General features: G+C 49.0%; 42 protein-coding genes and 1 riboswitch (1 of these 43 running past the window's edge). Of the genes, 31 read left to right on the top strand and 11 right to left on the bottom strand.

From position 1 onward, the window contains the following. From CHH60_RS26900 to CHH60_RS26870, 7 genes are all read left to right on the top strand, one after another. Window positions 1–505 carry the end of a helix-turn-helix domain-containing protein gene (locus CHH60_RS26900; protein ID WP_095361994.1) on the top strand. It extends 1,709 nt beyond the left edge of the window, so only the last 505 of its 2,214 coding nucleotides appear in the window; its start codon lies off the left edge, out of view; it ends in the stop codon at window positions 503–505. 55 nt (window positions 506–560) lie between these two features. After that, the gene (locus CHH60_RS26895) at window positions 561–2,873 is read left to right on the top strand and encodes a glycoside hydrolase family 3 N-terminal domain-containing protein (RefSeq protein WP_095361993.1); all 2,313 of its coding nucleotides are present in this window, start codon (window positions 561–563) and stop codon (window positions 2,871–2,873) included. Next, window positions 2,870–5,968 (top strand): alpha-mannosidase, encoded by a 3,099-nt coding sequence (locus tag CHH60_RS26890; protein WP_095361992.1) that lies wholly within the window; start codon window positions 2,870–2,872, stop codon window positions 5,966–5,968. The genes CHH60_RS26895 and CHH60_RS26890 overlap by 4 nt, the downstream gene beginning before the upstream one ends. Window positions 5,969–6,196: 228 nt before the next feature. Then, on the top strand, window positions 6,197–7,072 hold the full coding sequence (locus CHH60_RS26885; protein WP_095361991.1) for a sugar phosphate isomerase/epimerase family protein: 876 nt from the start codon (window positions 6,197–6,199) through the stop codon (window positions 7,070–7,072). A 12-nt stretch (window positions 7,073–7,084) separates the two neighbouring features. Then, a complete protein-coding gene (locus CHH60_RS26880; protein ID WP_095361990.1) occupies window positions 7,085–7,957 on the top strand; it encodes a sugar phosphate isomerase/epimerase family protein in 873 nt (290 codons plus the stop codon). 223 nt (window positions 7,958–8,180) lie between these two features. Then, on the top strand, window positions 8,181–8,417 hold the full coding sequence (locus CHH60_RS26875) for a DNA-binding protein (protein ID WP_095293111.1): 237 nt from the start codon (window positions 8,181–8,183) through the stop codon (window positions 8,415–8,417). 304 nt (window positions 8,418–8,721) lie between these two features. Next, window positions 8,722–9,150 (top strand): VOC family protein, encoded by a 429-nt coding sequence (locus CHH60_RS26870; protein ID WP_095361989.1) that lies wholly within the window; start codon window positions 8,722–8,724, stop codon window positions 9,148–9,150. Window positions 9,151–9,231: 81 nt separating this feature from the next. On the opposite strand, the gene CHH60_RS26865 is transcribed toward CHH60_RS26870, so the two are convergent. Further along, window positions 9,232–10,086 carry a hypothetical protein gene (locus tag CHH60_RS26865; protein ID WP_095361988.1) on the bottom strand — a complete coding sequence of 285 codons (855 nt, stop codon included), beginning with the start codon at window positions 10,084–10,086 and terminating at the stop codon, window positions 9,232–9,234. Window positions 10,087–10,281: 195 nt separating this feature from the next. On the opposite strand from CHH60_RS26865, the gene ytxJ reads away from it, so the two are divergent. The 8 genes from ytxJ (at window position 10,282) to CHH60_RS26825 (ending at window position 20,729) form a co-directional block, all read left to right on the top strand. Beyond that, window positions 10,282–10,821, top strand: a complete 540-nt coding sequence (gene ytxJ / locus CHH60_RS26860) for a bacillithiol system redox-active protein YtxJ (RefSeq protein ID WP_255248102.1) — start codon at window positions 10,282–10,284, stop codon at window positions 10,819–10,821. A 290-nt stretch (window positions 10,822–11,111) separates the two neighbouring features. Further along, window positions 11,112–11,189, top strand: coding sequence for a potassium-transporting ATPase subunit F (locus CHH60_RS30585; RefSeq protein ID WP_141236996.1), 78 nt, complete (start codon window positions 11,112–11,114; stop codon window positions 11,187–11,189). Window positions 11,190–11,225: 36 nt separating this feature from the next. Continuing rightward, window positions 11,226–12,905 (top strand): potassium-transporting ATPase subunit KdpA, encoded by a 1,680-nt coding sequence (gene kdpA, locus CHH60_RS26850; RefSeq protein WP_095361986.1) that lies wholly within the window; start codon window positions 11,226–11,228, stop codon window positions 12,903–12,905. Window positions 12,906–12,977: 72 nt separating this feature from the next. Then, on the top strand, window positions 12,978–15,146 hold the full coding sequence (gene kdpB / locus CHH60_RS26845; RefSeq protein WP_255248101.1) for a potassium-transporting ATPase subunit KdpB: 2,169 nt from the start codon (window positions 12,978–12,980) through the stop codon (window positions 15,144–15,146). Between the two features lie 262 nt (window positions 15,147–15,408). Next, window positions 15,409–15,969: a potassium-transporting ATPase subunit KdpC gene (gene kdpC, locus CHH60_RS26840; RefSeq protein WP_095361985.1), complete on the top strand. Its 561-nt coding sequence runs from the start codon at window positions 15,409–15,411 to the stop codon at window positions 15,967–15,969. Between the two features lie 131 nt (window positions 15,970–16,100). Further along, on the top strand, window positions 16,101–18,440 hold the full coding sequence (locus CHH60_RS26835; protein ID WP_095361984.1) for a histidine kinase: 2,340 nt from the start codon (window positions 16,101–16,103) through the stop codon (window positions 18,438–18,440). An 8-nt stretch (window positions 18,441–18,448) separates the two neighbouring features. Continuing rightward, a complete protein-coding gene (locus CHH60_RS26830) occupies window positions 18,449–20,029 on the top strand; it encodes an ATP-binding protein (protein WP_255248100.1) in 1,581 nt (526 codons plus the stop codon). 1 nt (window position 20,030) lies between these two features. Continuing rightward, complete coding sequence (locus tag CHH60_RS26825) at window positions 20,031–20,729, top strand: response regulator (protein ID WP_095361983.1); 699 nt, start codon at window positions 20,031–20,033, stop codon at window positions 20,727–20,729. Between the two features lie 110 nt (window positions 20,730–20,839). Here the strand turns inward: CHH60_RS26825 and CHH60_RS26820 are convergent, their stop codons facing one another. Next, window positions 20,840–22,141, bottom strand: a complete 1,302-nt coding sequence (locus tag CHH60_RS26820; RefSeq protein ID WP_095361982.1) for an alpha-glucosidase/alpha-galactosidase — start codon at window positions 22,139–22,141, stop codon at window positions 20,840–20,842. Window positions 22,142–22,336: 195 nt separating this feature from the next. Between CHH60_RS26820 and CHH60_RS26815 the strand changes: the two genes are divergently transcribed. The 6 genes from CHH60_RS26815 to CHH60_RS26790 all read left to right on the top strand — a co-directional run bounded on the left by CHH60_RS26815 (window position 22,337) and on the right by CHH60_RS26790 (window position 28,597). Beyond that, window positions 22,337–23,164 (top strand): AraC family transcriptional regulator, encoded by an 828-nt coding sequence (locus tag CHH60_RS26815; protein ID WP_095361981.1) that lies wholly within the window; start codon window positions 22,337–22,339, stop codon window positions 23,162–23,164. Window positions 23,165–23,244: 80 nt separating this feature from the next. Further along, a riboswitch (cobalamin riboswitch) is annotated at window positions 23,245–23,434 on the top strand. Window positions 23,435–23,597: 163 nt separating this feature from the next. Beyond that, window positions 23,598–24,536: a nickel ABC transporter permease gene (gene nikB / locus CHH60_RS26810; protein ID WP_095361980.1), complete on the top strand. Its 939-nt coding sequence runs from the start codon at window positions 23,598–23,600 to the stop codon at window positions 24,534–24,536. Further along, complete coding sequence (gene nikC / locus CHH60_RS26805) at window positions 24,537–25,370, top strand: nickel transporter permease (protein ID WP_095361979.1); 834 nt, start codon at window positions 24,537–24,539, stop codon at window positions 25,368–25,370. A 14-nt stretch (window positions 25,371–25,384) separates the two neighbouring features. Further along, on the top strand, window positions 25,385–26,980 hold the full coding sequence (locus tag CHH60_RS26800) for an ABC transporter substrate-binding protein (RefSeq protein WP_095361978.1): 1,596 nt from the start codon (window positions 25,385–25,387) through the stop codon (window positions 26,978–26,980). Further along, a complete protein-coding gene (locus CHH60_RS26795) occupies window positions 26,980–27,777 on the top strand; it encodes an ABC transporter ATP-binding protein (RefSeq protein ID WP_095361977.1) in 798 nt (265 codons plus the stop codon). Before CHH60_RS26800 ends, CHH60_RS26795 begins: the two co-directional genes overlap by 1 nt. Window positions 27,778–27,796: 19 nt before the next feature. Continuing rightward, on the top strand, window positions 27,797–28,597 hold the full coding sequence (locus CHH60_RS26790; protein WP_176476225.1) for an ABC transporter ATP-binding protein: 801 nt from the start codon (window positions 27,797–27,799) through the stop codon (window positions 28,595–28,597). Window positions 28,598–28,846: 249 nt separating this feature from the next. On the opposite strand, the gene CHH60_RS26785 is transcribed toward CHH60_RS26790, so the two are convergent. From CHH60_RS26785 to CHH60_RS26760, 6 genes are all read right to left on the bottom strand, one after another. Continuing rightward, complete coding sequence (locus CHH60_RS26785; RefSeq protein ID WP_255248099.1) at window positions 28,847–31,747, bottom strand: DUF5704 domain-containing protein; 2,901 nt, start codon at window positions 31,745–31,747, stop codon at window positions 28,847–28,849. A 466-nt stretch (window positions 31,748–32,213) separates the two neighbouring features. After that, window positions 32,214–33,485 (bottom strand): S-layer homology domain-containing protein, encoded by a 1,272-nt coding sequence (locus CHH60_RS26780; protein ID WP_095361974.1) that lies wholly within the window; start codon window positions 33,483–33,485, stop codon window positions 32,214–32,216. A 453-nt stretch (window positions 33,486–33,938) separates the two neighbouring features. Beyond that, window positions 33,939–34,571 carry a uridine kinase gene (gene udk / locus CHH60_RS26775; protein ID WP_095293127.1) on the bottom strand — a complete coding sequence of 211 codons (633 nt, stop codon included), beginning with the start codon at window positions 34,569–34,571 and terminating at the stop codon, window positions 33,939–33,941. A 192-nt stretch (window positions 34,572–34,763) separates the two neighbouring features. After that, on the bottom strand, window positions 34,764–35,339 hold the full coding sequence (locus CHH60_RS26770; RefSeq protein ID WP_095361973.1) for a VanZ family protein: 576 nt from the start codon (window positions 35,337–35,339) through the stop codon (window positions 34,764–34,766). Window positions 35,340–35,372: 33 nt separating this feature from the next. Then, window positions 35,373–36,494: a DUF4179 domain-containing protein gene (locus CHH60_RS26765; protein WP_095361972.1), complete on the bottom strand. Its 1,122-nt coding sequence runs from the start codon at window positions 36,492–36,494 to the stop codon at window positions 35,373–35,375. Further along, complete coding sequence (locus CHH60_RS26760) at window positions 36,478–37,011, bottom strand: RNA polymerase sigma factor (protein ID WP_095361971.1); 534 nt, start codon at window positions 37,009–37,011, stop codon at window positions 36,478–36,480. Before CHH60_RS26760 ends, CHH60_RS26765 begins: the two co-directional genes overlap by 17 nt. Before the next feature lie 350 nt (window positions 37,012–37,361). Between CHH60_RS26760 and CHH60_RS26755 the strand changes: the two genes are divergently transcribed. Then, window positions 37,362–37,838, top strand: a complete 477-nt coding sequence (locus tag CHH60_RS26755) for a hypothetical protein (protein WP_255248098.1) — start codon at window positions 37,362–37,364, stop codon at window positions 37,836–37,838. 137 nt (window positions 37,839–37,975) lie between these two features. On the opposite strand, the gene CHH60_RS26750 is transcribed toward CHH60_RS26755, so the two are convergent. Both CHH60_RS26750 and CHH60_RS26745 read right to left on the bottom strand, forming a co-directional pair. Beyond that, on the bottom strand, window positions 37,976–41,002 hold the full coding sequence (locus CHH60_RS26750; RefSeq protein WP_441339416.1) for a DEAD/DEAH box helicase: 3,027 nt from the start codon (window positions 41,000–41,002) through the stop codon (window positions 37,976–37,978). Beyond that, window positions 40,999–42,762 (bottom strand): SWIM zinc finger family protein, encoded by a 1,764-nt coding sequence (locus CHH60_RS26745; RefSeq protein WP_176476224.1) that lies wholly within the window; start codon window positions 42,760–42,762, stop codon window positions 40,999–41,001. The genes CHH60_RS26750 and CHH60_RS26745 overlap by 4 nt, the downstream gene beginning before the upstream one ends. 277 nt (window positions 42,763–43,039) lie before the next feature. Here CHH60_RS26745 and CHH60_RS26740 point away from each other — a divergent pair, with 277 nt between their 5' ends. Continuing rightward, window positions 43,040–43,858 (top strand): endonuclease/exonuclease/phosphatase family protein, encoded by an 819-nt coding sequence (locus CHH60_RS26740; RefSeq protein WP_095361969.1) that lies wholly within the window; start codon window positions 43,040–43,042, stop codon window positions 43,856–43,858. 147 nt (window positions 43,859–44,005) lie between these two features. Here the strand turns inward: CHH60_RS26740 and CHH60_RS26735 are convergent, their stop codons facing one another. Further along, window positions 44,006–44,833, bottom strand: coding sequence for a methyl-accepting chemotaxis protein (locus CHH60_RS26735; protein WP_095361968.1), 828 nt, complete (start codon window positions 44,831–44,833; stop codon window positions 44,006–44,008). A 249-nt stretch (window positions 44,834–45,082) separates the two neighbouring features. On the opposite strand from CHH60_RS26735, the gene CHH60_RS26730 reads away from it, so the two are divergent. The 8 genes from CHH60_RS26730 (at window position 45,083) to CHH60_RS26695 (ending at window position 57,114) form a co-directional block, all read left to right on the top strand. Next, window positions 45,083–47,011, top strand: a complete 1,929-nt coding sequence (locus CHH60_RS26730) for an S-layer homology domain-containing protein (protein WP_176476223.1) — start codon at window positions 45,083–45,085, stop codon at window positions 47,009–47,011. A 306-nt stretch (window positions 47,012–47,317) separates the two neighbouring features. Beyond that, a complete protein-coding gene (locus CHH60_RS26725) occupies window positions 47,318–49,654 on the top strand; it encodes a glycoside hydrolase family 88/105 protein (protein ID WP_095361966.1) in 2,337 nt (778 codons plus the stop codon). Between the two features lie 196 nt (window positions 49,655–49,850). Next, complete coding sequence (locus CHH60_RS26720; RefSeq protein WP_095361965.1) at window positions 49,851–51,185, top strand: ABC transporter substrate-binding protein; 1,335 nt, start codon at window positions 49,851–49,853, stop codon at window positions 51,183–51,185. Between the two features lie 86 nt (window positions 51,186–51,271). After that, on the top strand, window positions 51,272–52,183 hold the full coding sequence (locus CHH60_RS26715; protein ID WP_162010007.1) for a carbohydrate ABC transporter permease: 912 nt from the start codon (window positions 51,272–51,274) through the stop codon (window positions 52,181–52,183). Beyond that, the gene (locus CHH60_RS26710; RefSeq protein WP_095361963.1) at window positions 52,180–53,028 is read left to right on the top strand and encodes a carbohydrate ABC transporter permease; all 849 of its coding nucleotides are present in this window, start codon (window positions 52,180–52,182) and stop codon (window positions 53,026–53,028) included. Before CHH60_RS26715 ends, CHH60_RS26710 begins: the two co-directional genes overlap by 4 nt. A 25-nt stretch (window positions 53,029–53,053) precedes the next feature. Beyond that, a complete protein-coding gene (locus CHH60_RS26705; protein ID WP_095361962.1) occupies window positions 53,054–54,943 on the top strand; it encodes a cache domain-containing sensor histidine kinase in 1,890 nt (629 codons plus the stop codon). After that, window positions 54,940–56,544, top strand: coding sequence for a response regulator transcription factor (locus CHH60_RS26700; RefSeq protein ID WP_095361961.1), 1,605 nt, complete (start codon window positions 54,940–54,942; stop codon window positions 56,542–56,544). The genes CHH60_RS26705 and CHH60_RS26700 overlap by 4 nt, the downstream gene beginning before the upstream one ends. 21 nt (window positions 56,545–56,565) lie before the next feature. Further along, a complete protein-coding gene (locus CHH60_RS26695; protein WP_095361960.1) occupies window positions 56,566–57,114 on the top strand; it encodes a GNAT family N-acetyltransferase in 549 nt (182 codons plus the stop codon). Window positions 57,115–57,671: the final 557 nt, after the last annotated feature.

Below are 57,671 nucleotides of genomic sequence, written 5' to 3'. Positions count from 1 at the left end.
CCAGCATGTGAACCGGGAATTCGCAGAGCTGCCTCGTGAGTACCACGAGCTATGGGCGGAGGTCATGGGTCATCTGCTTCGAAATTTGGAGGATTGGGAAACGGCCGAAGATCTGCAGGAATTGTGCAAGGATGGCTTCCAGACACTTGCCGGACAGATGCAGGCGCTCCGTTGTTCCAAAAAACATCGGACGCATATTCTGGAGATTCGCAAGTATATCGAAGAGAACTATAACAATCCTGATCTATCTTTGAATTATTTGAGTGACCTGTTCGATATTAATCCGAAATATTTAAGCAAGCTTTTCAAGGATGAGATTGGTGAGAAATTTGTGGATTTGCTGATCAGTCAGCGGATTGAGAAGGCCAAACAGTTGATGCAGGAGACGGATAAGGCCATTCAGGAGATCAGTGAGGAAGTCGGATACACGAATTACAACTCATTCAACCGGGCCTTCAAAAATGTGGTAGGGGTCGCACCGAGCGATTACCGAAAAGCCATTTGATCGCAAGTGGAACACAAGCAGCAAGCCAAGCCAAATGCATAAGGAGAATGTGCACATGGATTATAGAGATGCTTCGTTACCGATCCCCGAGCGGGTACAGAATTTGCTTGAACAGATGACTACGGAAGAGAAAATGGGTCAGCTGATCCAGCCGATGGGCTGGAAGACATACCGGAAAGAGTCGGATGGCACCGTACAAGTGACCGAGGAATTCAAAGAAAATATTGCGCAAGGTGGCGTTGGTTCTCTATACGGCGTGCTTCGTGCCGACCCGTGGACCGAGGTAACACTGGAAACCGGGTTGACCCCGGGCCAGGGAGCGGCTGCCACCAATGAAATTCAGCGCTATGCGATTGAGAATTCGCGTCTGGGCATTCCCATTTTGTTCGGGGAGGAATGTTCGCATGGCCATATGGCGATCGGGGCAACGGTATTTCCGGTGCCGCTGACTGTAGGAAGCACGTGGAATACAGAATTGTACCGCAAGATGTGTGAGGCCATTGCGGTCGAGACTCGCAGCCAGGGCGGAGCAGCAACCTATTCGCCTGTGCTGGATGTGGTACGGGACCCAAGATGGGGACGGACCGAGGAGTGTTTTGCCGAAGACCCGTATCTGATTGGCGAGTTGGCTGTGGAAGCGATCAGGGGATTACAGGGAGACCGTCTCGATTCAGACCGGACCATTATGGCAACGCTGAAGCATTTTGCGGGATATGGAAGCTCGGAAGGAGGGCGTAATGCCGCTCCTGTGCATATGGGTCTGCGCGAGCTGCACGAGGTAGACCTGCTGCCTTTCAAAAAGGCAGTGGAAGCCGGTGCCTGTTCTGTAATGACAGCGTACAACGAGATTGATGGTGTACCGTGCACCTCCAGCACGTATCTGTTGAATGATCTCCTGCGTGATCAGTGGGGCTTTGAGGGGTTTGTCATCACCGACTTTGGTGCCATTCAGATGCTGGTTAGCGGACACAACACAGCGGAGAACGGGGAGCAGGCTGTAGCTCAGTCTCTTCAAGCGGGTGTGGACATGGAGATGTCCGGATTCATGTATCGTAAACATCTGGCGAAGGCACTGGAGCAGGGATTGATTCATCATCAGGATCTGGATACAGCGGTATGCCGGATTCTGGAGATGAAGTTTAGATTGGGGCTGTTCGAGCAGCCTTATGTCGACCCAGAATTCGCAGAGCGAGTAATTGGTTGCGAAGAGCATGTAGAGCTGGCAAGGAAGGCAGCCCAGGAAGGGATTGTTTTGCTCAAAAATGAGGAGAATCTCCTTCCGATCAGCAAGACGAATCCGAAGATCGCGGTACTTGGTCCGAACGCCAATCATACGTATAACCAGCTGGGAGACTACACCTCTCCACAACCGAGTGGACAGATCGTTACAGTGTTGGAAGGCATACGCCGCAAGGTTGGTGCTCAGGCAGAACAAATCCTGTACGCGCCCGGCTGCCGGATTAAAGGCGATTCCAAAGAGGGCTTTGCGCAAGCACTCGCTTGTGCTGAACAGGCTGACGTAATTGTGATGGTTATGGGTGGATCAAGCGCTCGCGACTTCGGGGAAGGCACAATTGATCTGCGGACGGGTGCATCGGTCGTAACGGATAATCCATGGAATGATATGGAATGTGGTGAAGGTATCGACCGTTCATCACTGAATCTGATGGGTGTGCAGCTGGAGTTGGTGCAGGAGGTATATAAGCTGGGCAAACCCGTGGTTGTTGTATATATAAATGGGCGACCTATTGCAGAACCGTGGATCGACGAGCATGTGCATGCCATTTTGGAGGCCTGGTACCCGGGGCAGGAGGGCGGCAATGCGGTGGCAGACATTCTGTTTGGAGATGTGAATCCGTCCGGGCGTCTGACGATCTCCATTCCCAAACATGTCGGACAGCTCCCCGTCGTTTACAATGCCAAACGTACGCGGGGGAAGAGATATTTGGAGATGGATCTGGAGCCGCAATATCCGTTTGGCTTCGGGCTCAGCTATACCGAATTCGAGTATGACCATGTGAGAGTTGTGCCTGAAATAATCGAACCGAATGGTGAGGCAGAGGTTCAGGTGGAGGTTACGAATACAGGTAAGGTAGCCGGAGCTGAGGTCGTGCAATTCTATATAACGGACGAAGCTGCTTCCGTCACTCGGCCGGAAATGTCACTTAAGGGATTTCGCAAGATCCATCTGGAGCCTGGACAGACTCAAACCGTTACTTTTACCGTAAATGCAGAGCACCTGGAACTCATGGACTCCCGCCATCAGTGGGTGGTTGAGCCAGGCAAGTTCCGTCTGAAGGTTGGCAGCAGCTCTAAAAAGTGGAAGGCATGCGATTTACAAGTGCAAAGTGGGGTGGGACCGGTATGATTCGGATAAGTCGATTTATAGAGGATATGTCACAGCAGCAATGGTTAGCGAAGCTGGAGCTGCCCGAATGGCAGATGCAGAGGGCCAGATATATACGGCCTGGAGAATACCAGATGGAGCAGGGAGAAGCCTCTGTCCAATCTGTGAATCCCCTTCATAGTATACACGGAACGACTTATTTTATGAGCAAGCTCATTGAAATCCCTAGCGATTGGGAGGATCATGCCATTGCTCTGACTTTTGAAGCGGGTGGTGAAGGGCTGCTGAAGGTGAACGGCAAGCCGTATCACGGACTGGATCGCAATCATTGGCTGGTCCCGCTTCCCCGAAGCCGGGTTGGGGCATCACCCCTGCTGGAGATTGAGCTGTATGATCCCATTCCGGAGCCGCATGATCCACTGAATCGCCAGGCGGTCATACAGCCGCCGATTCGGGGGATTCGTTCAGCCCTCGTACATATCAATCGTCCACTGCAAAGCCTCATGTATAGCGTAACGGTGCTTGCAGAATCGCTAAAGGCGCTGCCTGAAAAAGATCTGAAGCGTATCCGGCTGGTTCGGGCCATTCACCAAGTCATGGATGAGATGTACAACGAGCCGAAGCGGTGGGTTGAGCCAGCGTGGGTGCAGGGCTTCGAACAATCGCTTGCACATTCCGTACAGGAGCAGGATCCAGAAGAACAACGGGATGGATTCATGCATCTTGTGGGCCAGTCACATATTGATATCGCCTGGCTCTGGCCTGTACGGGAAACCGTGCGCAAGTCCAGCCGTACCTTCTCCACGATGTGTACCTTAATGGACGAACATCCGGGGTTCGTGTATTCACAGAGCCAGCCTCAGCTATACGCCTTCGTGAAGGAGCATTACCCAGATCTGTACGAACGGGTCAAGGCTCGCATTGCCGAGGGTCGATGGGAACTTGTCGGTGGTATGTGGGTAGAGCCGGACTTGAATATCCCGAGCGGCGAGTCCTTGGTACGACAGATTCTGTACGGACAGAACTTCTACCAGGAGGAGTTTGGCAAGCGCTCAAGCATCGAATGGCTGCCGGACACTTTTGGCTACTGTGCGTCCCTGCCGCAAATACTTCAGCTTGCGAATGTTCCCTATTTCATGACCACCAAGCTCAACTGGAATGACACCAATGTGTTTCCTTACGACCTGTTCGACTGGGTGGGCATAGATGGTACCTCAGTGCTGGCGTATCTCAATCACGGGGTGAATGAGCATACGCGTCCCAAGGATGTGGATGAACACTGGCAATCCTATAAACAGAAGGATCTGCATCCGGAGCAGATGCTGCTCTATGGACATGGAGACGGTGGGGGCGGGGTTACACATGAGATGGTTGAGTTCGCGGAGCGCGCCCAGTTCATGGTGGGTCAGCCAATTAGCACATTCAGCACGGCTCAGGCCTTTTTTGAAGAGATTTCAGCCAGCAATCCAGCGTTACCGAAATGGCATGGCGACCTGTATCTGGAACTGCATCGCGGAACATATACGACTCATGCGCGAAATAAACGCAGCAATCGCAAGGCTGAGGTGCTGTATCGGGATGCAGAAATCTGGGGGCAGTTTGCAGGGACTGAAGCAGAGCAGATCAAGAGCAACCTGGACGGCGGATGGAAACTGATGATGCTGAATCAGTTTCATGATATTATCCCTGGCACATCCATTCCGGAAGCTTACGTTACGTCTGCGGAAGAGTACACGAGGGTGTTTGAGCTGGGCACGTCAGCTCTGAATAATTCGCTCGGCAGCCTCGCAGAGCGCATTGCAACGGATGGATGGGAAGGCATACCGTATGTCATATTTAACAGTTTGGGCTGGGAGCGAGGAGAAGTGGTGACCCTTAGCGGGGGTGCTGAACTCAGCGGCATGGCAGCGTTTGACCAGAACGGTAATCGGTTGGATTGTGATCTGGTGGAAAAGGAAGACGTACGGACCCTGTCTGTCGTTATCCCATCCATCCCTGCGTTTGGTTACACGACGATATGGCTTCGCCCAGACAAGCATTCTGCTCCGGCTGCATGGATGGAGGACTCTTTCCCATCCAGTTGGGAGACCCCATTTTATATGGTTGAATTTAACGATATCGGTGAGATTTCCAGATGGTATGACAAATCTGTGGGCCGGGAGTGGTTGAAGCCAGGGGACAAGGCAAATGAGCTGCAATTTTTCCACGACAAGCCAACCTACTGGGATGCATGGGACATTGATCCGAGGTTCGAATCTCAGCCTGCAGGCAAGGTACAGCTAATCTCGAAGGAGATTGTACAGCAGGGTGCAGCCAAGGATGTACTGCGGTTTCGCTGGAAGTTGAATGAATCTGACATCAGCCAGGATATCGTATTTTATCGTCATCAGCGCCGGGTGGATTTCCAGACAAAAGTCAGCTGGAATGAGAGTCATAAGCTGCTCAAGGTAGCATTTCCGGTGGATCTGGTGGCTGCGAAAGCAACGTATGAAATCCCATTTGGTGCGCTGGAACGGCCGACACATAACAACACCAGTTGGGAACAGGCACAGTTTGAGGTCTGCGGGCATCGCTGGGCGGATGTCTCCGAGGGCAATAGCGGAGTAAGTCTGCTGAATGATTGCAAATATGGATACGACATCAAGGATCGGACAATTCGCCTGTCTCTGCTGCGTGCTCCGAAGTGGCCGGATGAACATGCCGATCAGGGCGAACATGAATTTACGTATTCAGTATTGCCCCACCAGGGCGATTGGCGGGAAGCTGGGGTTATACGTCAGGCGATGGAGCTGAATCATCCGGTTCAGGCCGTTGCCGCAGGCAGGCATGCGGGCGTCCTACCTGCGGAGCACGCCTGGATTGATTATCAGAGCAAGCATGTCATCCTGGATACGGTGAAGGCCTCGGAAGATGGTACGGGCACGATACTTCGTTTCTATGAATCGTCAGGTGGCCGGGAAACGGTACAGGCCCAGTGGAAAGACCGGAATGTAGAGGTAGCAATCGTTAACCTGTTGGAGGATGAAATTAATCCGCTTGCTTCTCAGAAAGGCGCATTCGAGCTGACATTTAGACCTTATGAGATCAAATCGGTGAAACTTAGTCCTGTTAATTAAGGATTAGCCGGGCATCGCCTGGACAGGCAGCTTGGAACCTACACGGTAAATGACGTAAAAGGATATAAAAAAGGTGTTGGATTGATATGTGACGGCGACTCATACTTTAGTTATGATGAGGAAGAGTCGAGGAAGATTCGCTTCTCTATCATGACGTTCATATCATCTGATTATCGGCTCAGACAGTATCCTGTTTTGAGAAAATACCAATTCACGGGAGGGCATGACATGACTTTAACGAACAAGATCGGTGTAATCGTGGATAGCTTCGGCGTAGGTGTGCGTGAAGGGTTGAATAAGGCCAAGGATGTGGGTGCTGAAGGGGTGCAAATCTATGCAGTCAAGGGAGAGATGGATCCGGAAAATCTGTCTCACGCGGCACGCAAGGAGCTAAAAAGCTATATTGATTCCCTGGGCCTTGAAATTTCAGCCCTGGTCGGCGACCTGGGCGGTCACGGATTTCAGGTGAAGGAAGATAACCTGTGGAAAGTCGAGAAGTCCAAGCGCATCGTGGATCTGGCACTTGATCTGGGTACCAATATTGTGACGACCCACATTGGCATTGTCCCGCATGACCCTGCCTCAGAGGTATATGCTACGCTGCACGCAGCATGCGAAGAGCTTGGTCAGTATGCAAAAAGTGCAGGGGCGTACTTTGCGATTGAGACAGGACCGGAGACGGCAGCTGATCTGAAGGGATTTCTCGATACCCTCTCAACGAACGGGGTTTCGGTCAATTTTGACCCGGCTAACATGGTGATGGTAACGGGTGATGACCCGGCTCAGGGTGTGCGTCTGCTGAAGGACTACATCGTACATACCCATGTGAAGGATGGCGTACGCCTGAAGGAAGTCGACCCAAGGGATGTATATGGTGCAGTGGGCTATGCGCCGATGGATCATGAGAAAATTGCCGAAATGGTATCCTCAGGAACCTTTTTCCGTGAGGTGCCGCTCGGAGAGGGTGGAGTGGATTTTAACAGCTATTTTGCTGCCCTACAGGAGATTGGTTATACAGGGTACCTGACGATTGAACGCGAAGTCGGCGATCAGCCTGAACAGGATATCCGCAAGGCGGTTGAATTTATCAAACAATACCGTTAGGGAGCTGAGAAGATGAAAGTGGGCCTGAGTACGTATAGCTTGTTGAACGACTTGAAGTCGGGCGAGATGACGGTTCTGGACGTAATCGACTGGATTGCGGCAAATGGCGGCGAGCATATGGAAATGGTCCCGTACGGCTACACGGTGGAAGATAACCCCGAGCTGGCTGATGCGATTCGGGAGCGTGCCGCTTCCGCAGGCATTGAGCTGTCCAATTATTCGATGCCAGCCAATTTTGTACAGGAGACGGAAGAGGCTTTTGAGGAAGAAATGGCCCGGGTCAAAAGGCATGTCGATGTCGTGCACCGAATGGGTGTCAAACATATGCGTCATGACGTGACGGCCTTTACCTTGCCGAAAGAAAACATGACCATTGCCTGGTTTGAGCAGCATCTGCCGCTCATGGTTCGGGGAAGCCAGATTATCGCGGACTATGCTGCACAGTTCGGCATTACAACGACGATTGAGAACCATGGGTTCAGTGTGCAGGCAAGCGATCGGGTGCAACGAGTGCTGCAGGCTGTAGACCGCCCCAATTTCAAAACAACGCTGGACATTGGCAACTTTATGTGTGTGGATGAACATCCGATAATCGGTGTCATGAAGAACTTGCCATACGCTTCTCTGGTGCATTTCAAGGACTTTTATTTCCGTCCATATGATGAACATCCGGGTGGTGGTGATTGGTTCACCACAACCCATGGCAATTTTCTGCGCGGAGCCATTGTGGGGCATGGAGATATCCCGATCCGGAAAATTGTGAAGCTGATCAAGGAATTCGGCTACGATGGCAACATCACGGTGGAATTCGAAGGCATGGAAGAGTGCAAGTCCGCCTCCCGAATTGCGATGAATAACCTGCGCCGATTTTGGGAAGAAGCATAAGGCAATCATTCGGTTTTATATTTCGGGCCACTTTATTTTAAGTGGCTTTTTTGGTTTTTTTTACACGATTGTATTCGTGCAGACCGATCTGCGAGTGTCCTCTCAGTAAGCTAACATATATTGGTTCTGTGCGAGGATCAAGTGACGAGGATCACAAGTGTGGTATACTGAATCTATTCAGCCTGGAAATATACTGGCTATGGATAGGAGAGATCGCTGATCTATGCAGGTATTTGAGGACTGGAATCAGAAAGTGAAGAAGACATTTAACGCCACCAACCCCGAGGTTGTTTTGACCGTTTCTGAAGCAGGCACGTTGCTTGGTTTATCGAAAGATCAAATGAAACTGTACGTGGACAAAAACAAGTTAACCAAGGTGCCAATTATGCGAAGCGTGCATCGGTATTTGCTGCTAGAGAGCGAGATTGCCGACATCGTCAAGAAGAACAAATCCATATAGTCCTTACATCAGCCATCTTACCGACAGGAGTTCGGGAGGTGGTTGTTTTTCTTTATACCGGCGGAGGGGCTTCACCAGATTCGTCCTTCTTGTATTCTGCTGATGATCTGTAAGCGCTTGTATCGGAAATATTGATTGTGCTGACCCATTATATCAGAAGAGTCCGGGGATAAGATCTGACCGGAAAGGGTATTGCTTTAAAGAAGGAAATACCTGCTTGTCAAAGGAGAACCTGTCCTATATACTCATGTCGCAAGCGGCAGGAATGGTTATCAAAACATGAGCTTAAGGAGATGAAGAACGCATGGCGATTAGTTTGAATGTGTATCTTGTAACGGATGGAAACGGTAAGGAAGCAGTCGCGTTCTACAAAGAGGTTTTTAACGCGGAAGTGTTGGCAATTCAGACATTCGGTGAAGGTCCATCAAGTCCGGATCATCCGATTCCGCCAGAAGCCATGGATCGCATCATGCATGCTTCTCTGCAGATCGGGGGCTCTGTGCTCATGTTGTCGGATACGTTCCCGGGCATGCCTCATGTCATTGGTAACAACATCAGTGTTACTGTGAATACGGATACCCCAGATGAAGCCAAGCACATTTTCAACAAACTCGAAGATGGCGGAGAGGTGAAAATGCCAATCCAGGAGACATTCTGGAGCCCGGCATACGGCATGGTTACGGACAAGTACGGCGTTCAGTTCCAAATTAGCTGTACACCTGGCCAAGCCTAGCTATTTGTCTTCGACTCTATCCTTAAAAAGCAAAGACCTCCATTGCCTGATTTTATCACGCGAGCTGGAGGTCTTTTTGGCTTAGACTTGCTTTTGAATCTTGGAAGGATTGTTGATCTTATAGGGCACCGGATTTCGAGTGAGCTTCTTCTTAATAATCTTTGCTTCAAAAGTAAGGACATCCCCGACTTCAAGCTCCAGCTTTTTCATCGTGGCACTATGGCTGGACCAGGCTTCACCAAGTTCAACGTGATCAGGCTCGGTGATGGCTACTCCTTCATAAACGATAACTTCATCATCATTGTCGGAGAAATGGTTCGGAACCGTTGTAAATTCCTTGACGACTGCCGTCATCTTCACTTTGCCTTCAGGCAGGTCAATCTTGATCGATTTCGCTTTGCTTGCCGTCTTCGCCTTCGGTTTCGCTTCACTGCTTGTCCCGCCTTGTGGGCCAACATATTCCTCTACGAGTCCATCCGGGTCACCTTTTAGTCCGGAATGGCTTTCCCCGGCATCGATGTCCATGTCATTTAGATCAGATGGAATACCGTCTGAATCAGATGTGGTACCCACGTCGACTGAAGCAGTAGCATGAGCGTTGTCCTCTGTCCGGGAACCGTTCAATGGCTCACTCGCCTTATCTTGTTCTGCTGCCGTCACGGGTCTTACATTGTAGCTCGACGCTTGCATCTCTTTCAGATAAGAGGGATGAATGCAGTGTTTCTGTTCATTATCCAGTTGGATGACGGCTGCCATATGATCCACATAACCAATGATGGTACAGGGTGTGTTCAGTCCGTTTCCTTTATAGTAGAACGTTTTGAGCTTGGTTGCTTTACCCGAAAGCAGGCCCCACTCCTGGCACTTTTCAATGAGTTCCTCATCGTTGTCCAGGGGAATGTATTGCTGGGGCTCTATCATAAATGCATATGTCATTTCGTGATTCCGCCTTTCCATTTGTTTCTCCATTCATCGTTTCCAATTTACAATCAGTGTATCACAAGTATATACCCGGAGATGCATTTTATAAAAGTCGACCAAAGGCATGCCTATGGTATAATTTGAGAAGAATACAGGACAGAAAATTGTTATCGAACCTTATTATACATATCCTTTGAAAGGATGATCACCATGGAGAAAAAAGTGAATCCTCAAGCACTATGGCTTGGGCTAGGCCTGGCACTCGGAGTGAGTATTGGTACGGCAACGGATCAGCTCGCCCTCGGCATTGCTTTTGGCGTGGCCCTTGGCGTCGTGATTGGATCGGTGGTAAGCAAACGGGCGATTGCTGGAACGGAAGATATGTTGAATGAACATGTCCGTGAACTCCGTAGACAGGAGGACTGGGAAGAGGCACTTCAATCTTCGGAGGATCATCCCGTACTCATCCTGAAGCACAGCACCACCTGCCCGATCAGCGCGAGAGCGTACCGCGAGTTTATGGCATTTGTAGGTTCTAATGCGTCCGATCCCAAACAGCAGATGGACTATCGTATTGTCAAAGTCATCGAGAGTCGCCCGCTCTCCCGCCGGATTGCGGAGGAAACAGAGGTACATCATGAATCACCACAGGTGCTGCTCCTGGATCAAGGGCAGGTCATCAAGCACACATCCCACGGCAAAATCACGAAAAAGAGACTGCTGCAATGGGCACAGAATCCGTTTGGATAAAGATCAAATCACCGATAGACCCGTTTTCTTTCAGCCATTGGCGAAGGAACGGGTCTATTTTTACGTTTTTTTTACACCCTGGCAGGGATTTCTTTACCCCCTTTTTACAGCGTTCAGGTATAAGATTTTACACGTAGCAGGTTGAAAGAACGGTAGAGAGAGGGAGGAAGGGCATATGGTCAATGATGCTGCGATGATCGGATTGGTTGTGCTGCTGTTCGTGGTGTTCTGGGGTTTCATTAAGTTCTGCGAGAGAGCCTAGGGCTATAGCCAGAGAGGGGAAGGTGCATATGACCGTTATAGGAATAATTGTGCTGGCATTGATGGTCTATCTGGGCTATGTGCTCGTGAAGCCGGAGAAATTCTGAATCATTCGGATCGCAGATTAGGGAGGAACTATGAATATGGGTAGCGGTTTATTACAAGTGGCGGTCACGCTGTTGATCATCATCCTGCTGGTGAAACCGGTGGGTAGTTATCTGGTCAAGGTATTCGATGGCAAGCGGACAGGACTGGACAGGATCTTCGGTGGACCTGAACGACTGCTCTATCGATTAATGGGGGTTCGGGAGAATGAGTCGATGGGCTGGAAAAAGTACCTTTCAGCCGTGCTCATTTCCAACTTTATCATGTTGATTTTGATGTTTCTGGTGCTGCGGCTGCAGCAGTTTCTGCCGCTCAACCCGGATGGCATCAGCAACATGCCTGCAGCGCAGGCGTTTAATACAGCAGCATCCTTCATGACCAACACCAACTGGCAGTCGTATACGGGCGAGAATGCCCTGTCATATCTGTCACAGATGCTGGCCGTGACGTTCCCGATGTTTACATCGGCGGCAACAGGCTTCGCTGTAGCGATTGCATTCATCCGCGGACTGGTTGGCCGGAGGGATGAACTGGGGAACTTCTATGTCGACCTGGTGCGGTCGATAACAAGAATCTTTTTGCCGCTGAGCTTCATCGTGGCCTTATTCCTGGTCTTTCAGGGTGTGCCACAGACGCTGGCAGGGGCGGTGAACGCGACCACGCTGGAAGGCGGAGAGCAGACGATCACCCGCGGATTGGTTGCTTCACTCGAGTCGATTAAACACATGGGTACGAATGGCGGCGGCTGGTTTGGAACCAATGCGGCCCATCCATTCGAGAATCCAACCGCACTGGCGAATTTGGTCCACATTGTCTGCATGATGCTGCTGCCCACGGCATTGGTGTATGCCTTCGGCCTGATGGTAAACAACCGGAAGCAAGGCTGGGCATTGTTTGCAGCGATGAGCTTTCTGTTCCTCGTGATGCTCACGACTGTTTTTGTATCGGAGTATCGCGGTGTACCTGCGCTGGATGCCGCCGGCATTCAAGGAAATATGGAGGGGAAAGAGGTCAGGTTTGGTATAGCCGAATCGGCGTTATTTACGGCAGTGACCACAGCTGCGACAACGGGATCCGTCAACAATATGCATGAGTCGCTCACGCCGCTCGGCGGAATGGTGGCACTTGCCGAAATGATGCTCAATAACGTTTTTGGCGGTAAAGGGGTAGGCCTGCTTAACGGATTGCTGTACGTCATTCTGGCCGTGTTTATCTCCGGATTGATGGTAGGACGGACACCTGAATTTCTGGGCAAAAAAATTGAAGGGAAAGAAGTAAAGCTCGCATCCATTGCGCTGCTGATTCATCCCTTGATTATTCTGGCTCCTACTGCGCTGGCGCTTATGCGGCCCGAAGCGGTCGCCTCGATTTCGAATTCAGGCATGCATGGCCTGACCGAAGTGCTCTATGCTTTTGCATCGGGTGCTGCCAATAATGGGTCCGCTTTTTCCGGACTGAACGCCAATACGGACTTTTACAATATCGCCATTGGTGTGGTGATGCTTCTGGGAAGGTACATCTCCATGATTGCCATGCTCGCGATTGCAGGATCCCTGGCAACGAAACGAGTGGTTCCGGTAACAACGGGTACACTTCGCACGCATACCCCTTTATTTGCAGGGATTCTGGTGATGATGATTGTGGTTGTCGGAGCGCTCACCTTCTTCCCATCCCTGGCGCTTGGGCCGATCGCTGAGCATTTGGCGATGCTCCAGTAACGGACGGACAGTCTATGGATTGGCACACGGGAAGTACAGCAAGGACGTTAAACATGGAGGTGCACGAAATTAATGGGTGCTATAGAGCGAAAGAAGGAACACATGGTGGAAGGAATGGGTAACCAAGCAATCGCTGAAATAGACAAAGAAACATATAGAGCAAGCGGAAAGGGTGAGGGAAAGGAGATTAATCCCCACCACCAAGGTCCAAGCAAAAGGAGAGTAAGCGGGGACATCATACGACAGGCCTCTCTGGACGCGTTTAAGAAACTTAATCCGATGGTCATGATCAAAAATCCCGTCATGTTTATCGTAGAAGTTGGTACGTTCATCACGCTGCTCTTATGTATCGATCCTGATCTATTTGCTGCATCAGAAGCGGGACGGGGGTACAACATGGCGGTGTTCCTCATCCTGTTGTTCACACTGCTGTTTGCCAATTTTGCTGAAGCGCTCGCCGAAGGCCGGGGCAAAGCCCAGGCAGATACCCTGCGCAAGACGAAATCGGATACGACCGCCAAATTAATGCAAAAAGATGGGACAATTCGGCAAGTATCATCGACTCAGTTGAAAAAGGGAGATATTGTCCGCGTGGAAGCAGGAGAACTGATCCCCACGGACGGCGAAATTATCGAGGGATTGGCCTCTATAGACGAATCGGCCATCACGGGTGAATCAGCTCCGGTTATCAAGGAAGCAGGCGGAGATTTTTCCTCCGTAACGGGAGGCACACGGGTTACTTCCGACTATATCGTCATGCGGGTACAGACCGATCCGGGAGAATCCTTCCTTGACCGGATGATCTCTCTGGTTGAAGGTGCGCAGCGTCAGAAAACGCCAAACGAAATCGCGCTCACTACACTGCTGGCTGTTTTGACCCTGATTTTCCTGATCGTCATTCTGACGATGGTTCCGATGGCGAGTTACCTGGGCATTCGCCTTGATTTGGCGACACTGATCGCCCTGCTGGTTTGCCTTATTCCTACAACAATAGGGGGTCTGTTGTCCGCAATCGGGATTGCCGGAATGGACCGGGTCACGCAGTTCAACGTGCTTGCCATGTCAGGGAAAGCGGTGGAAGCGGCAGGGGATATTGATACGTTGATTCTCGATAAGACCGGAACAATTACGTACGGAAATCGGATGGCCTCCGAGTTTATTCCCGTTCAGGGTGCGACCGTGCAGGAGATAACCCGTGCAGCGCTGCAGGCTTCGGTTCGTGATGAGACGCCGGAAGGACGCTCCGTGGTGGAGCTTGCAGGCAAGCAGGGTGAGCGCTGGCCGGAGCAAGAATATGCAGATGCGGAAAGTGTGGAGTTTACCGCCGAGACCCGTATGTCAGGTCTCAATCTCGGCAGTGGAATGCAGATTCGCAAGGGTGCAGTAGATGCCATCAAGCATCATATTGCTTCTAGGGGTGCACGAATTCCTGCCGATCTGGATGACATCTCCAATCGCATTGCCAAGGCCGGAGGTACTCCCCTTGCCGTTGCGATCGATGACCGGATTTACGGTGTAATCTACCTGAAGGATACAGTGAAGCCTGGTCTGAAGGAGAAGTTTGCCGAGATGCGGTCCATGGGCATCAAAACGATCATGTGTACAGGCGACAATCCCCTTACGGCAGCCACGATTGCACTGGAAGCAGGCGTGGATGACTTTATTGCCGAAGCGAAGCCGGAAGACAAGATTGCTGCGATCAAAAAAGAGCAGCAGGCAGGCAAGCTCGTCGCCATGACCGGCGACGGCACCAATGATGCGCCTGCCCTTGCGCAGGCCGATGTGGGCTTGGCGATGAATTCGGGTACCATGGCGGCCAAGGAAGCGGCTAACATGATTGACTTGGATTCTGACCCGACCAAGCTGCTGTCGGTAGTCTCCATTGGGAAGCAGCTGCTGATTACACGCGGTGCACTGACCACCTTTTCGATATCGAATGATATTGCGAAATACTTTGCCATTATCCCGGCGATGTTTATTATCGCCATGCCGCAGCTTCAATCACTGAATATTATGAATCTGGCTTCACCGCAATCGGCCATTCTGTCGGCATTGATCTTTAACGCAATCATCATCCCGCTGCTCATTCCGATTGCGATGAAGGGCGTGAAGTACCGGGCCATGTCAGCCGAGCGGCTGCTCGGGCGCAATGTATTGATCTATGGTGTGGGTGGTGTGATTGTGCCCTTTATCGGGATTAAGCTGATAGACCTGATCCTTTCGGGGCTCCATTTGGTGTGACATTAACCCATATAAATTGGACTCCCTTTTACACAAATACGGAGAGGGCAGAACAAATCTGGAGAAGCGAAGCGTTCGCCTAAAAGCTTTCTGCAAGAAAGCTACTTCGGAAGCCTAAGCTTATCCCCATATTTTCACCCTAGGAACTTTAATCAAAAGAATCTGGGGGTAAGAGCGATCGAAAGGTTGTTCTGACCAAACAGTGCGATAGTGTAACAAATTGATTCCAATTGACAAATAACGAATTCAGGATGTGACTGATATGAAGACCATACTGCCTGCTATCCGCTTGTCTGTTATTCTTATGCTGATCTGCGGCATCGTGTATCCGATGGTGACGACTGCTGCGGCGCAGCTGCTATTTCCAGCAGAAGCGAATGGGAGCCTGATAACCCAAAACGGGAAAGTGATCGGTTCATCCCTGCTGGCACAGGAAGTAAAATCACCGGCCATGTTCCAACCCCGTGCATCCAACGCGAGTTACGACCCGACGGCGTCGGCAGGCTCCAATCGGGCTGTAGCTTCGGAGGAGTATATCGGTGAAATGAAAGATAAAATTGCTCAGCTTAGACAGGAAAATCCGGCACTGCAGCAGATTCCTGCTGATCTGGTAACTGGTTCGGGCTCAGGTCTGGATCCTGACCTTTCGCCTGAAGCAGCAAAAGCACAGATCCCGCGAATTAGTCAGGCGACGGGTCTTCGTGAGCAGCAGCTCGTAGAACTTGTGGAAGCACATGTTCAAGGGCGTCAGCTCGGCATATTCGGCGAGCCGCGTGTCAATGTGACTGCACTGAATCTGGCGCTGACAGCAGAGCTGAATTAGCCTGCAGGAAGTATCTGAGTTCAAGTCAAAAGCGACATGGATTGCCTTATCTATCATTGGCCTTCTTCCGGATTTCGGAAGGGGCTTTCTCCATTTTCGATAAATTGGGAGTGGAAAGGAGACATCAACGGATGCATGAAAGCTTCAAGCGCAGATCAGCCGAGGACATCCTGAAGATGATTACGAAGCTGCAGCAGGGCACGCTCACTATCTATATTGGTCCGGTCAGCGGTTCAGGCAAAACCTATCATATGTTAAGAGAAGGGAATACGCTGCGCCAGCAAGGCATTGATGTCGTGATCTGCGCGGTATCGACCATGCAAAGACCCGAAACCGTGGAACAGCTCGGCGAGCTTGAACGGATTCCGAGTATTCACTGGTGCCGTCAGAGAGATGGCATGGAGATGAAGGATCTCAATATAAATGCTCTGCTGGAGCGCAATCCGGAAGTGGTGCTCGTTGACGGACTGGCACATAGAAACCGCGAGGGAGCTCTGCATGCTACGAGGCTGGAGGATATTCAGTATCTGCTGAAACACAACATCAGTGTCATCACAACGGTGAACGTCTACGAGCTGGAAGGATATACCGAACTGGCCCGTAAACTCACAGGAATTGCGGCAGAGTATACCGTTCCTGCAGGGACACTTGAATTGGCTGACGAAGTGAAGCTGATCGATGTGACACCGGAAACGGTCTTGACCCGGCTTGCCGAAGGACATTTGAAGGGGAATGAGGGAGAGGCGTTGTTTCGACAAGGCAACCTGGGCATTTTACGGGAACTGGCGCTGAAACTCGTTGCCGAAGGAGTCAATGAATCCCTGCGGGAACACCGGGAAGAGATGGGCATTACCATGACAACAGGCATCATGGAACGGGTGCTGGTGTCGACCCAATATCATTGGAATGGATCCATTTATATTCGGAGAGGGCAGCAGATTGCGAAGCGACTGAATGGTGATTTATGTGTGGTCACGTTCCGCGATATGAAGAAGGCATTAACCAAGGAAGCCACGGCATTTCGCCGAAACATGATCAAGCTGGTGGAGAAATTCGGAGGAGCATTCGAGGAATTGCCCATGACGCATCGTCGCAGGATTCCATCCACCTTGGCACGTTATGCTGCCAGGCAGCAGATTACGCGTATTGTGATGGGTCACTCTCGTCATACCCGCTGGCAGGAGTTATGGCAAGGTTCAGTCATCAACTCGCTCCTGCACAAGCTGCAGGGGGTAGATCTGTTCCTGCTAGCAGACCGAACCGAACTGGATGGAGAACGATTACTTCCTGGAAAATTGCCGGATAACCGCAGCACAACCTATCGCAGATTAAGCGATCAAGAAGTGAAGAAACAGATCGGCCAGATTCAGCGAGGCAAATTCAAAGTATACATCGGTGCTGCCCCGGGTGTAGGCAAAACCTATATGATGCTGCGGGAAGGCAACGATCTGCTCCGGAAAGGCATTGATGTCCGAATCGGCTTGCTGGAGACGCACAATCGGGCCGAGACCATGGAACAGATCGGACAGCTGCTTGTCATTCCATGGGATCGTCGGACATATCAGGGAGTAGCATTGGAGGAAATGGATACGGAGGCTATTCTTCGCCTTTGCCCGGAAGTAGTCTTGGTGGACGAACTGGCCCATACCAATGTATCCGGAAGCGTAAGGAAAAAACGTTACGAAGACGTGCTTCATCTGCTGGATGAAGGGATCTCGGTCATTACGACCGTTAACGTGCAGCATCTGGAAAGCCTGAACGATGCCGTAGAGCACATTACGGGAATTCGGGTCCGGGAAACGGTGCCGGATCAGATTCTGCAAATGGCAGATGAAGTGCAGTTAATCGATGTTGCACCTCAGGCCTTGCGGCAGCGCATGCGGGAAGGTAAAATCTATGCAGCAGCCAAGGTGGAGCAGGCACTTGCGAATTTCTTCCGCATCGGCAATCTGATTGCATTGCGGGAACTTGCCCTGCGTGAACTGGCCGATGATGTGGATGAACGGCTGGAAGCGAAGGAGCAGAAAAGTGCACTTCGGGGCCCTTGGCGAAGACAGGAAGCGGTCTTTGTCTGTGTAAGCAGTGACAAACATGCGGAGCGGTTAATTCGCCGTGGGTTTCGCACGGCCTATCGGTTGAAGGCAGTATGGCATGTACATCATGTACATGTAGGCAGGGCAATGAGTGACGAAGTAAAGGATCAGCTGGAGGCCCTGGAACAGCTAACCGTCCGGCTGGGTGGGGAATTTCATATTCATCACAGTGAGAATCTGAGGGAAGTATCAAGTATTTTGGCAAGCAAGGCAGCAGAGGAAAAAGCAACGCAGCTGGTCGTTGGTCAAGCGAAGAGGCTCTGGTGGTTAAATGGCTATCGTGGTGCCGGATCGGTGGTCAATCGGCTGGTACGGCTGTCCAGACATATGGATGTATTAATAGTTGCAGATTACGATTATGATCCAACCGGGATGTGAACAGTACTGTGCCTGAACGAAACACAGAAGAGAAGGGGATTCCTCGGTTGCACCGGGTTCCCCAATATGTATGGGTAACCATTGGCATTACCTTGTTAACCCCACTGCTTCATGTCATCGGCATGAGTAGTGATCTGGTTAACGTCTCACTCATTTACCTGTTTCCCATTTTGGTGAGCGCCGTTTACTGGGGATTGGGCCCTGCAATCTACGCAGCGAGTCTTAGCGTAATCATGTTTGACTTCTTTTTTGTGCCTCCGAATCTCAGTTTTACCGTTGCGGATCTGCGATATATTTTTTCCTTTATTGTGTATTTGGCCGTAGCTGTGTTAACAGCCACCCTTTCCAGTCGCTTGCGTCAGCAGCTGGAGATGGTTAGGAAGCGTGAGGCCACTACCAATTCATTGTATGCGCTCAGCCGCCAGATGACGGCTGTTACGGATCTGGATACCCTGCTCCATCATATTGCGAGGCAAGTATCACACACACTGGGTACCCAGGCTGCCGTATATTTGCCTGATGCTCATGATGAGCTGAAAGTAACGGCATTTGCTGATGACCTGGGAACCGCAGTCTGGGGTGGAGAGGAATCAGAGATCGCGATTGCCAAGTGGGTGTACAGGAATGGCGAAACTGCAGGGAGAGGTTCTACCAGCCTGCGGGAATCCTCCGGTCTATACGTTCCCTTGCGTACGGAAGATCAGGTACACGGCGTGCTTGCCGTCCGTATGGAGGCCAGTGATATTCAGGAGCAGCGGGAACGGCTGCAATTACTGGAGGCCTGTGGAGGGCTGGCTGCCAGTGCAATTGCTCGCGTCAAACTGGCAGAGGAAGCCAGGGTGGCACAGATGACTGCCGAATCAGAGCGCATTCGCACGGCTTTGCTGGACTCTGTGTCCCATGAACTGCGGACGCCCTTAACGACGATCATTGGATCCGCTACAGGATTGATCGAGAATGACGCCATATTTACCCCGGAAGACCGGAAGGAACTGACGGGCAATATTCGGGATGGAGCCATGCGTATGAACCGACTGGTGACCAATTTGCTGGGCATGGTGAAGCTGGAGAGCGGCATGCTGCAGCTGCGCAGGAAATGGTGTGACGTTGGGGACATGATCAGCGTGGTATTAACGCAAGTAAGGGAATTCAGCAAGCATCGGAGCATTCGTGTGGATTTGCCGGATCAACCGTTATTTATATGTGGAGATGAAGTGCTGCTGGAACAGGTGCTGATCAATGTCGTCAGCAATGCCATTAAATATTCACCTGACTATAGCGAGATTGTCCTCACTGTTACGAGGGATGAGGGAAATTCCAGGCTGACCATTGTGGTAGCGGACAAAGGCGTGGGTATTCCCGATGCGGACAAAGAGCGGATTTTTGAAAAGTTTTACCGGTTGGAATCCTCTCGTCATGTGACGGGCACAGGACTGGGACTGGCTATATGCAAAGGGATCGTTGAGGTTCACGGAGGAACGATTGAAGCAGATCCCAATCCGGGAGGCGGAACAAGAATGAGCATCTGTTTGCCCATGGAAGCGCCGGAAGCATTATTTCCCTATAGAGGACAAGGAGAGGTTGAGTAACATGACGGCATCGCAAGGGGCACGCATATTGGTTGTAGATGATGAACCACAGATTCGCAAACTGCTGAAGGTAACCCTTCAGGCTCATCAATTTGAAATTCATGAATGTGGAGATGGCGACGAGGCTGTCATTCAAGCGAGCATCGTTCATCCGGATCTGATCATACTCGATCTGGGTCTGCCGGGGATGTCCGGGATGGACGTGCTGCATCGCGTCCGCGAATGGTCCCAGGTGCCCATCATTGTGCTGACGGCGAAGGAGCGCGAGGAAGACAAGATTGCTGCCCTTGACGGTGGGGCTGATGATTATGTAACGAAGCCGTTTGGCATGGGTGAACTGGTTGCCCGGATTCGGGTTGCGCTTCGCCATGTGGCGAAGACAACCGATGAACCTGTACTGCGTTTTGGGTCTCTCACTGTAGATCTGGCACAAAGGCAGGTGGAGCTGGACGGTTTGCCGATCAAATTAACACCCACAGAGTACGATATGCTGAAGGTTCTGGCCTCCAATGCCGGAAAGATCATTACCCAGCGCCAGCTGCTGCAGCAGGTATGGGGCGGACATCATCACGAATCCGACAGTCACTATCTGAGGGTCTACGTGGGTCATCTGCGCAAAAAGTTAAAAGAAGACCCTACGCAGCCACGATTCATTCAGACCGAGCCCGGAATTGGCTATCGCTTTTTGCTTCAGGATTAGTATGAAATTGTAACAAGAATCCCTTATTAGAAAAGCGCCGGAGCCTCCTGGATTTACAGAGGTCTTCGGCGCTTTTCTAATCATCAATGAAATAAAAACTATCGTTTGCTTTAGGATGTATACTTCGGCAGCCAATCCCCATGAGCTTCAATCAGTTCATCACACATGGCAACGATGTCATCAATGGACAGCTCGGCAGCCGTGTGCGGATCCAGCATGGCGGCATGATAGATATGTTCCTTCTTGCCCGTCATGGCCGCTTCAATCGTCAGCAGCTGGGTGTTGATGTTGGTGCGGTTCAGTGCCGCCAGCTGTGGAGGCAGGTCCCCAATGTATGTTGGGCTGATTCCAGATCCGTCCACCAGACAAGGAACCTCGACACAGGCCTCACGAGGCAGGTTGGTAATTAGACCGGTATTCATTACATTACCGCCAATTTTGTATGGACGGTTCGTTTCCATTGCTTCCATGATGTGCGAAGCGTATTCGCGGCTGCGCGTATGTTCAATATGTTCACTGGCAAACAGTTTCTCGCGCATTTCTTTCCATCCTTCAATCTGGTTCACACAGCGGCGCGGATACTCATCCAGCGGGATGTTGAAGCGTTCGATCAATTCCGGATAATTCCGTTTGATAAAGTATGGATGATACTCGGCATTGTGCTCGGAAGACTCGGTTACGTAATATCCAAAACGATTCATCAGCTCGAACCGCACCATATCATGATGCTGCTCCTTCTGTTTCTCCCTCGCCAGGCGTTTAATCTCGGGATACAGATCCTGGCCATCTCTCGTTACTTCCAGCAGCCAGGCCATATGGTTGATTCCTGCCACTTTTGCAACTACGCCTGCCTGGTCCATTCCCAGCGCTTCAAACAAGTGAGGCACGCATACCTGCACGCTGTGGCACAGACCTACCGTTTTGATTCCTCCATGCACATTCATGACATTGGTCAGTACGGCCATTGGGTTGGTGTAGTTCAGGAACCAGGCGTCAGGACACACTTCCTGCATGTCCCGGGCAAAGTCGAGCATGACCGGAATGGTACGCAAATTACGGAAGATACCGCCAATGCCGAGGGTGTCAGCAATAGTCTGACGCAGCCCGTATTTCTTCGGTATTTCGAAGTCCGTAATTGTACATGGATCATATCCGCCCACTTGAATGGCGTTAATGACATATTTGGCACCGCGCAGTGCTTCTTTGCGGTCTGTGTATTTTTTTACGGAACAACGGCTTCCAAGAGAACGGCCCATACTGGTCAGCAGTCGCTCGGAATCATTCAGCCGTTCGGCATCGATATCAAACAAGGCCAATTCAAAATCCTGCAGTGCTTCGGTCATCATGACGTCACCTAATACATTTTTGACAAAAACGGTGCTGCCTGCACCGAGAAACGTAATTTTGTTCATCTCAAGTCCAGCCTCCCTGAATAATGGTGTACCCCAACTATAGGCCGATCCGGCTTATATAACTATGGTTCAACCTCTCCCATACATGGTATAATCCCATTTTTGGTCCCGCTTTCAGCTGATATTTAACCAATATACCTGTTATAATCTAAAGTAAGATACATGTTGATGCGGAAGAAGAGAAGGGGTGGGAAGGTGAGTCCAATCGAGATGAACGTGTTGCCCATGGACTGGACACAGATGGAGCTGGTGCTGCTTTTTTTTGGCTGGGAGGATTGTGATCCGTCTCATTATTGGGGTCCGGGGGTACGAGATTCCTATGTGGTTCATTACATTCATGAGGGACGGGGAACCGTTCATATGGAAGATAAGGAGTACCATTTGACGCAGGGTCAGGGCTTCGCCATTCTGCCGGATACGATCATTCATTATGAAGCCGACGCGAACGAGCCTTGGACATACTCTTGGTTCGGATTTAAGGGCGTACATGCCAAGACTTTCATGCAGCGGGCAAACCTGAGTCCAGCATGCCCTGTATTCGAAGCCAGGGATCCAAAGGTAATGGATGGTTTATATGCAGACATGGTTCAGGCTTCCTCGCGCAATGGTGGAGATGTATTTAGCCAGAGCCTGCTGTACCGATTAATGGCCGAACTGATCTCCTCCTCACCTGATGAGGACAAGCCGCAGAGGCCCCTTTCCACCAAGGATGAATACATCAGACAAGCGGTTCAGTTTATGGAGAACAGGTACAGCCAGAAGACGTCCATTCTTGATATTGCACAGTCCGTGCGTCTGGATCGTACGTATCTGTCTGGTCTGTTTAAGGAGAAGTACGGAAAGTCGTTACAGGCCTTTTTTCTTGAATACCGGATGAATCGCGCAGCAGAGCTGCTGCAGAGCTCAACGCTTTCGGTCAGTGAGGTTGCCCACTCCGTGGGGTATACGGATCCGTTGTTATTTTCCAAGATGTTCAAGCGTGTGACAGGAGTCTCCCCCAAAGGTTCGAGAGAGCGGGAATAGGCTGATGAGCTATTTCAAATTTGAATAAATGCTTTGATCATTATCTGTGAGCCAGCTATACTGGTACAGAATGCATTTCAATTGAATATGTGGAACTGGGTGCTATACCTTCGGGTAGAAGCTTAATAGGGAAGACCGGTGTGATGCCGGCGCGGTCCCGCCACTGTAACAGAGGAGTCATGCAGCGTTATGCCACTGGTTTAGGCCGGGAAGGTGCTGCAATGACGAGGATTCTGGAGCCAGGAGACCTGCCTAGTTTAACAACACAGTAGTACCTACGGGAGATAGGAAGGTGTTTAGAGAGCATGATTTTTTCTGAAAATCTGTTTATTTAAGACGTCCTTATCCGGTATTAGCGGAGAGAGACGTCTTTTTTGATATGCATGGACAAGTCACGTGCGGGGTTGGAGATTGGGGAGAGGATGTCAGACATGTGAGTAGATATATTGTGAAAAGATTCATTCAGCTGGCAGCCGTGTTATTTGGCATTTCGTTTCTGACATTTCTGCTGACCTATCTGTCTCCGGGGGACCCGGCAAGGCTTATGCTCATGTCTACAGGAGTCACTCCGTCGGACGAATTGGTACAGCAGGTGCGTGTCCAGCTGGGACTGGATCAGCCGTTTTGGATACGCTACGGAACCTGGCTGGGACAGGTGCTTACCGGAGATTTCGGAACGTCCTATAAATACGACAGGCCTGTGCTCGACATTCTGCTGTCCAGGCTTCCAGCCACGCTTCGGCTAACAGGAAGTGCCCTGCTGCTGGTCATTCTGATTGCGTTTCCACTGGGTATTTTGTCGGCCGTCTACAGAAACAACGTGCTGGATTACGTCATACGCCTGTTTTCGTTTGCCGGGTTGTCCATGCCCAGCTTCTGGCTCGGGATGCTGCTCATGCTGGTGTTTGGCGTACAGCTCAAGCTGCTTCCCGTCATGGGGAGTTCGGGCTGGAACAGCCTGATATTACCCGCAAGCACACTGGCGTTACCTCTGATCGCCCAATATATCAGGCAGATCCGTACAGTGATTCTGGAAGAGATGTCCCAGAACTATGTAACGGGGGCCAGAGCCAGAGGTGTGAAGGAGAGAGTCATTATGATGCAGCATATTTTACCCAATATATTATTGCCCATCGTTACGCTCATGGGCATGTCTACAGGCGCCCTGCTTGGCGGGGCAGCCATTGTGGAAAGTTTGTTCGTATGGCCCGGTGTAGGGCAGATGGCGGTGGATGCCATCTTTACAAGGGACTACCCCCTGATTCAGGGCTACGTCATCTGGATGGCAACCATCTATGTATTGCTGAATCTGATCGTTGATCTCTGGACACATCTGCATGACCCGCGGATTCGACTGGACGTGGATGTGTAAATGAGAGAATTCAAGCTTATTTTGACACAGCATCGCTGGTTCACGTTTCTATGTTCACTGACCCTCCTCTGGGTCATTCTTGCCATGATTGCGCCGCTGCTCGCACCGCATGATCCACTGGCGACGAATTTTGCCAAGGTACTGCAGCCTGCCAGTTCGGAATATCCGCTTGGAACCGATCAGCTTGGACGCTGCGTGTTATCCCGTCTCCTTTACGGGGCCAGGACGTCGCTTCTGATTACATTTATGATGATCGGAATTGTGTTTGTACTTGGTGTAGCCATTGGTGTTATTGCAGGTTTTGCCCGTGGTCTGACGGATACAGTGCTAATGCGGTTATCCGATACACTGATGGCCTTTCCAGGATTAATCTTCGCTATCGCAGTAGTGGGGATGCTGGGGCCAGGCCTATTTAATACGGTAATTGCCCTGGCTGTTGTCTGGTGGGCGAAGTATGCACGACTGGCAAGAAGTCTGGTGATCTCGCTTCAGCAAAAGGAGTATGTCGCTGCGGCAGCCTTCAGTGGCGCGCGGAAGATTCAGATCATCACCAGAACCATCCTGCCCAATATGCTGTCTCCTCTCATCGTTATGGCGATGATGGATGTGGGCGGCATGATGTTATCCATCTCAGGCCTGTCCTTTTTGGGGCTGGGTGCTCAACCTCCTGAACCGGAGTGGGGGGCGATGCTGAATGAAGGCAGACGATACTTGCAGACAGCTCCGTGGCTGTTGATTTATCCGGGACTTGCGATTTTTTGCACGGTGATCATTTTTAATTTGCTGGGCGACAGTCTGAGGGATGTGCTGGATCCCAAGAAAAAGGCAGCTTAACAGGAGGAACGGGAATGAATTCGAGATATGGAAAAACGCTAACGCTTACCATACTGTCATTATTGATCTTATGTATTATCGCGGCATGTGGCCAAACCCCAACAAGTACTTCCACCTCATCATCATCTGGCGAAAAGGCAGCTGAGGCGGACAAAGGCAGTGCAGGTACACCGACTCATCTGAATGTAGCGCTCTTCTGGCTTGGAAGTAATCTGGATCCTGCAGAGGAGTGGAACGGCTGGACCCTTACACGGGCAGCAATAGGAGAGACTCTGATTCAATTTGACGAAAATATGAAATTGGTACCGAAAATTGCGGATAGCTGGGATCGTATTGATGATAAGACATGGCATTTTCATATCCGGGACGGTGTAACGTTCCACAATGGGAATAAGGTTACTGCAGACGCGGTGAAGAAGTCCATTGAACGCTCCATGGAGCTGAATGAGAGAGGGCAATCGACCTTGCCGGTGGCTTCCATGACTGCAGAAGGCCAGGACCTCACCATCAAAACAACGGAGCCTTACGCCTCCCTGCTCGGTAATATTGCTGAACCTTTGTTTGTAATTGTGGATACGAGTGCAGATACATCCCAATTCAAGAGCGAACCTATCGCTACAGGTCCATTTATGGTCACAGGCTATACCCCGGATCAGGAGATTCAGGTGAAAAGGTATGACGGATACTGGGACGGGGCAGCCGATGTGGATACCATTACATTCAAATATATCAAGGATGACAGCACGCGTGCCCTTGCGCTGCAATCGGGTGAGATCGATGTAGCCAGCAACGTGGGACGAAGCAGCCTGGCATTGTTCCAGGATCAGAGTCAATATACGATTGATGAAATCCCAAGCCTGCGTACGCAGTTTGTATGGTTTAATACGCAGAATCCGCTGCTGAGTGAGCCGGACGTACGGCGTGCAATCTCGTACGGCATAGACCGCGAGATGTATGCAGACACACTGGTGGGTGGTCAGGCAGCCAAAGGGCCGTTTACCTCGGCTCTGCCTTTTGGCTATGATCAGGTCAAGGGGTATGACTATGAACCGGAGACAGCCAAGAAGCTGTTGGATGAGTCTGGCTACAAGGATGTGGATGGGGACGGTGTTCGGGAAAAAGACGGACAGAAGCTCACGCTTCAATTGATCCTCAATTCAGCTTACGAATCGGACTCCATTGTGGCTGCTGCGATGCAGTCCCAGCTCAAGGAAATTGGAGTTAATCTGGAAATGACCTCTTACGAGGATCTGACTGATCACCAAAAAAGCGGGAACTACGATTTGGCGCTGACCAGCATTAATACAGGGATTACTGGAGATCCCCAGTATATTCTCGACTTTTATTTCAAAACGGGAGCAGAGTGGAACATCGGTGGATACAGCAATCCGAAGCTGGATACGGTGATTCAGCAGCTGCATTCCGAATTCGATGTGGAGAAAAGATATGAACTTGCTGCAGAAGCCCAGCAGATGATTCTGGATGATGCGGCATACATGTTTGTTACCTATACTCCAATTAACATTGTAAGCAAGAGCGCCGTACAGGGTGCGACGATGTATCCGATCGACTTTTATCTCCTGGATCGTAATATCCAGGTTGGGCAATAATGAACGCTTTACTGGGTGTAGACCGCCTTTCTGTAGTGTATAAGAGCGGTTCGCCTGCACTGCAGAATGTATCGTTTGCAATGAATGCCGGGGAGATTATCGGAATCGTGGGCGAGAGCGGAAGTGGTAAATCGACGCTACTTCGAGCTTTGCTCGGCATGCTGCCAAATGGTGGGCAGTATGTCGGGGGAGACATTGTTTTTCAGGGAAAATCGATATTTAGTTATTCGCAGAAGGACTGGCACGGTATACGCGGCAAGCGGATGGCTATGGTTTTTCAGGATAGCGGTTCTTATCTGAATCCCATCCGTACAGTAGGAAGTCAGTACATCGAGGCAATCCGTACACACGTTGAATTATCGAAGAAAGCTGCATATGCCATGGCGGTGGACATGCTCTCACAGATGGGACTGAATGACCCCGAGCGGATGATGAGCATGTATCCTGGCCAGCTTAGCGGAGGCATGAAGCAGCGAACGGCAATTGCCATGGCGGTAACGATGGAGCCAGAATTGCTGCTTGCCGATGAACCGACCAGTGCGCTGGATGTAACCACTCAGGTTGAAGTGATCAAACGGTTGACCAGCCTTCGGGCAAGTCAGGGAACAGGGATGATCATTGTGACGCACAATATTGCTGTTGCAGCCCACATGGCAGACTACATCGGTGTGATGCAGAACGGGTCACTGGTTGAGTTTGGACAAACTTCAAGCATTATTATAAGTCCACGTCATGCTTATACCCGCGAATTGCTAGCTGCAGTACCTGAATTGGAGGGGAATACGGATGGTAGATGAGAGGATACCCGTTCTGGAAATGAGGAATTTAAGTAAAACCTACGAATCCAGGGGCCAGGGAGCCCATTCAGCATTGCAATCGATCAATCTGAAGCTCTATCCGGGAGAATGTCTGGGAATTGTAGGCGAGAGCGGAAGTGGCAAGAGCACCTTGGCCAAATGTGTGACCCATCTGGAAAAGGCAACCTCTGGGCAGATTATCTATCGTCAGCAGGATATTACACTGATAAGAGGAGAGGTATTGCGGCTGCAGCGCAAGCAGATTCAGATGGTTTTTCAGGAACCTTCTGCGATTTTCAATCCCCGCATGAGGGTGGGATCGTTTATTCTTGAGCCTTTATTGAACTATAAACTGATCAAGCGCAGGCAGGGCGAAAAGGAAATTCATCGTTTGCTGGACCTGGTGGGGTTGCCTGCTGCGATTGCTGACAAGTATCCACACGAAATCAGTGGTGGGGAGCAGCAGCGAGTGGTTATTGCCCGGGCGATCGGAGTGCAGCCGGATGTAATTATATTTGATGAGGCTACATCGGCTCTCGATGTTTCCATTCAGCAGCAAATATTGAATCTGTTGGTCCGATTGCGTGAGGAGACAGGGATTTCATGTATCTTCATATCACATGACCTGGCTGTGGTGCAGCAGGTTAGCGATCGCACTGCGGTTATGTACAAGGGTGAAGTCGTTGAGGTGTTAGAAAGTGCACAGCTAACGCGTGCATCCAGTCATCCCTATACACGAAACCTGATGGCTTCGGTGTTATCGGTGAAAGAAATCAAAAATAAGATGCGAGAGTATGCCCTTCAAGGCATCACGGGCTGAGTTGGTAAGGTGTATTGAGGTTTTTATAATTAAGCGAAGAAAAAGGATTATTCCGGGTCATGGTGGTGACGGCCGGAGTAATCCTTTTCCTGTATATGGACTATAAGAAATGATGAACTGATGTTGAAAAGTACAACAATGTAAGTAAACCGATGTGTGCAAACCCATCTATGCACACTGATCTATGCAAACCAATGTACGCAAGCATAGGTGACTCAGCCAAGTATTAAGCATCGCCTGCTGTCTTTTTTAATGTGGTACTTGGGATTGGAAGTCGTTTCGACTCGATCGATTGGCATGGTAGAAGACAACATCCCCGTCTTGGATGGGCCAAGCATTGCCTTCTGTATCGACCGGATTGTTCTGAAAACCCTCCATCTGCCACTGATTCATCAGAGGTGCATAGATGTACTGGAGATGAGGCGCGTCAGTATCGCCATTTCGCAGACTTTCAATATTGAAGTTGACTACGATATACCCATTTCTCAGAAACACAGCGGACTTTTCATCCAACTGATTTTGTCTCGCAAGTGGCTCCATATCCGTGCCTTTCGGCACGGCATATACATCGGCTGGCAGGCTGTATTCTCCATACCAGTGCTGGATGGCTGCATTTGCCCGATCCAAGTTAACACCTTGCGGGATGTCCGTTTTGGGTCCGATCAATGTACGAATGGATGAGGGCAGGATCATCCAATCATAACGTCCCACCCACGTTTTCTGGTGCGAGATCTGATCGACGAAACGAACCATATATTCTGCCAGTGTGCCTTGGCTCTGCTCCTCTTTGGGCAGTTCATAGGTGTATCGATAACGGGCGGTATCGCCCATTTCGGTACCAGGAACATTTCGTAAACGGGCATTCAGAACCACAAAGCGTTTCTCCAAATCCTGTGCAGATCCGATACGGATAAATCTTTCCTGTCCTCTGTGGTAATACAGATCCACCTCCTGCCGGGAGGTACCGTCCTCGTTCACGAAATGAAAAGTTGGCGTAATCCGTATCCCATCCTGCTGACCAAACATATTACCTTTCGTTTTGAGGTCAAACTTGATATGGTACCCGGTTTTTACAGCCACATTTTTGAATCCTTGTATTGGATGGCTGCCTGGACGAATGGGCAGTACGAAAGGTGCCAGGTTGCCACGAGGGTCACCATCTATACGATTCAAGCCTGTCCAATAACTGACTCCCGTTGGCACCGGACTGCCTGGCTGCTTGCGAAAAACATTTTCCCAGTTGTAGTCCGCAATGTCAGTGACGTGAAAATCGTATAGCCTACCGATGACTTCGACTGGAACCGTATCGGCAGCTACGTGATGGGCCAAGTTGGTATTGGCATCCTGCTGTTCGGTGAAGTTGGAGGGTGCGTTCTCCGCAATGTTGCGGAATTCAATTTCATAGTTGCCCTCGTCTACCCATACCGGAAGGTAAAAGCTGGTGTCCAGCTGGTTTACCGGGATATCTACCCAGGTTTTAGCCGGGATAAATTGGCTTCTGTCCGCGTTGTAGACATCGAACGGGAATTTCACCTGTTTCAATCGAAAATATTTGGCATAGTCCCGATTGCCATAACCAGGGTAACCTGCTGCGTCCAAATGCTGACCTGTCGTTGGTATACGTACAATAAATGGACGTTCCAGAATCAGTGCTGACCGGGTTAGATCCGGAACCGTCTTCTGACTATGAGCCTGATCATCCGATACCAGGGCGTAGTTTACGACAGGGGTGTGCACGGTAACGGTGTTAATGCCGTTAATCGGGAAATCCTTGTTGGCGCCGCCATTTACATTCCCGGGCAGCAGATCGTAATAAATGGTCCCGGAACTTGGTGTGTTTTCTTTGTTGATCAGTGTGTTACTAATCATGTTATTTGGCTTATACAGGACATCCTGGCCAATGGTTGTAGGGTTAGGTATATTGGATGGCGTAGGTCCATCCTTGGTCGCCTCTGCATCGTCCATAATCTTGGTGTTGTTAAATATGACTGAGTCATTATTCACTTTTGCCTGAGGGGTGTTGGATTCCGCCATTCCCTTCAAACGCGACGTATCATCCGGCACATCTGGAGGTGCATTCAGCCCGCCTGTTAGTTTAGGTGGGGTATAGGAGATAGACGTTGTTTGCCCTGGTCTGACGTGGCTCTCCACGTTATCATCATTTTTGGATACCAAAGTTGGCGGTGTATATCCGGTTGGAGTCATGGTGACCAGTTCACCCGGCAGGGCATAATTCTTCATGGTCGCCTTTGCGACCTTGTACACTTCAAGATTGTTAATTTTCCAGTACGAGTAGTCCCGTGTAATCTGGAAATTGTATGGTTTGGTTACTGTGTCATTGGCTGGAACAGGTGGTCCATTCGTACAGCCATCCTCGGTACAGAGCGGTGGTCCGGGAACCGTCCATTCTCTGTCATAGGATAGCGTAACACTGCAATCATATGTAACTTTGCCCGACATTTTCGCCCAGGCCTGCTTGAAGAGATAGTTGTCAGCAAATGCATTGGTATACAGTGACTCGGAAGTAGGGATTCCTCTCAGTACATTGAATGTCTCACTTCCTCTGTTATCTGACTTTATTATACCGTTAGCATTTGGATCAAGGTCACTCATGCTCATGATGGTCCCTGTAGATGGTGGCCCGATTGTCGGTGAACATCCAACACCACCTCCGCCCCCATTGCCTCCGCCACCCCCGTTCCCGGGATCTTCTTCTACACCAATCGTTGTGGTTGTTGTTAATTGGAAGTCGTCTTTTTCCCACAGTACGGTGATGGTCGTAGTTCCCCTGCTTACGGCTTGAACTAGCCCTGAATTACTAATGGTTGCAACCCCAGGGTTGGAGGAAGTCCATGTCGTTCGCCCATTACCACTATTTACATTGGTTTCAGCACCAAAGCTTCCATCACCGGTTTTGGTCTTTACGGTTGCATTTAATTGCTTGGATTGGTTAATGCTGAGTTGACCGCCATTGGTGAGATTGATTTCTTTCGTTGTTTCGGCGATTGCTCGCCAATAGATATCCGTGTTAAACACGTAATCAGCAGAATATTTAGGAGGATTATAAGGTCTGTATGCTGTTGGCTCGATGGCCCCACCAATTTGTGTTGTGAACTTTACTGAATCATCAGTAAAACTATCTACACTCACCAAGATAGGTTCACCTGGAGTGTAGTAGTCTTTATTATCCATGTAAAAAGGCTTTAAAGAAACTGTGGTGAATTCAGCACTGTGATGTGGTTCGTCCAACTTATCTTTGTAAACACTAGGTTTGTATACAGGGTTGTCTAAAGATAGATTAATACATACTAGAGATGAATTGGGCTTGTTAGTGGAGGAGTTATTAGTTAATTCTTGACCATTGCATTCTCCGTCTACTTTCCATTTCATATTGTCTAACTGATATATATATATACCGATATTACTAGTGCCTTTACCTTCTACAGGACTTATTTTCTTTTGTGATTTTGCCGGAGTTGAAGGCTCCATATATGGAGCCTCTAAAGTTGGTTTAACTCCTGGACCGCCACCCGCAAAAACAGAAGGGATAGCTGATAACAAAATACTTACGATTAGGAAAGATGTAAGTGATTTTTTTAATATTGAGTTAAAGCGCTTAGTTGGCTGTAACATTAAAGTCTGTACCTTCTTTTGTAATGAGTTTAACTTGAGTAGTTAGATCTTTATCGAAATGTAGTAACCCTTTAGCCCAGTATATTGGGTTCTTAACATTGAATATCCCCTTATTATCAAGTGAAGAGTTTATGTGTGGTGCTGCATATTCACTGAATGATACGGAATTTGGCGACTTCAATGCATTAATACTTGGAGATTGCAGAAGACTACCAGCTTGAAGTTGAGACATGGATCTAATAATTTTTAAATCGAACTCTACAAAAGAGTGATATGACCCTCGTATTAATTTTTCCTTGTCATCAACAAATACGGGATAGTAAATACTACGATTTAAACCCTTAACATAAGGATTGACGATAATCCAATTCTTAACTTTAACATCTGCGTAATTAGTAACAGTGACTAATTCCTTATTCCTAACTTCAGAAAAATTATCGGTTACTTTACTATAATCATATGAATTTAAAAATTTATTTTTAGCGGTCTTCTTATACTGAGGCGCAATAATGCTCAAATTCGTCCCAGTCAAACCAACTGCACGCAACTCATTCAAGCCCTGAAAATCAGCAGGCTTCGTTTTCGCCACACTTGCATAACGAGCAATCAGCACAGCAACTTCGGCCCTTGTCGTGGTGCGATCCGTTCCAAAATTTTTATCGTTAGCAACACTCATCAACCCTGTACCCAGAGCAACAGCGACAGCATTTTTTTGGTTGCTTGCCAGTTTGCCCGTGAAATATTCCTTCGCAGGTATCACAGTATTGGTTACATCAGACAGAGCTTGTTTGTAATCCGAATCAACCACGGAAAGCCCTTGTGCCAGCCAGGTCGCCATTTCACCCCGTGTTAGAGAAGCTTTAGCATCGAGTTTTCCATTGTAGTTAGCAGGGCTGATGAATCCTTTGGCAATCGCAGCAGATACGCCACTTTTTGCCCATTCAGGCACGTCTGTAAAGTTATTGGTTTCTTGTATGGCTGCATTAGGCTGATCGGTTAATCGTCCGAGAATACTAGCCATTTCGGCCTTGGTCACGGGTGAGCCTGGTTTGAATGTCCCGTCCGCATACCCCTGGAAGAATCCCTGTTCAACTGCGGAGTTGATCGCTGCAGCCGCCCAGTGAGTCGAAGGGACATCTTTGAATTTTAGCGTAGCTTGAGCGGCTTCTACTGAACTCCCGATACTTCCTGAGCCTATTACGCCCCCTGTAAGCAAAGCCAATGCCGTAACCCCGGTTAGAATCATTTTCTTCATGAATACTGCTCCTTTCTAATTTCAATTCCTGGTTGTGGGTATGTACTTGATACTACTAGATACTAAATTTGTGATAATCATCAATATTCTACCATGTATAACTGGGTATTTGGTATTATTTCTCAATATTAGTGTTCCGAATTAAGGTTTAAACCCCCTCCTCTAGACCCATCTAACCTCCCAAAACACAAAAAAAGGCCACGAATCCGTAGATTCATAGCCTTATGCTTTAAGGTAGAAGATCTAAATATGTAGTTACCAAGCTCATATATTTCAAGGATAACCCATTTTCGCCCATTTGAAAAGAGAGAAACAGAATAATACCAAAAATCCAGACTGCACCATGGCAGCCTGGATTTCAGTTGAATTTACATTAAATGTTGTAGCTGATCCGTGCCTACTTCTCTCAAACCAGAAGAGGCAGACGGCTAACAATACTACATTAGATATCTTCTATGCGCCGTTCCATTTCTCTCCGGTCAGGTACTTCTCGGTCAAAATCGACAACATCTGAATGCCGACTTCGTTATGTCCACCTTCGGGGATAATAATGTCCGCGTACTTTTTGGAAGGTTCGATAAAGGCATCGTGCATGGGTTTGACGGTTTCGAGATATTGTTTGTAAACGGATTGAATCGTACGTCCACGTTCCTCCATATCCCGCAACACTCTCCGAAGAATGCGAACATCGGAATCGGTATCGACAAATACCTTGATGTCCAGCAGGGCACGTAGATGTTCGTCGATGAGCACATGAAGGCCTTCTACAATAACGATATGGTTCGGTGCGAGTTCAACCGTCTCATTGGCAGCACGGTTATCTATGGTGAAGTCATATACGGGAGCATATGCCGTTTGTCCTTGCTTCAGCAGGGTAAGATGCTCAATCAACAGATCATTGTCGAATGCAAACGGATGATCGTAATTGGTGAGTCGACGCTGCTCTGGAGTGAGCTGTGATTGATCTTTGTAATAATTGTCCTGGGATATAAACGTCACTTTGCCTGATCCAAGACGGTCGATGACGGAGCGAGCTACCGTCGTTTTACCGGAGCCGGTCCCTCCGGCGATACCAATAATGAGCATGGTTGTTCCATAAACCTCCCTAGATTGGCAGCATGATCAGTAGATGGAGAGCGTCAAAAATGAGCTCTATCTGCATGTCTGTCTGCGAATACACAATTCCTCAATTGTATCACAGCTTGCTGACTTTTTCATCTTAAGGAACAGACCATGTTTTGCCTTTCGGGAGGCATACTCATTTTCAGATTTACGATTCTAACGCATAGTAGAGCTCTTGTGCCCTCGCATCGTCCAGGGAAGAATCAGGTTCTGGCCAATCAGGCGAATGAGCAGACCAAGAATAACAAAACCAAGCACACTTCCTGCCGTATTTGCAATCAGATCATTGATATCGGTTGAGCGGCCATTCCCCAGAGTAATCCGGATCACAAGCTGCAATATTTCAATAGAGAAACTTAACATCAGGCCAGCCGCTGCCGCTTTGCGTATCGAGTCAACCGAAGGTTTCAAAAGAGGAAGCAGGAACCCCAGCGGCATAAACAGCACAATGTTCAGAAGGAAGCTTGGCGCATCCGCAGTCAGCAGCGGAACCCATTGAAGGTTCTTATACCAGGGTGTCTGGTTGGCATAGATTCCGATGTTCACATCGATTGGGAAAAATACAAAATGCAGCATGCCCAGCATGTATATAGCGAATGTCAGCATCAGCATATACTGTTTGCTTGTATATCTAACTTTGCTCACCCTGGCGTGGATCACCAGAGCGAGCAGAATCAGAATGAATAGTGGACCAAGGACACTTATAGATGAAATGGTAAATTGAATGGACATGCGATGACCCCTTTGCAAGGAAATGAGTTCGAGCTATTGGAGCTGAATTTTCATTTCCATTCCCTGTATAAATTGATTGTCTTGGACCTCTTCGGTAAAGTCATCTTTTACTTCAAAAGGTTTCACTACCAGGTATTTTACATCCTTCGCTGTTGTCGCATATATGCTTTCCCATTTCCATTGGTTATCTTCATATATACCCTCGCCGCTGAGTGCAGTCAGTTGCCGACCTTGATCATCATAGATGGCAAACCTGATGTCCTGCAGCTGTTCTTTTTCTTTGGCAGTCAACGTTTCTTTTCCATTCAAACCGATGGCGGCAGTTAAGCGTGTTGTGATAGGAGTAACCTCGGCTTTCGTAACAGTGGCCGTAAACAAGTCATTCTCCATGACGGTATCAGGCTGAACCTTGTGGGTGTCTGTTGTTGATTTTGTAAAAGGAACGGTTAACTCGAACTCATGATCCATGCCTTGCAGCGTCAACTTAACCTTGGCATCGAACTGATCCGGGAATTCACCTTTATGATCCGTAGGAATGACCTGTTCAAAAAGCAAGGTATCGGGCTCGTTCGCCCCGGCTGAACTATAGAACAGACCACCACTTGGGCTAAACCCGTTTACATCGAGGGAAACGTTGTCGACTCCGCTGCTTAGCTTCACAATGTCCTTGCCGTTGTCATACATGCCCTGATTCAGGTTGGGAGCCGTGACATGAACCAGAAATGCTGCACGTGTGCCATCGTATACCGTTTCCAATACCTTGAATTTTACATCCTGATAAGCAAAAGAACTGTTCACTGGAGTAGTCAAACCTTCGTTACCCGCTGTTCTCAGACCCATATCCGCTTCAATCGAGCTGAAGAGACTGCCTACGAGCGGAATGTTGCGTAGAGAATCAGCCATAGCTGGAGATACAAATCCGGATGCAAATACAGTAACACCTAATACACCTGCGGCAACGGCAGCCGCTGCGGTACGGCGCAGTCCTTTGTTAACCCGGCGCGGACGCTGAGCCTGTTTACTATTCAGATGGCTGGGTGATTCGGGAAGGGACTCCAGTGTGGCATCAATTCGAGTGCGTACAAGATTAGACATGACAGGGCGCTCCTTTGCTTGTTCTTTTAACTCCTGATCGATATTAAATGGGTTTGACATGCAATTTTACCTCCCGAAAGTTTTTGAATTTTTGGTATAGTTCCTGCCGTGCCCGGCTAAGTCTCATTTTTACTGCGCTCTCGGATATATTCAGCGTATCCGCAACCTGACGCAGGGTTAGATCCTCAAAATAATGCAGCACAATGACGATTCGTTTCGATTCTTCCAGTCGATCAACTGCTTCTCTCATATCCACCTCGTCGTAGGGGCTGGATCCTTCCTGCTTGGCAGGCACCTCTGCATATGATGTAGAGAGGGAGCGGCGGGAGAGCATGGTATTACATTCATTGATGAGGATGCGGAACATCCAGGTCTTGAAATACTGAGGTTCACGAAGCGTATGGATGGATTTATAAGCTTTCAGGATCGTCTCCTGAATGGCATCAGCCACGTCCTCCTCTTTTCGCAGCATGGATTTTGCTGTATTGTATAGGGAATTTTCAATTTCTCGGATGAGCCTGATAAAGGCGTCACGATCTCCCTGAATGGCCTGGTTGACGAGATCGGTCGGGTCCATGGATAACAGCTCCTTTCTTGGTAGGGGATAACAGCTCCCCGCTTGGTTTTTACATGAATTAGACCTTCGGTGGGCTTATATGGTCACAATTATTTTTTAAAAGAAAATATGGTTGCTTAATATGGACGCTTGGGAACGGGCTTTACCCTTCAGTTGGGTTGGGGATGATCAGGCAACGGGGGAGAGGTTACCTTCGTACGAAGTTCGTATGAGCACTCAGCCACTGTATCAATTTTGTCTCAATATTCCTGGTTTGGGTTGAAGGATCTAGGACCTTTGATATAATGATGTCGAATAATGTCCGTTATGTAATTGTAACGGGATTATTACAATTCAAGGAGGTGATACTTTTGAAAAGAAAAGGCAGATTTATTTCTTCTGTTGTTATGGCAACTATTACGGCAGTATCGGTTGGTTCTTTTGCTTTTACAGAAAGTACATATGCGTCTTCAATAAGCCAGTCACCATCAGGCATTTCACCTATTAATCTGCAGGGAATGGACCTGGAAACCGCACTTATGGCTGTTCAGCAGCAGCGTTCCGCGCTGATTGAGTCACAGCTGCAAACCCAGTTGGAAGAAGTGCAGAATCGCAATGCAGCGATTGCGGAACTGAATGGGAAGCTTGCACAAGCCAATGAAAGTGGGGATTTTGAGCTGGCGCAGTCTCTCAAAAACCAAATTGATGCTCTCTCCAGCTCCCAACAGATGGACATGCTGCGTTTGCAATCCTTGTCCAACAAGCGTAATGAGGCTTTTGACGTGATGACGAACTTTATCAAAAAAATGCAGGATTCCAGATCATCCATTATCGGTAACATGCGTTAATCTACACTTTTTATCTGCCCCTTTGTGGTCAATGGAAGGTCATGTGGTATAACAAAAAGCGAAGTTCTCGACATAGCGTCGGTAACTTCGCTTTTTCTGCTTTCTTATCCATTAGCCTATATGGCAGCTTCTGACCCTTAACCCGACCAGTCGCGGCGGCGAGTAAAGAGATCCTTCAGCTCGTCCGTTGACAATTCGGTAATCCAGTTCTCGGAGCTGGTGATAATATTGTCGCTAAGCTGCTGCTTGCTCTCCAACATCTCGTCTATACGCTCTTCCAGCGTGCCGAGGGAGATAAACTTGTGCACCTGGACATCCTTCGTCTGTCCCATTCGGTATGCCCGGTCAGTAGCCTGGTTTTCCACGGCCGGGTTCCACCAGCGGTCAAAGTGAAATACATGATTCGCAGCGGTCAGATTTAGACCCACGCCGCCTGCCTTGATGGACAGAATGAAGACGGATGGCTGTTCATGCGCAGGCAGTGTACGGGACTGGAACTGGTCAATCATGCGATCCCGTGCCGTCTTGGATGTGCCACCATGCAGATATAATACAGGCTCCTGCAGTTCCTGCTGGAGAACCTGCTGCAGCATCTGACCCATACCAATGTACTGGGTGAAAATAAGGCATCGCTCGCCCTCTTCACGCAGCTCACGAACAAGCTCCATCAACCGTTCCAGCTTCGCGGAGCGACTGATCAGCATCGCCATGTCCTGTGGACTGTACAGGTCATACTCCGTATTGGAGCCGTCCGAAGACAACGTCTCCGGCAGAGCTTCCTTCGTCAGGAGCAGCGGATGGTCACACAGCTGCTTGAGCTGGGTTAACGCAGATAGAATCGCACCTTTGCGCTTAATGCCTTCCAGCTCTTTCATTTTATCCATCAGTGCCTGCACGGATTGATCGTATAAGGCACTCTGCTCGCCGGTAAGATGAATGTAGGTTTTCATCTCGTTTTTGTCCGGCAGGTCGAGCTGGATATTCGGATCCTTTTTCTTGCGGCGAAGCATAAATGGTTTGACCAGCTGCTGCAGATCCAGCATGCGCTGCTCATCCTTGTCTTTCTCAATCGCGGTGATAAACCGGGTTTGGAAAGCGCGTGCGCTGCCAAGGTATCCCGGATTAATGAAGTCGTAGATGGACCATAGCTCGGCCAGCCGGTTTTCAATTGGTGTACCTGTTAATGCGATACGGTGTTTAGCGGGGAAACTGCGTACCGCCATGGATTGCTTGGTTTGCGCATTTTTAATGTTCTGTGCCTCGTCCAGACAAATGGAAGCCCAGGTGTATGACTGTAACATCTCTTGGTCCAGGGTAGCGGTAGCATACGACGTAATGATGATATCCACCTGCTCGGTCTGTTCCCTGAAGGCTTCTCCGCTAAGCCTGCGTGCTCCGTAGTGCAGACTAACGTTGATTGAGGGTGCAAAACGGCTGATTTCCTTCTGCCAGTTGCCCAGTACCGAAGTGGGGCAGACGAGAAGAGCGGGAGCATCCCCAGGTAACCGCTGCTGATTCTCCTTGAGATGCAGCAAATAGGTAATAAATTGAATGGTCTTGCCAAGCCCCATATCGTCCGCAAGGCAGGCGCCAAGGCCGAATTTGCGCAAGAATCCAAGCCACGCAAATCCTTCTTTTTGATAGGAACGAAGTTCTGCATGCAGCCCAGTCGGAACGGGAAGGGAGGGAGCTCCGCCTTGTCCGCCCCCAAGCTGTGCAATGATCCGGTTCAGGTGCTCATTCAGCTCGACCTCCAGCCGAATGTTCTCATTAGACTGAGGCGGCAGCTCCTCCTCGGTTTGCTGTCCTTCCTTCCATTTCTGATGACGATATTCACGTTGCTCATTTTGCAGCAGGTGCAGGTGCAGAATGTCTTGAAACGACAGTCCCTGTTCCCGGTCGACACCGCCCATGGCCCGCCGAATCTGCTCCAGCAGGGCAGGGTCGAGCGGTACCCATTCTCCGCGGAACCGTACCAGCCGCTCGTTGCGGGCAACGAGGTCGGCGAACTCCTCTTCACTAAGATCGGTATCTCCAATCGCAATACGCCAGTCAAAATGAATGATCGAGTCCAGTCCGAAGAAGGACTGTCCGCGTTCACTGCCTTCTTCCGGCTTCACCTTGGCACGAAGCTTAGGTTTCTTCTTGCGGGCTGCTTCCCACCATCCCGGTAGCAGTACCTGCCAGCCGGATTCCAGCAGTCTGCCGCTGTCAATGGTAAGGAACTGCCATGCTTCCTGATCACTGAGCGGATCGCTGAACACATCACGGCTCCCGCTGATGGAACGGCTAATTCGCGGCAAATGTGCACGCAGCTGCTCCAGCCACCCGGCAGAACGGTCAAGGATAAATGCTGTCCACACCTCCGGCCATTCGCCTTCAAGTCTTCCGCGGGAATCAAGCCGAACGGGAACCAATGAAGCAGCATCCAGCTTATCCTGCAAAACTACACGCAGCCGCCATGCGGGTTCATCATCATCCGGCTCCAGCAATTGCAGAAGCGGGCGGAACGGGGCAGCGTCTGCTTTCCAACCGATGGAGACAAGCCAGGCCTGAGCATCCATTCCTGCTGTCCTTGGTGGTGTCCCCCCTTGAGGGAACAGCTGAGGGAACTCGCGCCGCAAATCCGTTGCAGCTTCCTCGGTGTTATACCACCGCTGGAATACAGTAGCAGAATAGGCCGCGTTAAGCCCTTCGGCGTAGCTCTCGTCTGTCTCGTCAAGTGCTTTGCTCAGCGCAGATCGATCCTGTGGTTTCATGCTATCCGGATCCCAGATCCATTGGAGCTGACCTGTACGATAAGCAGCGAAGCTGGGGACATATTTTCGATTTTCAATGGTTGCAGCAAGTGTAGGAGCAAGCCTGATCAGATGAGCTGCCTGCTCGTCCCATTTCCATTCAATGTGCAGCAGCGTGTGCATCTCTGCGAAGAACGGGATAACCTCTTCCGCAGGCAGTACCACCAGATCAATATCTTCGATCTGTCTCGTCTCCAGCTCGGTTCCGTAGAAGGAAGGAGCATGCCAGGCAAATAGTCGCTGCTTAAGCGACTGCCCTGATACAAAATGATGAGTATTAAGGGCTCCATAAAATAAGGCATCACCGTATCCGGTTAATGCGACGTGGACTTCAATCGTTTCGGTATAGGGATGTATAAGGCTCATGAGATCAACTTACCTTTCCGAAGTTCTTCCTGCAGCGCACGCAGTCTGCTATTCCGCACAGCCAGTGCGGTGATGAAATCTTCCCAGCGTTCCTCTTGCTTCAGTTTTTTGTAGATTTTGGACAGCCGCTTCAGCAGCTTGACCGCTGCCTTGTAACCGTCTCTGTTCTTGTGACCGATGTATCGTTCCACAGCTTGATGGTAGAACGGGAGCAGGAGTTCCGGTGCATCCTTTTCAATCGGCTGCAGCACCGCCACGCGAAATTCGAGCGGTTCAGTCTCCGTACTCAACTGAAAATCAATCCAGCGACGCCACTGTCCGCGGCTATGCATGGCTTCTTCGTAAGCCGGACGGGAGTGAGGGAGCATGCTGACCAGGGTATCCCACATGTGATTTTCCATCTCAGGAAGATGCTTGATCGTCATGTTCCATAGCTGCATATAATCCTGCAAAGGTTCATTCCGGCGATTGGCCAGCAGTGGTCCAAGCTGTGCAAGCCATGCACCGAGCCGTTTCCAATCCGATTCATCCCCGAGCACATGAAGAAAATGCAGCAGATGTTCTGCCGGGATGCCGTACGCCGTACTCCCGCTCGTCAACCGTTGCCAGGCTTGCTCGTCCTGATGCAAGTGGAAGTATATCCAGCTTTGTGCGAGCACAAGTGGCAAGGACGCCGATTTTTCAGGCTTACCGGACTGACTGCTGCCTGTCAGATTGGCAACACTTAGCACACTACCTACGCTATTGCTTGGTGTGTTCACGGCAGCTTCTTTCAACTGATTTTCGATGTCCTGTAAAATGTTCAGCTCCGATATGAGCAAATGACCATTTTGTAAGTGAGGAACGATCCAATTTAGCCAAACCTGCCGATAGATCGGCGTGAACAGCATCAGTGTGGACGTTTCGGACATCATTTGTGTGCGGAGGTACGTTATGGTTTCTTCAAGCCGCTTCCACAGCTGCTTAAGTTTATTGTCCGGAGGCTCAGCGAATTGAAGAGGGCGGCTCAGTACCTGATCCATGCCTTTCTGAAGTGCATCTACAGCAAGTTGTGCCGGGTAACTTAGATAGACAGGTGTATGACTGATAGGACGGCGAGAAGGGATGCAGTATCGCATAAGGTACAGATGTACATGGAATTCAAATAGCTGATCCATCCCGGCGAATAATTTGGGCTTAATCGCATACAGTTCATCGGCAGCTTCCTGCACATATGTTGTACTCGGCGTGCCTGTGCCTAATCGGGCCAAGCATTGTTCGAACAGTTCATGCCACTCCATAATTTCCAGGGCTGCAAGCTCTAGTGCCCGTTCCCTAATCTGACTGTACTGTTGATGAGGGAGATCCGTATCCTGCTCGGATACCACATCGGAGCGAAATGCAGACATGGAAGCTGCGGGTTTTGGGATCTGTTTCAAAGCCGTGCTGGAATGAGCATTAACGATGGCATGCACGGGCCTTTCCAGCCGCTCGGCATAACTCATCATAACGGCAATGATATGTTTACAGCGCGAACCCACCGGGCAGGTACAGTAGCTGGTGGGCAGAGACTGGACGCTTAAGGTGACGTTATACTCTTCAGAGCCCTGCACGTCTGCTGTGATTCCGTGATGTTCCGTAAAGGTTAATGATCCAACGCGTTTCTGTTTATAATATTGGAATCCGCGCATAATCGTCAGATTATTAAAGTGCTCGGCAACCTCTCGAATCAATTGCTGCCACTGTGCATCATCCAGATTCATGTCAATCGGTATGTTCATCATTCCATCTCCTGGGCAATCATAGGTTTAACGATCCATACGCCTCAACGTATGGTGTGGATTTTCTGTATCCATCATATCAGTTATGGGTGTCCGCGTGCATGGATTGAGAGAACTTGTAATAGACTTTTTGATCATTATAAATGGAAACAGCAGGGGTGGATTTACCCACTGCATGCGTTATTGCTCCATATTGTGTATGCTTAGCGTATGTATTCCTTTCAGGAACGATACAGGCCTTAAGGTGGTCAATTTTATTCAACAGGAGAGAGCATATATGAAAATACTTACGTTAAATACACACGCCTGGGCGGAAGAAGACCAGTTGAACAAGATCAGTCAGCTGGCAGATTTTATTAATGCACATCAGTTTGATGTAATCTCCATGCAGGAGGTCAATCAATCCATAGAAGAGTCGGCATTGTCTGCAGAACACTTGCAGCATTTTATCTCAACCGATCCTGATGCCGTGATCAAAAAAGACAATTACGCTCATGTCTTGCTGACGCAGCTGACCGATACCTATTACTGGACATGGGTTCCAACGCATGTCGGATTCAGCAAATACGATGAGGGTCTGGCGATCCTGAGCCGTACGCCGATTACAGCTTCTTTTGAAGAATATGTCTCTCACATGCGCGATTATAGCAACTACCGGACACGCAAAATTGTGGGTATACAGACGGCCGTTGAAGGTGAGGCGACGTGGTTTGTTAACGGACACTATAACTGGTGGGATGATGAACAGGAACCATTTAAGGGACAGTGGGAATTAACAGAGAGTAAACTTGCTCCATATCTGAATCAACCGCTGTTTATTATGGGAGATTTTAATAATGTTGCGGAAGTGCGCGGGGAAGGCTACGATTACATCATCAGCCAAGGCTGGAATGACCTTTACACCACTGCCGAACAAAAAGATGATGGAGCAACGGTAGTCAAAGCCATTGCAGGATGGGCTGACAACAAACGCGATCTTCGGATTGATTACATCTTCTCCAAACATCCGGTGCAGGCGAAGTCTTCTACTGTCGTGCTTAACGGCAAGAACGGCCCAGTTGTATCTGACCACTACGGGGTAGCAGTGGAAATTTAGCGAATGATTCTGGTTGTCCCGTTGCAAAAATGAAAAGCCTCCGCTGAATTCCTGCACAAGGAAATCAGTCGGGGGCTTCTTTTATTAAAGGCCTATGTACATAAAATTGCGATTTGTCTATTTGTCCGTTCTATTATCTTGCTATTCCTACTCCAAGGCCAGCATCTCGGTCACGAATTTTTTCAGATTCGCACTGGTTTCGCTGAGCTGCTCAATACTTTGCATAAACTCACTGACCAACTGTGCCTGATCCACGGTTGCGGTTGTAATCTGCCCAATCTCCAGCTCCATATGCTTCATTGAATCTTGAACGCTGCCTAGCGAAGTTTCGATATCTGAGGCTGCTTGTTTGGTGTGATCCGATAGCTTGCGAACTTCACTGGCAACAACACCGAACCCACTTCCCAGATCACCGACGCGAGCGGCTTCGATCATGGCGTTCAGGCCAAGCAAATTAGTTTGTTCAGATACTTCGCGAATCACATTGGTTACCTTGGTCACACTGATTGAATTCTCTGCGGCTTGTTTGGAGTTGCGCAAGATCTCTTCCGAAGTCGCGGATAGTTCCTCCGAATGGGCTGCAATCTGCTGAATGCCACCAAGCAGGGCGTTAATGGTTGCTTCATTTTCACTGATTAGTTTCTCAAGGGTGATATGGTTATCCAGCGCGTAATTTACGCCCAATATGCCAACAACCTGGTCGTTCTCTTGAATTGGAATAAGAATGGCGTCAAAAGGTCTGCCTTGAAGATCGCCTGGCATTCTTGCCACGGTACGGGAATCCCGGTTCGTCAGCATTTTGAAATCCTTATAGTCTTCGTGCAGCTCGTCTCCTACTTTTACACCAATCTCCAGCCCGTTGGCCTCGGCAAAATACAACACTTTCTCATGATCATTAATGGATATGGAAACATCGTCACGAAACATCTGTCTTACAAAAGGCATAGCATTAACCAAAGATTCAAGAATACTCAAGGCTCATCTTTCCTTTCCCATACAAAAAGTGGAATTTCCAATCTAATACCTTTATCGGCATGCCATTCCCATTTTTAAACCGATTCTCTGATTTTGTCGATATTAGACGATTTGTTCAGAATTGGTTCAGAGCTTCCTTATATAATGTGCAGGACGTGATATGCCTGTATTTATTGATTGAAGTTGAATTCCATCTGTAGTATCCACACCTGGATGACACTTGTATATTTTGGATTGGGGGAGCTTTTCTTGAAAAGACATCATTTTATCTGTTCGCTGCTTGCAGCTTCATTGTTAACAACACCTTTGTGGAACACACAGGCCAATGGGGCAGCTGTATTTACGGATATTGAAGGTTCATATGCCAAGGACGCGATTGTAAGACTGCAAAATGAAGGGATCATTACCGGAATCAGCGATGTTCGCTTCAATCCGGCAGGTGAAATCAAAAGACAGGATTTTGCTGTGATCTTGGCCAAAGCATTAAAACTGGATACATCTAATGTACCTTCCAGTCCGACATTTTCGGATGTGTCTGCAAATAGCTATGCTTACGCTTCAATCGAAGCCGGGTATCAAGCGGGATTATTGAACGGCATGGGTAACGGGAAATTCGGCTCGGGTCAGACGTTATCGAGACAGGATATGGTGGTAACCCTGATGAGAGCAATGGGGACGGACGTAACGGGCAAAGCCGCTTCATTAACGTTTAAGGATAGCGGCAACATCTCGGATTATGCCAAGGATGCAGTTGGCGCGGCCCAGGAAGCCGGCTTCATTGTGGGCGACAGAAATAACAAGTTCAATCCAATGCTACAGGCAGATCGTCAAGCGGTAGCTCTGACCGCTTCCCGTTTTCTGCAGGCAATAGAGGAAAAGCTGACTACACAACCTGAACCAACGCCAGTACCGGAAAATGAGCAGGAATCAGAACCAGAACCAGCCCCTGCCCCAGCTCCATCGACAACCACCAGCAGCGGGGGTTCATCGTCAGGGGGCAGTAATGGAGGAGGCACCATCCCTTCGGTACCGGCTGACATAACGGCACCAACAGTGAATGTGGACCGGATTTTCTTTAACGATAACTACAGCGGAACACAAGATCAGCTTTGGGGAGAGGCAGAAGCAGTAAGCGAAGCGGGAGCTGTCGTTAAGGCATATCCATGGAAAGATCTCAACGAGAATGGAAAAGTGGACAGCGACGAGTTGAAAACAGCCATTGTGCTTGGCGAGAGCTTGAGTGATGGTTCGTTCACAGCGGTGGATATCGGGGATTATCCATCTGGGATATACCGGTTTATTTTGACCGCTACGGATAAGGCAGGCAACGAATCTGCCCGGGACGTGGCGAGTTTGTTAAAGATCAAGCTGGTCCATAATGAGCAGCCGGTACTGGACGTTGAGGCCCCGACTGTGGACATCAGCAAATTTAAAGTTATTGATAACTACAATGGTACGTTTGATCAAATTCAGGGTGAGCCAGGGGCCATTGGTGAAGAGAATGCCATTGTGGCTTTCTACAAATGGACGGATTCGAATGGTAATGATATCGTGGACGAGGAAGAGCTTGCTAGTCCTCTTCTGCTTGGCCCTAGCCAGGCTGACGGTTCGCTGCCTCGGACCATTTTGCTTAACCTTCCGCCAGGAGAATATAGATATGTAATTACTGCCAAGGATCAGGCTGGTAACGAGTCACCTAAAGATAATGAACATGTGTTTACATTTGCGCTCGTCAAAGGTGAGGCTCCAGTAGATATTCCAACTGCTGCATCAAGCCATTTTGGGTTTGATGGGAAAGAAGATAAAACGAAATATCTCCAAACGGAATATCAGAATTCTCCTTTTACCTTGGATTATAGTCTTGGGGAAGAGTTTGTAGATGGTACGATTGAATATTCAACCGATGCATTTAAGTTTACTGAGGATGATTCATATGTTATTAATGGTATTCCTTACACCATCGGTGACAGTCAGATCAGTAATGATGGCCATACCCTTAGACTTGATAAATTAAATTCAGGCGCTGGTACTGTAGTCACTTTGAAATTGGGGAACAAAATGAATGACGTAAGAAAACAGTATGATATGTTTATTCGTGTGGATGCAGATGGGAACGGACTGGCCAAATCTGAATATGCTGAAGATAGACTAATCATTAACTTTACCATTTTCGGATGATATGCATCGGACCGGGCCACAACCTTGTGGTCCGGTTTTTTTCCTGGGGAAAAGAACAGAAGGATCGAATGAGAATCAATATGAAAGCGTAAACAAATTTCTATAGCCAACCAACAAACCTGTCAGTTATACTGGGGATATTATTCGGCTGTTTTGCAATAAGCTTGGAGTTGTAAGCTTACACTTCAATTGCCTTGGTAAAGGGATTTTCTCACCAAGGTTAAGCGCTATACTTAAATAGTATACTTGGACAATTACGTTTGAAGAGAGTGTGTTCATTCCATCCGGAGAGGACTGTGGCAATCCATGACAACGTATTTTGATGAACCGCAGAGCATGTACTACCGTTTTGGAGAGGATCAGGATCAGATATTGAAAGTGCTGGCGGAGAGGTATATCGGTGCCAATGCGCAAGCTGACTTTGTATATCGGGTGTTCCAGAAGTCGGGTATTCTGCAGAACGAGAAGGGGTTGTATGATTTCAATCTGAGTGAACGATTCACGAATGCCCACAAAGGACAAGTAGCCTATGCCGCAGCCCTGGTATGGGGAGATGAGAATCGAAACCTGGATGTTCTCATTCGCTGCTACGGGCCTGTTCGATTCTATTTTAATGATCAGCTGGTGTATCGCTCAACGGTAATGGACGAGATTAATCCGGACGCCACGGTAAAATTGGGGATCGACATCAAGCCGGGCTGGAATACGTTATTACTTGAAATGAAATATACTCCTGCCGGTTTTGGATGCCAGTTTGGTTCAGATGAAGGGAAGGTGCGCATCTTGAATGTGCTTGCTCCTTTTCAGGAACGTCACGGACAGGCTGGATGGGTCTATACGAAGCCTATTGACCAGGAAGAAGCTGTGCGCGCATTTAGTACTTCATCCACATCTGGAAGCATTCAACCTAATTGGAACCTGTTTGGACAGGAACAGGATGATATATTTGAGTGGTTTCCCAATAAGGAGTGGTCCCTTGAACAGCAGGCCAGACCGACATTGGAGCGATTATATGGACATGTTCCCGGACAGCGGGCATACGCTTGGACACGAATAAATAATAGGGACTCGGCGGGAAGCCTTATAAGTTTATCCGGCCATTCTTCCGGACCACTAACGATATGGGTAAATGGGAAGCCAGCTGTACAGCTACAGGAAGCAGGATCATTTGAGTCTGAAATACAGGCATCTTATGGTCAGAACGATCTATTGGTATGCAGCGTATGCAGCGCGACCACTGAGCCATGGAGGTTTACTTTAAACGCAGCCGTGAACGGGACGCATCTTGAATTGGAGCTGCCCAAACATGTGCATGGAGCTTCAGGACAGAAGTGGATGTATGTTGGTCCTTTCCAAGCTGGAATGGAGCCTGAAGTACAAGATTTATTGCGGACAGACCGTGTTTACAGGATAAATGCTTCACCGGCCAGCAATGAAGACGATAACCAAAACAAGCATGCGGAGCATACGTATTGGCAGTTGGATCAGCCAGATGCTTGGATTCGCCCGTATTATGAAAATGCAATGCTTAGCAATAAGTGGACAGTTGGCAGTGTGACCAATTACGGCCGCTGGGATTACCCGCTTGGTGTAACGGTTTATGGACTACTGCAAACCGGGCGTTATCTGGATCGACCCGATATCATTCGTTATGCAGCAGAACATGTGCAGGCATGCACCCGAATGTATGATTACTCGCTATGGGATCGGGAACAGTACGGATTCCCGGCAGTTAACCAGCAGTTGGTCATGCTGAAAATGCTGGATAACTGCGGCTCTTTTGGTTCAGCCATGCTTGAGGCGTATTCGGAATGTAATGAACCGACGTTCCTTCCGATTGCCGAGCGTATTGCTGATTTCATGCTCTTCCGGCTGGAGCGGCAGGACGACGGCGCGTTTTACCGCGAGTGCATTGGAGAATTCGCCGAGAATACGATGTGGGCAGATGATCTCTACATGAGTACCCCGTTTCTGGTCCGGTATGCTCGCCTGACTGGGAAGCAATCAGCGCTGGACGAGGCAGCGAGACAATTTCTACTTTATCGCAAATATCTGTTTATGCCTGAGTTCAAAATGATGTCTCATGTATATGATTTCAAATATGAACAAGCGACTCATATTCCGTGGGGACGTGGGAACGGATGGACACTGTTTTCCCTGACTGAAGTTTTGGAGGCTTTGCCAGCAGAGCACCCTGATCGCCCGGCATTAATCCAGTTCTTCAATGAATTGTGTGATGGTTATGCAGCTTTGCAGGGAGAGGGAGGATTATGGCATCAGGTGCTGAATGATGCAAACACGTACCAGGAAGCTTCCTGTACCGCCATGTTTGCTTATGGGTTTGCGCGGGGCGTTCGCTTCGGCTGGTTGGAGCAGCCAGAGCGTTATATTGAAGCTTCAGAGCGGGCATGGAGTGGATTGACCCGGACAGCTATCGACCGCCAAGGCAATGTACACGGGGTATGCAGTGGGTCCAGATATGCTTTTACGGCGGAATACTACGATAAGGATCTGCTGACTGTAACGAATGACAACCATGGTATTGGCATTATGATGCTGGCAGGTACCGAAGTGGCGAAAATGAAAGAGCACTTGGCCAGGCAGACCACAACACCTGCTACAGTGACGCAACCCTCCATGTGAGTAAAGATGAGGTCACTATGAAGATGATGTATTCTTGACTTGATAAACCGCCGGAGAATTTACTCCGGTGGTTTTTACTCCCTAACCCCTTACTTTTTTGACAGGAAAGCTTACTTTTGTTTATGTCATGAGCGGTAATACGCCGTTACAATAGTTTTGTAAGCGATTCCATGATAAAAGGGGAGAAAATTCATTCATGTTGATCACTAAAAAATGGGTAACCCTATTCTGCATGTCCCTGTTGTTATTGGCTACAGCCTGTTCCGGAGCATCTTCCGGGTCTACTGCTTCATCTGGTGAGGGAAGTGAGGAAGCTGCCTCGGGCAGCATTCAGCTGCGCATGACCTGGTGGGGATCACAGACTCGCCATGATCTGACGACCAAAGTGATCAAACTGTTTGAAGAGAAACACCCTGGTATTACGATCAAACCGGAATACTCCGGATGGGACGGATATTTTGACAAGCTGACCACGCAGGTAGCTGGTTCGAATGCACCGGATATTGTACAGATGGATTATGCTTTTCTTACCGACTTTGCCCGGCGTGGTGCACTTCTCGACCTGACCCCATACAGCGAGAGTAAAGAGCTCCGTACAGATGACCATGACGCGAGCATGCTCAAAGCCGGATCGATTGATGATAAATTATATGCAATTACGTTAGGCGTAAATGCACCCGGAGTCATTTACGACGCGACTCTGTTTAAGGAACTTGGAATCGAAGAACCTCAGGAGAGCTGGACGTGGAAGGACTTTAGCGATATTGCAGCCAGGATTGCTGCAGAAAAGGGTGAAGGTTTCTACGGATCAGCGGATGTATCGGGAACGACCAACATGTTTGAGGTGTTTATTCGTCAAACAGGCAAGGGACTATTCGAAGGTGGGACGATGGCGGCAACCCCTGAGGAGCTTCAGCAGTGGTTTGACATGTGGGGAGCCCTTCGCGAGAACGGGGGCGTTACCCCTGCCGAAGTGACAGCGTCCACAACCAACGCATTGGAGACACGTCCGATCTCGCTGGGTACGGCCGCCATGGATTTTGCGTGGTCCAACCAATTATTGACGTTCCAGCAGGTGAATAAAAACCAGGATCACAAGCTTGGCATACAAGTGCTCCCGCATGGTGAGAACGAAAAACAAATCGGTGAATACCTGAAAGCAGGTCAGTTCCTGTCGGGTTACGCCAAAACCAAACATCCGAAGGAAGTGGCGATGTTTATTGACTTCATGGTGAACGATCCGGAGGCAACTGCTATTCTCGGCTCCGAGCGGGGAGTACCCGTCAACTCCAGCATTCGTGAGAAAATGCAACCTACGCTGCCTGAAGCGGAGCAAGCCATCTTCCAGTTTATCGACGTCGTATCCAAAAACTCCAGTGAAATTGATCCGCCTTACCCGCAGGGATTTTCCGAAGTGGATACCAGCTTCAAGAGCGCAAGTGAGCAGATCGCCTTCGGTCAAGGCAGCACATCGGATGTGATTGCCCAATTCATTGAAGGTGCCAAGGCGACACTTGCATCGAGTCAATAGAGCCTTGAACAGATCTGGACTTCAAATTCCGCGGGGAGGTTGCGAAGATGAGTACAACGCAGATCGGTCAAGCCCGAACCGAGCGTATGACAGCCCGGCGGGTGAAACGGAGGTATGCCCATAGTGGAGCAGCACTTCTGTTTCTGGCCCCATGGCTGGTTGGGTTATTGTTTCTGACCCTGGGCCCAATGTTGGTTTCACTGTACATTTCGTTTACAGACTATAGTATCCTGGCCGCCCCTTCCTGGGTCGGTCTGGGTAACTACACGACCATGTTTACCTCGGATAAGCTGTTTATCCAGTCGCTGAAGGTGACCTTTACGTATGTTGCTGTGTCCGTTCCGGTTAAATTGATCTTTGCCTTGCTTGTCGCGATGCTGCTTAACAAAGGAATTCGCGGGCTGGGTATTTACCGGACCGTATATTACATCCCCACCTTGCTTGGAGGCAGTGTGGCCATCGCCATGTTATGGCGTAAAATGCTGGGTGGCGACGGCCTCCTCAATGGCGTGCTTGCCATGGTGGGTATCAAGGCACCGGATTGGGTGGCTAATCCAAAATATGCGCTGTACTCCATCGTGCTGTTGTCCGTATGGCAGTTCGGATCATCCATGATTATTTTCCTGGCAGGCCTGAAGCAGATCCCACCTGAATATGACGAAGCTTCTGCGGTAGACGGTGCTGGTCCGCTCCGGCGTTTCTTCAATATAACGCTGCCGATATTATCGCCGGTTATCTTTTTCAATCTGGTCATGCAGCTGATCACCTCCTTTCAATCGTTCACGCAAGCCTTCGTCATCAGCAATGGCAGCGGGGGTCCTGTAAATTCAACATTGATGTATTCCCTGTATCTCTATAAGAAGGGATTCTCCTTCTTTCAGATGGGTTATGCATCGGCGATGGCTTGGGTGCTGGTAATCCTGATCGGCGTGTTTACTTTGCTGGTATTCCGCAGCAGCAAGCTGTGGGTCCATTATGAGGATGGTGGAAAATCATGATTGGACAACGGAATTCTGCTCTTTGGGTCATGGCGAAACATATTTTGATTTCAGGAATTGCCCTCGTCATGCTGTATCCGGTGCTCTGGATGCTGGGCAGTTCGTTCAAGCCGGGACATATGATCTTCACGGAGACGTGGTTTTGGCCGCAGGAATGGAACTTTCAAAATTACATGAACGGCTGGACCGGAATCCAGGGTAACCCATTCTCCCGTTTCCTGACCAACTCCATAGTCCTGTCACTGGGTGCAGTCCTGGGTAATGTGGTCTCTTGTTCAATGGCGGCGTATGCATTTGCCCGACTGGATTTTCGTTTCAAGGCAGTCTGCTTCGGTCTGATGTTAATGACGATCATGCTGCCGCATCATGTGACGCTGATTCCGCAGTATATCCTGTTCAACCATTTGGAATGGGTGAATACGTACCTGCCTCTGGTGGTTCCCAAATGGCTTGCTACGGATGCCTTCTTTATTTTCCTGATGGTTCAATTCTTCCGCGGTCTGCCCAAAGAGCTGGATGAGGCGGCAACCATTGATGGCTGTGGACCTGTACGCATATACACGAAGGTCATTATCCCGTTGGCTTTTCCGGCGCTGGTGACTACGATGATCTTTACCTTTTTGTGGACATGGGATGATTTCTTCAGTCAACTGATCTATTTAAGCGATGTCAGCAAATACACGGTACCGCTGGGGCTGCGCTTGTTCCTGGATTCCAGCTCCCAATCGGATTGGGGTCCGATGTTTGCCATGTCGGTGTTATCGCTCGTGCCTTGTTTCATCGTATTTATGGTCTGCCAAAAGTACTTCGTGGAAGGGATCGCGACCTCCGGACTCAAAGGGTAATTTCCAAACGAAATGAGTTGGTTTCATGGGGAAACGAAGATTATCCCTGTTTATCAATCACAAACTGCAGCAAAGCAAGCTCACCACGCTGATGGTGACTTGCTTTATTGCGTTTAACCTGCTGCTTGTATCAGGCATCGTCTGGCTGGCATATCAGTCTTTCTCTACCGTAACCTTTACCGAAATCAGCAAAGCACGGCTGGCACTACTTAACGAGAGTACCAGGCGTGGATTTGATTTTATTACTGGAGTGACAGGAACCGCCTATTCGCTGGCAAGCAACAGAGAGCTCTCAAGTTTGCTGGAGACAGCAGGAACAGGGAGGCTTACACAGATTCACCAAAGACGGGAGTTAGCCAAAATACTGGACCATACGCTTGTTGTTAGTGAAGGCATCACCTCCGTTGAATTGTATACGGATGCGTTTAATGGGGTTAACGTCACGATGGCTGACCGGATCTTTCCAGTAGATACGATTGCAGGGGACGCATGGTTCACAGCTCTGGAACATGCTGATGCAGCCTGGGTACCTCTGCGGGAAAATGAATCAGGACATTCCCTCGTTGGTTATGCCCAGCGGATCTTCGACAGTCGTGGCAGTACGGCGGCCTATGTCCTAATCCGTTTGAGTCGTGCCGATATTGTACGCCGATTTGCTGACATGCCCATGGTATTGGATGGACAGGTGCTGCTCGTGGACACAGCCGGTAACGTCATTATGCAGATGGGTGAGGCAGATCCGGTAAGGGCTTATGACCAACGTTCCAGTGATAATGAAGATGAAGATGCAGTTGTCGCTGACTCGCATCTGCCAGTGGATACAGCCGCTCGGGGAACGCTACCGGTCGTGGACAGTGAATGGATTCAAGAGCATGCCCAGCAGAATGAAGATGGATTCGAGGTGGTATCTGGCGATGGTGGCGGTGCGCAGCTCGTGCTGTATTCCAAGCCCGCTACACTTCAGTGGCGTTTGGTACAGACGATTCCTGTACATACACTGCTATCTCCGGTCAGGTATGCCGGATGGCAGGTGCTTGGTATTGCTGTTGTCGGACTGGTATGTTCAGCCGTATTCGCGTATTTGTTTGTCCGGCGCATTATCCGGCCCCTTCTTCAGCTGATTAAGCGAATGAGACAGCTTGAGAAGGGTGACTTTGAAACCAGGGTACATCTCTCGTTTACTCAGGAGTATGCTCATCTGGCTTATGGCTTCAATCATATGGCTTCCAGACTGACGGAATTGATGAATCAGGTGAAGGAGGAGAGCCGCGCCAAGCGAGAGGCCCAGACAAGTCTGCTGGAGGCACAGATCAAACCTCACTTTCTCTACAATACACTGGATATGATTCATTGGCGTGCGCTTGATTATGAAGCCAAAGACATTAGCCGCATGATTGTTCAGCTCAGCAAACTTTTACGCATTGGCCTTAGTGGAGGCAAAATGTTCATTAAAATTCGTGATGAGCTGGAGCATGCCCGTTGTTATGTCAGCATCCAGGCCGAAAGATTGCCTTTCTCCATTCATTATGAAGAACAGATCGATCCGCGTTTCCGGAGCTGTTACATCCCCAAAATTATTTTGCAGCCCTTTATTGAAAATGCCGTCATACATGCAAATCCCAAAGATGAGACACTTCAAATCCGTGTGGAAATATGGGAAGAGACTGAGGATCCATCCAGGGTTGTTATTCAAATTATAGATAATGGTCAAGGTTTGCAAGAAGAGTGGGGACTGGAAAGTTCATCAGGTATCGGTGTGAGAAATGTACATCAGCGCATTCAGTTATATTGTGGCAAAGGATATGGCGTTCATTTACGTACAGGTAGCTCGGGTGGCGTGCAAGTAACGATCTCACTACCGCGTATTGAGACAGAAGAGCAGTTAAATCTCTGGCTGGACGGTGAAAACATATGAAAACCATCATGCTTGTAGATGACGATCCACATATGATTAAGGCTTTAACCGAACATATTGAGTGGCCTTCTCTGGGTCTGAGAATTGCAGGCACAGCTTCCAACGGCGTAGATGCGCTTGAACAATTCGAGCGGCTGCGCCCTGATCTGGTCATGACCGATGTTTACATGCCAGGGATGACAGGGTTGGAGGTAACACAGGCAATTCGCCGCAATTATCCTCATCTGCCGATTATCATTTTAAGTGGATACGACGAATTTGAGAATGCTCGGGCCGCCATGCGGTGGGGAGTGAATCATTTTCTGCTGAAACCGGCAGAGGTGGAAGAGATCGAATCCGTGCTGCGTGAAGTTATGTTGGAACAGGAGGTGCGAGAGCGGCATGAGCGGCTGGAGCGAACATACAAGCAGGAGATCGGAAAGGTAGTTCCCTATTTACGCAAACAGTTTCTGCACGAACTCCTGACCACACGTTATCAGGCCAATGAGTTGCCTAGCCAACGTATGGATTATGTGGGTATTCCCTTGTCTGCACAGGTAAGCACGATTAGTCTACAGCTGAATCGCCCCGGATTTCTGACAAAGATGAAAGAGCGTGACTGGCAGTTGCTCCGCTACGGGGCGGCCGATATTATTCAGGAAACGATTAAGGAACAAACGGTGCACTTACCGAACAGTCAGGTTGAGATCGTGGATTATTCAGATCAGGTTTTTGTGCTGCTCCTTTTTGGCGGAGAAGAGCTGCTTGATGAGATGTACTCAATTGTGGAAAGGATGATTGACCAAGTATTTACGTATCTCAAAATGGAGATGAGTGCTGGGATTGGAACACCCAAACATCATTTGTGTGAGGTAATGGACTCTTATTTGGAGAGCAGAGAAGCACTTGAGATGGCGGAATTTCAGGGAGGAAGCCGAATCTATTCATATAACTCCATCCAAAGAGTGGAAACGAGTGTACATGATTATTCTATGCTGCTGCAGCAATGGAACGAGTCATGGGCAGACATGAAGATTGATTTGGCAGAAGAAGCATGGCTTTTAATCCGCCAGATGTTTAAGGTTGGCAAGTGTACTGGCCTTCAGGATATACAGGTGGTAGCCGTAAGTCTTTTTAATACCTTAATTCACAGTTGGAATAGACAATATCCCCTGTTGCGCCCGCCCATGACCATGAGCGAGTTTCTCAGGGACATTCAAACCAAATATTCATTGCAGGATCTGCTATGCTGGATGGAAGCATTTATTGGAGAATGGATCGTGCAGACACGGAAAGAGATGACAGAGAAAAAGAGCAATAAACTTGTCGACCAGGTGAAACAGTATGTGGAGCAGCATTATGCTGAAGAAATCAGTTTTGAGGCTATAGCGAAGGGGCTTTTTGTACATCCCAAATATCTGAGCCAGCTATTCAAAAGGGTAACCGGGGAAAATTTCGTGGGTTATCTAAACGGATATCGAATCCAAAAGGCGATAGAGCTGCTGCAATCAGGTCATTACATGGTCTACGAGGTTAGTGAGATGACGGGGTTCCGGAATGCGACGTATTTTAGTCAGGTATTTAAAATGCTTACGGGCAAAAGTCCATCCGAATTCGGATAGGAGACAGAGGGAAGGGTAGATATGAAAATTCATAAACAGGATTTTATCATAAAAGGAATGGCTTTTTCGATTAGATCGGCAGAAGAAAAGGATGCGGAGTCCTTATCCTCGCTTCGTGTACAGATCGATGGAGAAACGGAGAACATGGACCGGGAGCAGGGCGAAGCTTATATCGATGCAGCGGGGTTCAGGAACATTATCCGTTTAGACACAGAGAAAGATCGAAACTTGTTTCTTGTGGCTACTGTGCAGGAAGAGATTGTCGGGTACGCCAGATGTGAGGGGTCTGACCTGAAGCGGTTTTCCCATAGAGTTGAGTTCGGGGTGTGTGTTGCCCGAGATTACTGGGGCTATGGCATCGGGAATAAGCTGCTGGAATTGTCACTCCATTGGGCTGACAGAAGCGGTGTTGAGAAAGTGACGCTGACTGTATTAGAAACCAATGATAAAGCAATAGAGCTATATCAAAGAATGGGTTTTGAAATTGAAGGTGTGTTGAAAAAGGACCGCAGACATGCGAACGGAGAGTACTACGATACGATTGTGATGGGTAGATTTGGAAACAAGTAGGAAGGACCGACGGTGGTTGGGCCATCGTAATCGGATATCTAATCATGGGCTTCTATTATTAATAGAAGATATATAACGTAGTAGGTGATTTGTAGTAGATCATATAAGTTGTATAAAAGGTCACCAGAATGCTTTCAACTGCGAATCCAGAAATGCTTCCGACAAAGAAACTAATGAGTCTCACCTCTACTGTAACGCTGAATGGATTGGAATAGATGTTGACCTCTGTCTGATAAGTTTAGATATAGTCTGCACACTGATGACTGCAGGAGTAATAGTCAATGTATCTATGTAACTCTAATCATTTATCGATATTAGCATTTGGGATATTTTACATGTAGTAATTACTATTTCAGCATGGTATATTCTTATTCCGGCCAAGAAAACACAAGAAACACGGTGTGGTAAGCTAGCTTAACAAGCTTCGAAAGAAACTTCAAAAAAGTGCTTGCCAAGTTGGTTGGGACATGATAAGATATAAAAGTTGCTGAAGAGAACAACACTCGGATGCAAACGACGTTTGATCTTTGAAAACTGAACAACGAGTGAGTAAATGG

Source organism: Paenibacillus sp. 7523-1 (genome assembly GCF_002276415.1).
GTDB classification, from domain to species: Bacteria; Bacillota; Bacilli; order Paenibacillales; family Paenibacillaceae; genus Paenibacillus; species Paenibacillus illinoisensis_A.
Note: the sequence above shows the minus strand (reverse complement) of the source record. Positions and strands in the feature narration are given on the sequence as shown.

What these genes read in the sequence shown, in the direction of transcription:
- CHH60_RS26895 (WP_095361993.1), top strand. Translation starts at nt 561, where the DNA reads ATGGATTATAGAGATGCTTCGTTACCGATCCCCGAGCGGGTACAGAAT.
- CHH60_RS26890 (WP_095361992.1), top strand. Translation starts at nt 2,870, where the DNA reads ATGATTCGGATAAGTCGATTTATAGAGGATATGTCACAGCAGCAATGG.
- CHH60_RS26885 (WP_095361991.1), top strand. Translation starts at nt 6,197, where the DNA reads ATGACTTTAACGAACAAGATCGGTGTAATCGTGGATAGCTTCGGCGTA.
- CHH60_RS26880 (WP_095361990.1), top strand. Translation starts at nt 7,085, where the DNA reads ATGAAAGTGGGCCTGAGTACGTATAGCTTGTTGAACGACTTGAAGTCG.
- CHH60_RS26875 (WP_095293111.1), top strand. Translation starts at nt 8,181, where the DNA reads ATGCAGGTATTTGAGGACTGGAATCAGAAAGTGAAGAAGACATTTAAC.
- CHH60_RS26870 (WP_095361989.1), top strand. Translation starts at nt 8,722, where the DNA reads ATGGCGATTAGTTTGAATGTGTATCTTGTAACGGATGGAAACGGTAAG.
- CHH60_RS26865 (WP_095361988.1), bottom strand. Translation starts at nt 10,086, where the DNA reads ATGACATATGCATTTATGATAGAGCCCCAGCAATACATTCCCCTGGAC.
- ytxJ (WP_255248102.1), top strand. Translation starts at nt 10,282, where the DNA reads ATGGAGAAAAAAGTGAATCCTCAAGCACTATGGCTTGGGCTAGGCCTG.
- CHH60_RS30585 (WP_141236996.1), top strand. Translation starts at nt 11,112, where the DNA reads ATGACCGTTATAGGAATAATTGTGCTGGCATTGATGGTCTATCTGGGC.
- kdpA (WP_095361986.1), top strand. Translation starts at nt 11,226, where the DNA reads ATGGGTAGCGGTTTATTACAAGTGGCGGTCACGCTGTTGATCATCATC.
- kdpB (WP_255248101.1), top strand. Translation starts at nt 12,978, where the DNA reads ATGGGTGCTATAGAGCGAAAGAAGGAACACATGGTGGAAGGAATGGGT.
- kdpC (WP_095361985.1), top strand. Translation starts at nt 15,409, where the DNA reads ATGAAGACCATACTGCCTGCTATCCGCTTGTCTGTTATTCTTATGCTG.
- CHH60_RS26835 (WP_095361984.1), top strand. Translation starts at nt 16,101, where the DNA reads ATGCATGAAAGCTTCAAGCGCAGATCAGCCGAGGACATCCTGAAGATG.
- CHH60_RS26825 (WP_095361983.1), top strand. Translation starts at nt 20,031, where the DNA reads ATGACGGCATCGCAAGGGGCACGCATATTGGTTGTAGATGATGAACCA.
- CHH60_RS26820 (WP_095361982.1), bottom strand. Translation starts at nt 22,141, where the DNA reads ATGAACAAAATTACGTTTCTCGGTGCAGGCAGCACCGTTTTTGTCAAA.
- nikC (WP_095361979.1), top strand. Translation starts at nt 24,537, where the DNA reads ATGAGAGAATTCAAGCTTATTTTGACACAGCATCGCTGGTTCACGTTT.
- CHH60_RS26800 (WP_095361978.1), top strand. Translation starts at nt 25,385, where the DNA reads ATGAATTCGAGATATGGAAAAACGCTAACGCTTACCATACTGTCATTA.
- CHH60_RS26795 (WP_095361977.1), top strand. Translation starts at nt 26,980, where the DNA reads ATGAACGCTTTACTGGGTGTAGACCGCCTTTCTGTAGTGTATAAGAGC.
- CHH60_RS26790 (WP_176476225.1), top strand. Translation starts at nt 27,797, where the DNA reads ATGAGGAATTTAAGTAAAACCTACGAATCCAGGGGCCAGGGAGCCCAT.
- CHH60_RS26780 (WP_095361974.1), bottom strand. Translation starts at nt 33,485, where the DNA reads ATGAAGAAAATGATTCTAACCGGGGTTACGGCATTGGCTTTGCTTACA.
- udk (WP_095293127.1), bottom strand. Translation starts at nt 34,571, where the DNA reads ATGCTCATTATTGGTATCGCCGGAGGGACCGGCTCCGGTAAAACGACG.
- CHH60_RS26770 (WP_095361973.1), bottom strand. Translation starts at nt 35,339, where the DNA reads ATGTCCATTCAATTTACCATTTCATCTATAAGTGTCCTTGGTCCACTA.
- CHH60_RS26765 (WP_095361972.1), bottom strand. Translation starts at nt 36,494, where the DNA reads ATGTCAAACCCATTTAATATCGATCAGGAGTTAAAAGAACAAGCAAAG.
- CHH60_RS26760 (WP_095361971.1), bottom strand. Translation starts at nt 37,011, where the DNA reads ATGGACCCGACCGATCTCGTCAACCAGGCCATTCAGGGAGATCGTGAC.
- CHH60_RS26750 (WP_441339416.1), bottom strand. Translation starts at nt 41,002, where the DNA reads ATGAGCCTTATACATCCCTATACCGAAACGATTGAAGTCCACGTCGCA.
- CHH60_RS26745 (WP_176476224.1), bottom strand. Translation starts at nt 42,762, where the DNA reads ATGAACATACCGATTGACATGAATCTGGATGATGCACAGTGGCAGCAA.
- CHH60_RS26740 (WP_095361969.1), top strand. Translation starts at nt 43,040, where the DNA reads ATGAAAATACTTACGTTAAATACACACGCCTGGGCGGAAGAAGACCAG.
- CHH60_RS26725 (WP_095361966.1), top strand. Translation starts at nt 47,318, where the DNA reads ATGACAACGTATTTTGATGAACCGCAGAGCATGTACTACCGTTTTGGA.
- CHH60_RS26720 (WP_095361965.1), top strand. Translation starts at nt 49,851, where the DNA reads ATGTTGATCACTAAAAAATGGGTAACCCTATTCTGCATGTCCCTGTTG.
- CHH60_RS26715 (WP_162010007.1), top strand. Translation starts at nt 51,272, where the DNA reads ATGACAGCCCGGCGGGTGAAACGGAGGTATGCCCATAGTGGAGCAGCA.
- CHH60_RS26710 (WP_095361963.1), top strand. Translation starts at nt 52,180, where the DNA reads ATGATTGGACAACGGAATTCTGCTCTTTGGGTCATGGCGAAACATATT.
- CHH60_RS26705 (WP_095361962.1), top strand. Translation starts at nt 53,054, where the DNA reads ATGGGGAAACGAAGATTATCCCTGTTTATCAATCACAAACTGCAGCAA.
- CHH60_RS26700 (WP_095361961.1), top strand. Translation starts at nt 54,940, where the DNA reads ATGAAAACCATCATGCTTGTAGATGACGATCCACATATGATTAAGGCT.
- CHH60_RS26695 (WP_095361960.1), top strand. Translation starts at nt 56,566, where the DNA reads ATGAAAATTCATAAACAGGATTTTATCATAAAAGGAATGGCTTTTTCG.